The sequence below is a fragment of the Pinisolibacter sp. DMC19 genome, from assembly GCF_056313985.1.
Genome location: NZ_JBQUZF010000009.1, coordinates 1 through 55,397, shown reverse-complemented (window position 1 = coordinate 55,397; position 55,397 = coordinate 1). Strand labels below are relative to the sequence as shown.

Sequence of the window (55,397 nt, the reverse complement as noted above, 5' to 3'; positions counted from 1 at the left end):
ATCCACGCGGCGTGCGCGGTCGGCATCGAACGACGATGCGTGAACATGGTTGATTTCGGCTTAACGCTGCGACAACCGGGGCCCGCGAGGCCGGCGGGACCGACCTCGCGGGGGCACCTGGTGGATCAGCGGCCCATGCCGGTCAGGGCGGCGAGGCGGGCGGGATCGAGCACGAAGACGCGGCTGCCGCTGTCGTTCTCGACGATGCCCTCGCGCCTCAGCCAGGAGATCTGACGGCTGACCGTCTCGATCGTCAGGCCGAGGTGATCGGCGATCTCGCCGCGGTTCAGCGGCAGGTCGATCTCGACCGTGCCGCCGCGATCGTCGACCATCGCGGCGAAGAAGCCGGCCACCCGTTCGAGCGCGCCGGCGCGACCGAGAGCGAGGGCGAGCTCGCGCAGGCGGTCGATCTCGCCGAGCATCTCCCGCTCGAGCCTCTCGGCGACGCGCGGGTTGCGTTGGGCGAGCGCGAGGTCGAGACCGCAGACCAGCGCCGACGACGACACCACCGCCGAGCACCGGTGGCGCGGGGAAGCGGTGAAGCCGAACAGGCGGCCGGGGCCGACCACGTCGACGATCTGGCGACGACCGTCGCGCAGGGAGCGGGTCAGCAGAACCGCTCCCTGCACCAGCTCGTAGACCTCGCGCGCCGGGTCGCCCTCGCGGAAGACGTGCTCGTGGGCGGCGACCCGGCGCATCTGTACGGAGGGTCGATCGGGCAGGGTGCCGCGCCCGCGCGGCACGGCGCGGCGGCGGGGCCCCGAGAGATCGGGTTCGAATTCCGGAAGTAGAAGGAAATTGGCGTCCATCGCGCGCTCCTTCGCTCTCGTCGATCGACGAGCTTCGTTCGGGACACGGCGCGGCGATCCGGCGTCGGGCGACCTGGGTCGCCGACCGCGGGACGCGCGCCTTCCTCGCGTCGGACGCGATGCGGACGGGGCTGTCGAAGGTCACTTCGGCCGAGGAACGACGCCGGGACCCGCCCGACCTGAGGTCGTGCGAGCCGCGGGGTCTCCTTCGGCGCCCGATCCGCGGGCGGTCGAGACGCGGGCGCGGGATCAGGCGGCGGGCGGGCCGCGGGGCGAGGTCGCGCCGGCGACGCGGGCCGGGGCGACGAAGACGATCGCCGTCTCGGCATCCGGCAGGGCGGGCTCGACGATCGCGGGGGCGTCGAGCAGGGCAACCGGCGGGGGTGCGTCGGCGAGGCCGCCGACCATCGGCAGGCAGAAGGCGCAGAGCGCATCGACGCCATCGTCGCGACGGACCGGATTGCCCTCGGCGTCGAGCACGATCATGCCGGCGCCGGTGCAGATGACGATCCGGTCGCCGAAGCTCTCTTCGAGATAGGGAGCGAGGCCGGCGGCCGACGACGAGGCGACCAGCATGCCGGCAAAGAGATTGAACGCGACGATCAGCACGCCGAGTGCCGACACGACGTCGCGGCGGATCTGCCCGAGGGCGCGATCCGTCGAGAGATCGTAGATCCGGCGTCCCGGCGATGCGGACATGCGTGCTCGGCCCATGCGCTCGGCGATCGGGCGAAGGCGCCCTCTTCGGTGATAGGCGCGCGGTTCGCCGCCGACAATGGGAGATCTACGGCTCGACCCGTCCGATTGCTTGATCCGGATCAAGCCGGCCTCGTCAATAGGTCGGGGGCGGGGCGTGCTCGGGCGTGCCTGCGGTCCACGGCCGGTGCGAGAAGACGAGGAGGCTGCGGCCCGACGCCGTCGCGGCCGCCGTGACGCGGGCAGCGAGCGCACGGGCGGCGACGTCGTCGAGCCCTTCGCTCGGCTCGTCGAGGACGAGGACACGGGCGTCGGGGCGGAGCCACACGCGGGCGAGCGCGAGACGGCGGATCTCGCCGCCGGAGAGCCGCGTGCCGCCGGCGCCGACGCGGGTGGCGAGGCCGGCGGGAAGGGCGGCGACGGTTTCCGCCAGGCCGGCCATGGCGAGGGCATCCATGAGGTCTTCGTCGCGCGCGGTGGGGGCGAAGGCGCGGAGGTTCTCGGCGATGGTGGCATCGAAGACGTGCGGCCGCTGCGGCGCCACCGCGATCACGCGGCGGAGGTCGGCGAGCGCGAGGTCGGCGATCGGCACGCCGCCGAGGCGGATGGTGCCCGAGGCGGGGTCGTGGACGCGGACGAGGAGATCGGCGAGCGTCGACTTGCCCCAGCCGCTCGGCCGGGCGACGACGGCGACGCCACCCTGCGGGAGTGTGAGGTCGAGATCTTCGAAGACCGGCAGCACACGGCCGGGACGGCCGAAGCCGACGTGATCGCAGGCGATGTCGAAGCCTTCGGGCAGGGGTCTCGGATCGGCCGGGTCGATCACCGTCGGCGGGCGGTCGAGGAGCGCGAAGAGGCGGGAAAGTGCCGCCCGCATCGTGGCGAGGCCGGCGGCGGCGACGGCGACCGGGGCGACGCTCTCGAAGGCGGCGAGGACCAGCAGGACCGCGGCGGTGAGATCCGGTCCCGTGACCGATCCCGCGGCGAGCAGCCCGGCGCCGAGGAGGAGCAGGGCGGCGACGGCGCCGTCGCGGGCGAGGCCCTGAGCGGCGCGGGCGAGGCTCTCCGACCCGGCGACGCGGGCCTCGTCGGCGATTCGCGCCGCGAGACGGGCGGCGAGGTCTCGCGCGCGGGCGCCTTCGTCGCAGGTGACGAGCAGGGTGCCGATGCCTTCGAGATGATCGTGGACGCGGCGACGCAGCGCGCTCGCGGCCTCCGCCTCGCGCCGGCCGGCGGCGCGGGCCGCCCGGGCCGTGAGGAAGGGCAGGACCATGCCGCCGACGAAGAAGGCGGCGGCGACGGCGATCGCGGCGGCGTTGCCGACGAACCGGGCGACGATCGCCGTCACCGCGACGCCGACGGTCGCGGCGACCACGAGGGGGGCGACGAGACGGAGGAAGACCAGTTCCAGCCGGTCGACGTCGAGCTTCAGCCGGGCGGCGATCTCGGCCGAACGCAGGTCCTCGAGCCCGCCGGGGGCGATGCGCTCGAGGCCGCGGAAGAGGTCGACGCGGGTGGCGGCGAGGAGGCGGAAGGTCGCCTCGTGGCCGGCGACGCGGTCGAGCCAGCGCCCGCCGGTGCGCACGATCGCGGTGAAGCGGATGATCGCCGAGGGGGTGAAGTAGTTCATCGTGACGCCGGCGAGGCCGGCGGCGCCCATGGCGGCGACGAACCAGCCGGCGGTCGCCATCAGCGCGAGGTCGGCGGCGGTGGTGAGAAGCGAGACGGCGAGCGCCGCGGCGAGCCAGAGCCACGAGCCACGCCACATCCGGACGAGGCGGAGGAGATCACGCATCGTGCGGCCCTCCCTCGACGGTAGCGAGGCTCTCGAGCATTGCGGCGGGTGGGCCGCTCTCGACGGCGCGGCCGGTCTCGATGCGGACGACGCGGTCGACGTGCGCGAGCGTCTCGCGGCGATGGGCGATCAGGATCGCGGTGCGGCCGGCGGCGAGCCGTTCGATCGCCGCGGTGACGCCCGCTTGCGTCGCGCGGTCGAGATGGGCGGTCGGCTCGTCGAAGAGGAGGAGCGAGCCGTCGGCGAAGAAGGCGCGGGCGAGCGACAGCCGTTGCGCCTCGCCGCCGGAGAGGGAGCGGCCGCCCTCGCCAAGGGGTGTCGCCGCGCCTTCCGGCAGGCGGGCGACGAGATCGGCCGCCCCGGCCTCGGCGAGGGCGCGTTCGAGGGCGCCCTCGTCGCCCGGCCGGCCCATCGCGACGTTGTCGGCGATCGAGCCTTCGAAGAAGGCGGGCGCCTGGGGCACGTGGACGAGGGTTCGGCGCCAGTTCGCGAGGTCGCGCGCGTCGAGTGGCTCGCCGTCGATCAGGATACGGCCGGTGGTCGGGGCGAGGAAGCCGCAGAGGAGCGCCAGAACCGTGCTCTTGCCGGCGCCCGACGGGCCGACGAGGGCGACGGTCTCGCCGGCGGCGACGTCGAGATCGAAGCCGTCGAGCGCCACGCGGCCGTCGGCATGGACGACGCGGACGCCCTCGAAACGGATCGCCGGCGGGCGGTCGCGCGGTGCGAGCGGAGCGTCCCCGATCGCGGGGGCGTCGGCGTCGCCGAGCACCGCGGCGATCTCGTCGAGCGCCGCCGTCGCCTCGATGCGGGCGTGGCGGCGCACGCCCATCTCGCGCAAGGGGGCGAAGAACTCGGGGGCGAGCAGCAGCACGAAGAAGCCGGTCGAAAAGTCGATGCTGCCCCACAGCAGGCGGAAGCCGACGGCGATCGCCACGCCGGCGATGGCGCCGGTGGTGACGAATTCCAGCACCAGCGCCGAGAGGAAGGCGATGCGCAGCACCGCCATGGTCTCGCGGCCATAGGCCTTCGCGCTCTCTTCGACGCGGGCGATCGCGCGATCCGAGGTGCCGGCGAGTTTCATCTCGCCGAGGCCGCGGATCTGGTCGAGGAGGTGGCCGCCGAGGCGGGCAAGGCTCTCCCACTGCCGTCCGCTCGCCTCCTCGGCGCCGCGGCCGGCGAGGATCGACAGCCAGACGAGCAGCGGCAGGGCGACGAGCAGAATCGCGGCGGCGAGCGGATCGGTCGGAAAGACCGCGGCGAGCACCGCGAGCGGCACCACGGCGGCGCGGGCGACCGCCGGTTTCCACGAGCGCCAGAGGGGGGCGAGGGCGTCGACCGCTTCCGTCGCCGCGGCGGCGAGTTCGCCGATCGGCCGCTCGGCGAGGCGGACCGGGCCGAGGGCGGCGAAACGGGCGAGAAGACGGTCGAAGACGTGGCGGCGGACGCGTGCGGCGGCGGCGAAGGCGGCGCCGTCGAGGGCGAAGGTCGAGAGGGCCCGCAGTGCCGCGATCGCCGCCGGAGCCGCGAAGGTGGACACGAGGGCGGCGGCACCTTCGCCGGCGAAGACGATGCGGTCGACGAGCCGGGCGAGCACCCAGGCGAAGGCGACGGCGGCGAGCCCGTTGAGGCCCGCGAAGACCTGCGCGAGGCGGGCGGGGAGGCCGGCGACGCGATCGAGTTCGGCGAGGAGCGGGCGGGAGCCGGCGGAAGGGCTGGACTTCGACACGTCGGGTTCCGGTCGTGGCCGGGAAAAGGGGAGGCCGGCGCGCCCTCGCAAGAGGAAACGCGCCGGCCGGCTTCCGCGACGCGCCACGCCCGCGGTCGCGGAAAGGCGAGCGGGGAGGGGCGCTCGCGCGCCCCTCCGAGGCTCAGTCGTCGCCGAGTTCGCCGCGGAACTCGTACCACATGGTGTTGATGACCCCGATCGCCGCAGCGGCGGTGACCCCGAGGATCCAGGCGAAGTACCACATGTGCCGAACTCCTCGTTCAGTAGGCCGAATGGGCGCGGGCGTCGATTTCTTCGGCCGTCACCCGGCCCCACATGTTGGCGTAGCACCACACGGTGTAGGCCAGCACGATGGGCAGGAAGACGACCACGGCCCAGAACATCACCGTCAGCGTCAGATGGCTCGACGGGGCATCCCAGATGGTCAGGCTCGACTTCGGATCGAGGCTGGAGGGCATGACGAAGGGGAACATCGACAGGCCCGCCGTGCCGATCACGCCGACCATGCCGAGCGCACTCGTCACGAAGGCGAGGCCGGGACGGGCGAGCTTGGCGAGAAGCGAGGTCAGGAGCGGTCCGACGAGGCCGATGGCCGGCACGATCATGGCGATCGGCAGGGTGCGGTAGATGTCGAACCAGGCGCCATGGGCCCGCACGACCTCCTTGGCGAGCGGGTTCGGCAGCGCGCCGTGCGCCGGTTCGGAGACGATGCGATAGCCGTCGATGCCGAACCACAGCCAGATGCCGGCGAGTGCGAAGGTCAGCGTGACCACCGGCGCGGCGATCACCACGAAGCGCCGGGCGCGATCGGCCACCGCACCGCTGGCGCGCAGCTGCAGCCAGACGCCGCCGTGGACGGTCAGCATGACGAGGCTGACGACACCGGCGAGCAGGGCGAAGGGGTTGAGGAGCGGCAGCAGCGCAGTCAGGAGCGAGCCCTGGTAGTGGGCGCGCAGCAGCTCGTCGAGCCGGAAGGGCACGCCCTGGAGCAGGTTGCCGAAGGCGACGCCGAAGATCAGCGACGGCACGAAGCCGCCGGCGAACAGGCCCCAGTCCCAGGTCTTGCGCCAGGTCGGGTTGTCGATCTTCGAACGGTAGTCGAAACCGACCGGGCGGAAGAACAGGGCGAAGAGCACCAGGAGCATCGCCATGTAGAAGCCCGAGAAGGCCGCGGCATAGACCGCCGGCCAGGCGGCGAAGATGGCGCCGCCGGCGGTGATGAACCACACCTGGTTGCCGTCCCAGTGGGGGCCGACGGTGTTGATGGCGATACGCCGTTCGACGTCTTCCTTGCCGACGAAGGGCAGGAGCGTGCCGACGCCCATGTCCATGCCGTCGGTGATGGCGAAGCCCATCAGCAGGGCGCCGACGAGGATCCACCAGACGAATTTCAGGGTTTCGTAGTCGAGCATGACGGTCTCCTCCGGTTCATTCGGCCGGGGCGGCGGCGGGGGCGCCGCGCTCGAAGTGATAGCGACCGAGGCCGAGCGAACTCGGACCGAGACGCGCGAACTTCACCATCAGGTAGATCTCGGCGACGAGCAGGATGGTGTAGAAGGTGAGGAAGCCGGCGAGTGAGAAGATCAGGTCTCCCGTCGTCAGGCTGGAGGTGGCGAGGAAGGTCGGCAGCACTTCGCCGATCGCCCAGGGCTGGCGCCCGAATTCGGCGACGAACCAGCCGAGTTCGCAGGAGAGCCAGGGCAGCGGCAACGTCCACAGCGCCGTCCTCAGGAACCAGCGGTTCCTCTCCAGCGTGCCGCGGGCGTTGAGCAGGAAGCCCGTCACGAAGACGAAGAGCATGAAGAAGCCGAAGGCGACCATGATGCGGAACGACCAGAACAGCGGCCAGACCGTCGGAATGGTCGAGACTGCGGCCGCCTTGATGTCGGCTTCCGTGGCCTTGGCCGGGTCCTCGACATACTGCTTCAGGAGCAGGCCGAAGCCGATGTCGCGGGCATGGGCGTCGAAGGTGGCGCGGGTCTCGGCCGACTTGTCGCCGGCGCGGATCTTCGAGAGTGCGCCATAGGCGATCTGGCCGGAGCGGATGCGTGCCTCGTGCTCGTTCTGCAGGTCTTCGAGACCGCGGACCGGCTTGTCGAGCGAGCGCGTGGCGATCAGACCGAGGGCGCCGGGAATCCGGATCGCGCCCGCCGTGTCGCGGCCGTCCTGGCTCGGGAAGCCGAAGACGGTGAAGGCGGCCGGCGGGGCTTCGGTCTTCCACTCGCCTTCGATGGCGGCGAGCTTGACCTTCTGGACGTCGCCGAGCTCGTAACCGCTCTCGTCGCCGAGGACGATCACCGACAGCGCCGAGGCGAGGCCGAAGCCGACGGCGACGGCGAAGGAACGCCTGGCGAAGGCGAGGTCGCGGCCCTTGAGCAGGTACCAGGACGAGATCGCCATGACGAAGACGGAACCCGTCACGTAGCCGGCGGAGACGGTGTGGACGAACTTCACCTGGGCGACGGGGTTGAAGAGAACCTCGGCGAAGGAGGTCATCTCCATGCGCATGGTCTCGGGCGAGAAGACCGAGCCGACCGGGTTCTGCATCCAGCCGTTGGCGACGAGGATCCACAGCGCCGAGAGGTTCGAGCCGAGCGCGGTGAGGAAGGTCACCGCCAGATGCTTGCGCTTCGACAGCTTGTCCCAACCCAGGAAGAACAGGCCGATGAAGGTCGATTCGAGGAAGAAGGCCATCAGGCCTTCGATCGCCAGCGGGGCGCCGAAGACGTCACCGACATAGTGCGAATAATAGGACCAGTTCGTGCCGAATTCGAATTCCATCGTCAGGCCGGTGGTGACACCGAGGGCGAAGTTGATACCGAACAACTTGCCCCAGAATTTGGTCATGTCCTTGTATATTTCCTTGCCCGTCAGGACATAGACGGTCTCCATGATGACCAGCAGCCAGGAAATGCCGAGGGTCAGGGGAACGAACAAGAAATGGTAGAGCGCCGTCGCGGCGAACTGCCAACGCGACAGTTCCACGAATGTCGGATCGATCATGATGTCGACGTCCTCTTGTGGGGGGCGGGCCGGTCGAGAGGCGCAAGCGCGGCGAGAGGCCTTCAAATATTGATTGCAGGTATAAGATTAAACCTACATTTTTGGTGAAGGAATGACCTCGCCCTGCGACCTTCGTCACGATTGCGTGTCGGAGCGCGCGCATCGGCGACGCACATCGAGCCAACGTCGTGCGTCGACTGATGTTTTCGCGATGACCGACCACCGGCGAGGCAGAAGGTCGCATGCAGACGTTCGCAATACAATTTCCCAAACGACAGCGCGACGCTTGGGCTCACGTCGCGAGTACTGTATTGATATCGATCAATGGATGGTCACATGTCGACCATCCGATTTCTGCGGCTCGTTGTCTTGAGTTCTTCATGGTGCATCCGGCGCCGAAATGCTCGGAAGCGGTATCGAGCGAGGCTACGACGACGGTCTCGGGTCGATCTGAATCAAGACAGGCAGGGCGATGGACGTCGCGGAGGCCGCCGTTGCTTCCTTCTCGTCGGCCATCGGTTGATCTGGCGCAGTCGGCGTAGGCCGTCGCGGGGTGGCTCGCGACCCGATCTGCCGTCTCTCTCCGAGTGAACGGGACGTCCGTCCGGCCGTTTCGTCGCACCCCCGACGAGCCGCTTGCGGCCGGGGGACGGGCGACCTATTTTGATCATATCATCATAACTCGGATGATCCATGGGCCGGCCGCGCAAGATCCGCATCGTCAGCACGTCCGTAGGCCGGCGCTATTACAAGCCCCGGGGGGTTCCGCTCGCGGATCTCGCCGAGACCGTCGTCACGCTCGACGCGCTCGAGGCCATGCGCCTCGTCGACGTCGAGGGTCTCGACCAGAGGTCGGTCGCCCGGCGGATGGACGTGTCGCCGGCGACGGTGTCGCGTCTGCTGGCGGAGGGCCGTCGCGCCGTGACCGAGGCGCTCTGCCGCGGTTGGGCGCTCCGGATCGACGGCGGCCCCGTCGACATCGACGACGGCCGGCCGTGCCGGCAAGGACATCTCGTGGCCTCGAGAGAGGTGGCCGACGCCGACGCTGACGACGCGAACCCGACGAACCGACAGGACTGAAGCCATGAATCGGACCATTGCCGTACCCTCGAACGCTCCCGGCGGGCTCTCCGCATCGATTTCCGCCCATTTCGGCCACTGCGACGTCTTCACCGTGATCGAGGTCGTCGACGGCCGGATCGCCGGCACGTCGCTGCTGACGCCGCCCGATCACGACCACGGCGGCTGCCTCGGTCCGGTGTCGGTGCTGTCGTCGGCCGGGGTCACCGCGATCGTCGCCGGCGGCATGGGGCCGCGGCCGCTGGCGGGTTTCCTCGAAGCGGGGATCCAGCCCTATTTCGCCGAAGACTGCGCCGACGTCGGAGATGCCGCCCGCGCCTTCGCCGCGGGTGCGTTGCCCGCCTTCGTGCCGGCGAAGACCTGCGGCGGCGGCACGGGGTGCTGCGGCGACCACGACCACGATCACGATCACTGACGCCGCCGTCGCCGACGGGGATCGCGCCCGCGGTCGTTCGGTCGGCCGTGGGGGCGTGCCTCGACGTGTCATGGAAATTATATGCTGTGTGTATCTTTTAACCCGGCGGCAAGGTGTGCGGTCGATGATTCCGGTCCAAAAGGAGCCGAGAATCATGAACATACCTGCCCTCGTGACGATTGAACCGACCTCTGCGACGACGGCTTTCGACGGTCGCACGAGCGACGGAGCGGCGGCACTGGCGCGGCGTCTCTTCGATACACCGACGGCGGAGAACGAAGCGGAGCAGGCGATCGCGCGGGGTGACGTCGCCGCGGACGTGCTGTCGGCGGCGCTCGACGACGAACTCGGCCGCCGTCTGCGCCGCGTCGTCGGCCGTTGGCTGCCCGGCAGCGCCCAGTCGGCCGACGATCTCTGCCGTCTCTATGGGCGTCTCAAGGCGATCGTCGAGCGGGCCGCGGGCGATGCCGCGCATCGCGCGGCACTCGCGTCCAACGCGACCTGTGTGCAGGTCCGCGGCATGCGCACGCTGGCCGACACCGTGTCGGACGTGAACGCCGTCGCGGTCGAACTCGCGGGTCTGTCCAACAACGTCGAGGCCGCGGTCGCCAGTGCGCAGTCGATGGCGAGTGCGACCAACGAGATGGCGGCCTCGATCGGCGAGATCTCGCGGGCGAGCCACGACGCGATGGGCGAGGCGCGGAACGCCTCGCAGGCCGCCACGGCCTCGGCGGAAAGTGTCGAGCGGCTGACGACGGCGATGGGCAACATCAGCGCCGTCACCGGCGAGACCCGCGATCGGCTGGCGGCGCTCGAGAGTGCCTTCGACCAGATCGCCGCCGTGCTCGGGTCGATCGACGCCATCGCCAAACAGACCAATCTCCTCGCCCTCAACGCCACGATCGAGGCGGCACGCGCCGGCGAGAGCGGCCGCGGCTTCGCCGTCGTCGCCGGCGAGGTCAAGCAACTGGCGGGTCAGACGGCCACGGCGACCGACAGCATCGGCCGCTCGATCGGCGACATGCGCAACGTCCTGACCGGCATGGCCGACGCCATGCGGCGCGCCGAGGGCGCGGCGTCGACCGGCGAGGGGGCGATCGGCGAGGTCTCCGACGCGATGGGGCGGATCGCGGCTCTGGTGTCGACGGTCGATGCCCGCATCGGCTCGATCGCCGCGGTGCTCGAACAGCAGCAGGCGGCCAGCGCCGAGATCGCCCTCACGGTCGAGACCGGGGCGAAGCTCGCCGCCGACAACGTCGTCCTGCTCGACCACATGACGAGGAAGCTCGAGCAGTCGAACGACCGCAACGAGGCCCAGGCCGGCAAGCTCTTCTCGGGCGCGTCGCAGGGCGAGGCCATTCTTGAAATGATGCAGATCGACCACGTGATCTTCAAGAAGAAGGTGGTCGACGCGATCCTCGGGCATCGCACGTTCGCCTCGACCGAGGTGCCGGACCATCACTGCTGCCGGCTCGGCAAGTGGTACGACGGCGTGCGCGATCCGGCGGTGCGGGAGCGTCCCGAGTTCGCCTGTATCGCCGAGCCGCATGCCCGCGTCCATCGCGAGGCGGTCCAGGCGCTCGCTGCGCAGGAGCGCCACGCCAAGACCGAGGCGATCGCCCATCTCGTCGCCATGAACGACGCCGGCGACGAGGTCTTCCAGGGTCTCGGACGGCTGAGCCGCGCACTGATGCGGTGCGCCTGACACGCGATCGGGACGCGCATGCGCGTCCCGGCCGGCGGAGGTCGGCGCGACGGTTCGGACCGCCGCGCCGGTTTTCGTGCGTTCACTTCTTCTCGGCGATGGTCGCGGTGCCGTCGCCGGCGAACTTGATGGTCGCGTCGAGGAAGGACGTCTGCAGGTCGGCGGCGAACATCTTGGCGGTGTCGTAGGCCTCGCCGGAACGGGCGCCGGTGCCGCAGATGAAGACGATCGGCTTGTCCTTCGGGAAGGTCGCGAGCTTCTTCTCGAGCTCGCCCATCGGCACGTTGATCGCGCCCTTGATGGTGCCGGCGGCGAACTCGTTGGGATTGCGCACGTCGACGAGGACGATCGAAGCCGGATCGGCCTTCCAAGCCGCCTCGAAGGAGGCGACCGTCACCGAGCCCTTCTCCTTGCCGGCGACGAGCGCCGCCTTGGCCGGCGCCGCGGTCGGTGCGGCGGCGGGGGCAGCGGCAGCCGCGGCGGGACCGGCGCCGTAGAGCTTCTCCCATTCGGGATAGCCTTCGGGGTAGGTCACGACGTTGGTGTATCCGAGCTTGCGGGCCTTGTCGGCCGACTGGTCGGAGAGCACGCATTCGAGGCCGCCGCAGTAGTAGACGAGGAGCGAGGCCTTGTCGGCGGGCAGCTTGTCGACGTTCTTGTCGAACTCGCTGTCCGAGATCGCCAGCGCGCCGGGGATGATGCCCTTGTCGGTGACCCGCTTCGGGCGGGCGTCGATCAGCGTGAAGGGCTGCTTCTCGTCCATCAGCTTCTTGATGTGGGCGGCGGAGACCGCGACCGGTCCGCCCTTGGCCTTCCAGTTCGGCATGCCCTCGGCATAGACCTCGATCGCGGTGTAGCCGAGCGCCTTGGCCTTCCTGGCGCTGTCGTGGGAGAGCATGCAGTCGACGCCGCCGCAGTAGAAGACGAGGCGGGTCGCCTTGTCGGCGGGCAGCTTGCCGACCGCCTTGTCGAAGGCGCTGTCGGGGATCGAGATCGCGCCGGGGATGTGGCCGGGGTCGTACTGGCGCGCCGCCGGCCGGCTGTCGACGATCACCAGCCCCTTCTTCGGCGGGATGGTGACGTCGGGGCGCAGCTTGTCGAAGGTGGTCAGCGTCTGGAACCAACCTTCCTTCGGCTGCAGCGCGGTCTGGGCCGACGCGGGCGCGACGGGCACGACGAGGACGGCGCTCGCGGTGGCGAGGACGAAGGCGGCGGCGAGGGCATGAAGTCTCGGTTTCATCGGTCTTCTCCCTGAGGATGCGTCACAGGACGGTGAGTTTCTCGGTGGTCTCGTTCCAGCGGACGATCGCGTACCAGAGCGCGAGCAGCCCGAAGCCGACGAGGAGGGCGAGGCCCCAGCCGCCCAGCATGTCGGGCAGGAAGGCCTGGCGGCCGATCCCGGTGATCTCCCAGGTCTCGACGTTGGTCTCGTCGATGGCGGTGAGGCCGGTCTTCTTGAAGATCGCGGCGGCGATCGAGCCGACCCAGGCGAAGAAGGCCATGGCGACCCAGAGCTTGAGGTGGCCCTCGCCCATCCGCCACAGGGCGCCGGAGGCGCAGCCGCCCGCGAAGACCATGCCGAAGCCGAAGATCACGCCGCCGGCGAGCGAGCCGAGCCAGAAGGTCGCGGGAATGGCGACATAAGGGTCGATCACCTTGGCGCGGAAGAGCAGCGCGGCGATCGGCATGCCCACCGCCATGGCGAGGATGACGGCCTTGGTCATGGTGCCCTCGGCGGTCATGAAGGGCTCGCGGATCGAGCGGGCGAAGCACAGGCGCGAGCGGTGCATGACGAAGCCGATGGCGAAGCCGACGGCGACGATGATGGCGCGGGTGGCGATCTGCTTGTCGGGCGAGGCCCACCACGAGGCCGACCAGGCGACGACGCCGACGATCGCGGCGAGGCCGACGACCGGATAGAGGCGTTTGACCGTCGACGGCACCTGCCAGGGCATCGGCGCGGCGGTGCCCCATTCGACGTTGTCGAGGGTCCACAGCAATGCCTTGAGCCCGATCCAGGCGCCGGCGAGCAGGCCCGCCCACATCGCCCAGCCGGCGGGCGAGGAATGGACGACCGGGTTGAAGAAGCCGCCGGTGGTGCAGCCGCCGGCGAGCGCCGCGCCGATCCCCATCATGGAGCCGCCCAGCGCCGCCCAGACATATTCGATCTTGGGCGGGCGATTGACGGCGAACTGGCCGGAGAGCAGGGCGGCGGTGGCGGCACCGGCGACGAGCAGGATGTTCATCAGGCTCATGCGGTGGCCGAGGAGACCTTCCTTCGGCTCGGCGATGCCGAGGAGGCCGCCGAGGCCGATCGCCGAGTTCAGCCGATCGCCCCAGTATTTGACGCCGCCGAAGACACCCCAGAAGAGGCCGGTGGTCATCAGGGCGACGACGAGGAGGACCAGGATCACCGCCCCGAGATAGGGCGACCATTCCTCGACGAAGATCTTGTTCCAGTCCTCCCTCAGGCCCGGAAAGCGGGGTTTGGCGTCGGCGCTCATGCTGGTTCTCCCATGGCGGGACGATGCGCGCCGAAGGCTCGGCGTCGCTCGCGTCCCGTTGCGGACGGGGTCGGTCGATCAGTTGCAGGAGGCGGGTTCGTCGCCGTCCTTGGCACCGCGGGCGAGGAAGGCGGCGATGTCGGCGGCGAGCTCTTCGTCGGCGACCTCGGCGAACTTCTCCGCCGCCTTGTTGGCGCCCTTGATGGCGGCGCGATGGGCCTTGGAGACGTAGGTCGAGACCTTGTCCTTGCCCTTGGCGTGGCTGTCGGCCTTCAGATAGTCGCCCCATTCCGCCTTGGTGCGGGTCGAGGGCGCGATCGAGCCGATCGGCTCGGCGACGTGGCAGGCGGTGCAGACGCTGCGATAGTAGATGCGCCCGCGCTTCCAGTCGGCGTCGTAGGCGAGCGCCTGGGTGGCGGCGAGGACGCCGGCGGCAGTGATCAGGGTGGCGGCGAAGAGACGACGCATCGTCCGGCTCCACGTTGGTCGGCCCGCCGGACGCGACGGCGCTCCTCCCGGTGATCCGATGCCCCGCCGACCGATCGTGGCGCCCCTCTCTCCCGGGCGGCACGAGCCGCGTCTCGTCGGTGGATGCGAACATCCGAATATTCGCAATTATCCTTTCCACCCCACGATACGCCGAGGTGACGGGATGCCTCGCGCATTGCTCCCGATCGGAGGACTACGGCGTGCGACGAAATGGCCGAAGCGGCCGTCGGACGGCCGCATCAAGGCTCTGTCGCGATGGAGAAATGTCGACGGCATCTGTCGTCCGGCCGGGCGCGCGGGCGCCGTCGCGCGCGGCGATCGCATGGTCAATCGTCTGCCACGTGATCGCGGATTGACCGCTCGTCGATCACGCCGACGGGGTGACCCACAGGGCGGCGGCGCGGCCGGCGAGGGCGGCGAGCGTCGAGGCGACCGTGCCCCAGGCGATGTCGGCGACGGTGAGAACCGTCGACCAGTGCTTCAGCGTCGCCTGGTTGGTGAGGTCGTAGGTGGCGTAGGCGACGAGGCCGAAGAGGGCGGCATTGCCGATCGTCGCCGCCATGCCGCCGGCGAGCCCCGGCTTCACGCCGAAATGGACGAGGCCGACGACATAGACGAGGTAGAAGACGATCGCGGGCAAGAGGCGGAAACCGTCGAGCACCATGTCGCCCATCGCCGGGCGATAGATCCGGTCGGCCATCAGCGTCAGCCAGACGGCGTCGAGGGCGAGGAAGGCCGTCGCGGTGGCGACATGGGCGACGAGGAGCGTCTTCATCGGGGGCGTCCTTTCGGGCGGTCAGTCGCGGGGGAGGCGGGTCCAGCCCATGTCCTTGCAGACGAGGCCGGCGAGGACGCAGCCGCGCGTCGTCATCGTCTCCGCGCCGACCGTCATGGTCAGGCGATAGTCGAGGTCGCGCTGCGGATCGAAGGCGGTGCCCGCCCAGCGGCCGACGCCCGAGGGGGCGACCGACATGACGAGGCGGTCGCCCGCCTTCTCGCCCTTCGTCCCCTCGCGGATCCAGGTGTTGATGGCGCAGATGTCGCCGCCGCAGCGTTCGATGCGGACCTTGGCCTTGCCGTCGCCGCGCGCCCACAGGCCGAAGGGCGAGGGATCGGCGGCGGCGTGGCCGGCGAAGGGCACGAGGAGTGCGGCTGCGACGACGGCAGGCGATGACCATGCGGCACGGATCATGGCGGATCTCCTCGTCTCAGGCGTGAACCAGGGTGTAGAGACCGACGTCGATCGCTTCCTCGCGGAACCCCGCCTCGCAATAGGCGAGGTAGTAGTCCCAGAGCCGGTGGAAGCGGTCGTCGAAGCCGCCGGCGGCGATCTCCGGCCAGCGGTCGTGGAAGCGGCGGCGCCATTCGGCCAGCGTCTCGGCGTAGGAGAGGCCGAAGTGCTCGGCCGCCGCGATGCGCAGGCCGGCCTTGGCGGCGGCTTGCGTGAAGGCGCTCCGCGACGGCAGGAAACCGCCGGGAAAGACGTGCTTCTGGATGAAGTCGGCGTCGCGGCGATAGTCGTCGTAACGGTCCTCGGCGATCGAGATCACCTGGAGGACGGCACGGCCGCCGGGCTTGAGGGCATCGGCGACGGTGGCGAAATAGGTCGGCCACCAGGCCTCGCCGACCGCCTCGAACATCTCGATCGAGACGACGCGGTCGAAACGCTCGGCGACGTCGCGATAGTCCTGAAGCCGCAGGTCGACGCTGCCCTCGAGCCCGCGTTCGGCGATCGTGTCGCGTGCCCAGGCGAGCTGCGACGGGGAGAGCGTGATGCCGGTGACGGAGGCCCCCGCTTCACCGAGCCGGGCGGCGAGCGCACCCCAGCCGCAGCCGATCTCGAGCACGTGGTCGCCGCCGGAGAGGTCGAGCAGCTCGACGATACGGTCGAGTTTCCTCTGTTGCGCGGCTTCGAGCGTCGGCGTCGTCGCATCGAAGATCGCCGAGGAATAGAGCATCGAGGGGTCGAGCCACAGGCGATAGAAGTCGTTGCCGAGGTCGTAGTGCGCCTCGATGTTGCGCCGGCTGCCGCGCTTGGTGTTGCCGCGGGCGAGGTGGCGCAGGCGCTCGAGACCGCGGAAGAGGGCATTGCCGCGCACGGCACGGCGCAGCTCGGCGGTGTTGAGGGCTGCGAGGCGGATCAGCGCGACGAGATCGGGGCTCGTCCAGTCGCCGGCGATGTGGCCCTCGGCGAAGCCGATGTCGCCGCGCGTCAGGATGCGGCCGAGGGCACGCCAGTTGCGGAGCCGAATGGTGGCGTCGGGGCCGGGCGCGCGGCCGGTGCGGGCGAAGCTCGCGCCCGAGGGCAGGATCACCCGCAGCCGGCCATGGGCGAGGCCGGCGAGCAGGCGGTCGAACAGGCGCGCGCGGATGCCGCGGATGCGGTCGCGGGCCGAGGCCGCGACGTCGGCGGCGGCGATCGAATTGTCCTCGGTATGGCTCATGTCGACCTCTCTCGCATCGGTTCCGGGATCGGCTTGTCCGAGGGGATACGCAGCGACGGCGGGCGACGGTTCATCACCACGGCAAATTTCTCGGAATGCGCCCGACGGGGTGGGCCGAGCGATCCGTCGGCGAGGTTGCGACGTAGAGGAGAGAGGACGCCGATGCGATCCGCCGGAGACACCCCATGCCGCTCATGCTTCTCGCCGCCGTCGCGCTCCTCCCTCTCGCCATGACCGCCGCCTGGGCGGTGCGGCTGGCGACGGGGAAGAGCGGCTGGATCGACGCGATCTGGTCGGCGGCGGTGGGGTTCGGCGGGCTCCTCGCGGTCGCGGCTTCGGGCGGTGGTGGGCGGGCCTGGCTCGTCGGTCTCCTCGTCGCGGCGTGGTCGGGGCGGCTGGCCGGTCACATCGCGGCGCGGACGCGCGGCGCCGGCGACGACCCGCGCTATGCCGAACTCGCGCGCCAGTGGGGCGAGGCCTTCCCGCGGCGGCTCCTCGTCTTCCTGCAGATCCAGGCCGTGGCCGGTATCGTGCTGGTCGGGGCGATCCATCTCGCGGCCGCCAATCCGGCGCCGTTCCCGAACCTCGTCGACGGACTGGCGACGGTCCTCCTCGCCGCCGCGATCGTCGGGGCGGCGGTGGCCGATGCGCAGCTCGCGCGGTTCCGCCGATCGAGTGGGCCGGGTGGCGTCTGCGACGTCGGGCTGTGGGGCTGGTCGCGCCATCCCAACTATTTCTTCGAGTGGCTGGGCTGGTGCGCCTTCGCGCTCTTCGCCCTGTCGGCGCCGGTCCTCTGGCCGATCGGGCTTCTCGCCCTCGCCGCGCCGACGATGATGGGCTGGCTGCTCACGCGCGTCTCGGGCATCCCGCCGCTCGAGGCGCACATGCTGGCGAGCCGCGGCGCGGCCTTCGCCGCCTACAGGGACCGCGTACCCGCCTTCTTCCCCCGTTGCCCGCGTGGGATCGCGTCGGAGACGGGGCGATGACGGCGGCGGCGGACGACGATGCGCTCGCCGCGACGACGGCCGCGACCGCCTGGCTGATCGTCGCCAACAAGCCGTTCTATCCGCTGTGGGTCGGCTGGGTGGCCGGCGACGGGTTCGCCGCCTGGCCGACGGTCGCGACCATGCCGGCCTATGTCGCGATCGCGCTCCTCGCGCGGCGGCGTTCCTTCGCCGCCCGGCTCGCCCTGCCGATCGTCGGGGCGATCGACACGCTTGCCGCGACGAAGCTCTTCGGGGCGCCGAGCGGTGCGGAGCTCTTCCTCGTGCCCTGCCTGATGCTCGCCGTCCTCGCCTTCCGCGCCGACGAGGCGCGGTGGTCGCGGGGGCTGCTGGTGGGGCTCGGCGTCGCCTTCGTCGCGGCGCGGTTCGGCCTCGGCGCGGCGCTGGGCCCGTGGAGCGGCGAGGCGGCGGCGGCCCTTCTCGGCCTCAACGCCTTTTCGGTCGCAGGCCTGTCGTTCTTCCTCGGCTGGCGCTTCGCCGCGGCCCGGTGAGGCCCGAGCCGCTCAGATCGCCTCGAGCCAGGCGTCGGGGCGGTCGCCGGAGAAGACCGGGCCGGCGAAGGTCGTCACCGTCTCGCCACCGGCGAGCGCCGGGCGGCCGAGGACGGCGTCGCGGATCGCCGGGGAGAAGGTCGCGCGCGCGGCTGCGAAGGCGGCGGCGCGATCGGCGAACTGGCCGCGGCGCAGCATCTGGGCGGCGAACCACAGGCCGTCGGCCTCGCGCGGCCGGTTGACCGGGCCTGTCGGTCCGTCGCCGTGGAAGCGCAGGAAGCCCGGAACCCGCATCGGCGGGCTGCCCGTCTCGACCGGCAGGAGGCCGGCGAGGGCGCGTTCGACCACGGCGGCCTCGACGCCGACGACGTCGGGGCGGGCGAGGAGGGCGGCGAGATCGGCGCGGTTGGCCGGGTCGTCGCACCATTGCGAGGCACGGTCGAGGGCGCGGATCAGCGCCGCGGTCTCCTCGGCGCGCTCGAGCGCCACGCTCTCGCGCAGCGCCACGACCTTTTCCGGCACCGCCGGCCACAGCGCGGAGGCCGGCATCAGCAGGCGACCGACGCCGGCCTCGACGGCACGGCTGGTCCAGGGTGCGCCGACGCAGACGACGTCGACGCTGCCCGACGCCATGGCCTCGACCATGTGCGGCGGCGGCACCACCACCATGCGCACGTCGCGTTCGGGCACGAGGCCGGCGGCCTCGAGCCAGTGGCAGAGCTGATAGTGGTGGCAGGAGAAGGGATAGACGGCGGCGAGCGTCAGGGGCTCGGCGCCGCGGGCGGCACGGGCCGCGACGATGCGGGCGAGCGCGCGGCCGGAGGCGACGGGATCGCCCGGCGCCCCCCAGTCGCCGCCCTCGGCGTAGAGGGCGGGCGTGACGGCGATCGAATTGCCGCCGTGGTCGATCACCCAGGGGGCGACGACCGGGGTGGGCACGCGGCCGATGCCGAGGCGGGTGGCGAGCGCCATCGGCGCCAGCATGTGGGCGGCGTCGAAATGGCCGAGGAAGACGCGATCGCGGATGTTCGCCCACGAGGTCTCGCGGTGCAGCTCCAGCGTCAGGTCCTCGGCGGCGGCGAAGCCGAGGTCGCGGGCGACGACGATCGGCGCGGCGTCGAGCAGCGGCATGAAGCCGATCCTCAGCGTCGCCGCCGTCGCGGAGCCCTTCGGCCGATCCGGTTCCGTCATCGCACGCCTTCCCCCGTCACGTCAGAAGCTCCGCCGCCGTCACGATCGATCGGGCGACGTCGGAGAGCTTCATCTTTCCGTTCATGGCCGCGTTGCGCATCAGCCGATAGGCCTCCGCCTCGTCGAGACCCTTCTGTTTCATCAGGATGCCCTTGGCGCGCTCGATGGTCTTGCGGTCGGCGAGCTCGTCGCGGGCGCGCTGCAGCTCCTGGCGCAGGTGGTCGAAGGCGTTGAAGCGCGAGACGGTCATGTCGAGGATCGACTTGACCCGCTCCTTCTTCAGCCCGTCGACGATATAGGCCGAGACGCCGGCATCGACCGAGGCCTCGATCGAGGCGGTGTCCGACTGGTCGACGAACATGGCGACCGGCCGCTTCACCGTGCGCGACACCTGGAACATCTGTTCGAGCACGTCGCGCGACGGGCTCTCGAGGTCGATCAGGATGACGTCGGGGTCGATCTCGAAGATGCGGCGCAGCAGCTCGTGCGTGGTGTCGAGGCGGACGACCGAGACGTGACCAGCCTCGCGCAGCCCGTCCTCGAGGACGGCGGCACGGGCCGGATTCTCGTCGATCACCAGGATCGTCAGGGTCTTGTCGGCCAAGGACGCACTCACGCTTCGGACAGGGCATCTTCGTCTCGCCTCGCGGCCGGGGCAAGGCCCGCGCCGACCGTCGTCCCGCTCATTCCGCCGCCTCCGCCGTGACGGTCGATCGGGCATCGGCGAGGATGCGGGCGATCTCCGGACGGCAGGAGCCGCAGTTGGTGCCGGCGCGGAGCTTGTCGCCGATCGCCGCGACGCTGGCGCAGCCCTCTGCGACCGCGTCGCGGATCTGGTTGATGCCAATGCCGAAACACGAGCAGACGCGGCGGCCGGGATCGGCGCGGGCGCCCGTCGGGCGTCCGGCGAGGAGGGTGATCGCCTCGCCGGCATCGATGTCTTCGGCGAAGCGGCCGACCAGCCAGTCGCGCGACGCCTCGACCGGCTCGGGCGCGACGAAGAGCAGGCCGACGACCGCGCCGTCGGCGATCGCGGCGAGGCGGAGCCGGCCACGGGCGCGGTCCTCCAGCACGATCGTCTCGACGTCGCCGAAGAGGGCGCGCGCCAGGGCGGCGGGGTCTTCGAGCGGGGTCGCGCCGGCGAGTTCGAGGCGATGGCCGCCGACGACACGGGCGCGGGCCCAGTAGTCGGTCGCGGGTACGGGATCGTCGTGGCGGGTGACGGCGAAGCCGTGCCAGCGGGCGGCGAAGGGGGCGAGCGCCACGACGTCGGCCTTCGATTCCGGCTGACCGGAGATCGGATCGGTCGCCGGTGCGATCAGCGCGTCGACGCGGGCGCATGAGGCGAAACGATCGGTCCAGTGCAGCGGCACGAAGACGCCGCCTTCCGGCTGGCGGTCGGTGACGAGGGCGCGCACCACGATCTCGGCGCGGTCGGAGGTGACCCGCACGAGGCTCGCGGGTTTGATGCCGAGGCGGGCGGCGTCCGTGGGCGCGATCTCGGCGAAGGGTTCGGCGACGTGGGAGGAGAGCGTCGGGGCGACACCGGTGCGCGTCATCGTGTGCCACTGGTCGCGGATGCGGCCGGTGTTGAGGCGGAAGGGGCGTTCCGCCGTCGTCGCCGCGCGGGGCGCGCGATAGGGCGTCGGCACGAAGCGGCCGCGACCGTCGGGGGTGAAGAAGCGGCCGTCGGCGAAGAAGCGGCGGTCGCCGTTCGGCGCCGCCTCGCCCTTGCGGCGCGGCCACTGGAAGGGGGGGAGCGCCTCGAAGCCGTCGTCGGCGAGGTCGTCGAAGGCGGAGATGTCGAAGTCGCGGGCGATCTCGGGGCGATGGCCGGAGAGGCCGGCGTGTTCGCGGAAGATCGCCGCCGGGCCGGCCCAGGCGAAGGCGTCGACGAAGCCGAGGCGGCGGGCGACTTCCGCGAGCGCCCACCAGTCCGGTCGCGCCTCGCCGGGGGCGGCGCGGAAGCGGCGCTGGCGCGAGATCCGGCGCTCGGAATTGGTCACCGTGCCGTCCTTCTCGCCCCAGGCCTCGGCCGGCAGCAGGACATGGGCGAGCGCGGTGGTGTCGGTCGCGGCCATCACGTCGGAGACGACGACGAAGGGGCAGTTCGCGATGGCGCGCTTCACCCGATCGGCGTCGGGCAGGCTGTCGACCGGGTTGGTCGCCATGATCCACAGCGCCTTGATCTCGCCGCGCTCGACCGCGTCGAAGAGATCGACCGCCTTGAGGCCCGGCGTCTCGGCGACGGTCGGGGCCTGCCAGAAGTCGCGGACGAGGTCGCGATGGGCGGGGTCGGCGAGTTCGAGATGGGCGGCGAGCTGGTTCGCCAGCCCTCCGACCTCGCGGCCGCCCATGGCGTTGGGCTGGCCGGTGACCGAGAAGGGACCCGCGCCCTCGCGGCCGATGCGGCCGGTGAGGAGGTGGCAATTGACGATGGCGTTGACCTTGTCGGTGCCGGCCGACGACTGGTTCACGCCCTGCGAATAGACCGTGACGACCTTCTCGGTCGCGGCGAAGAGGGCGAAGAAGGCCTCGATGTCGGGGGCTGCCAGGCCGGTGACGCGGGCGACTTCGGCGATGTCGGCGAAGGGGGCGGCGGCGTCGAGGGCCGCTTCGAGGCCGCTGGTGTGGTCGGCGACGAAGGCGGCGTCGCGTTTCCCCGCGCGCTCCAGCGCCAGGAGGAGGCCGGCGAAGAGGGCGACGTCGGTGCCGGGGGCGAGGCCCAGATGGAGATCGGCGATCTCGCTCGTCGCGGTGCGGCGCGGGTCGACGGTGACGACGCGCATGCGCGGGCGCGCCGCCTTGGCGGCGGCGAGGCGCTGGTGGAGCACCGGGTGGCACCAGGCGAGATTGGAGCCGACGAGGACGACGAGGTCGGCCTTCTCGAGATCCTCGTAGGTCTGCGGCACGGTGTCGGTGCCGAAGGCGCGCTTGTGGCCGGCGACCGAGGAGGCCATGCAGAGGCGCGAGTTGGTGTCGACGTTGGCCGAGCCGACGAAGCCCTTCATCAGCTTGTTGGCGACGTAATAGTCCTCGGTCAGGATCTGGCCGGAGAGATAGAGCGCGACCGAATCCGGCCCGTGTTCGTCGATCGCGGCGCGGAGCGTGCCGGCGACGCGGTCGAGCGCCTCGTCCCAGGTCGCGCGGGCGCCGTCGATCATGGGGTGGAGGAGACGGCCCTCGTCGGTCAGGGTCTCGGCGAGTGCCGAGCCCTTGACGCAGAGGCGGCCGAAATTCGCCGGATGATCGGGATCGCCGGAAACCGTCACCCGACCGTCGGCATGGACGTCGGCCTTCACGCCGCAGCCGGTGCCGCAATAGGGGCAGGTGGTGAGGGTCGAACGGACGATGTCGGACATGCGGGTCTCTCGATCGGAGGGGGCTCGTATCGGACGGGGGGTGTTTCGGTTCGCAGTCTCTGTTCGGCTTCACCCTGAGGTGCCCGACCGCAAGGTCGGGCCTCGAAGGGCGAAGCCACGACGGGTCTTGCCTCTCGGCCCTTCGCGCTTCGAGGCCCGGCTGCGCCGGGCACCTCAGCATGAAGGGCCTCTGCACGACCGCCGCGGACCGCCGCACCACCCCGGTCTCACTCGGCGGCGAGCGCCTCGGGCGCGATGCCGAGGCGGAGGCGGCCGGCATCGACCTCGACCGGGAACGCGGTCGCGCAGCCCTCGTCGGCGCCGGTCGCCTCGCCCGAGGTCAGGTCGATCACCCAGTTGTGCAGCGGGCAGGCGACCTTGCGGCCGTGGACGATGCCGTCGGCGAGCGGGCCGCCACGGTGGGGGCAGCGGTTCTCGAGGGCGAAGGCGTCGCCGTCGGCGGTGCGGAAGACCGCGATCTCGCGGCCGGCGATGCGGACGGTGCGGGCGGAGAGCGGCGGGATCTCGTCGATCGGCCCGAGGTCGTACCATTGCGTCATGGCGGATCTCCTCATTCGGCGGCGAGCGCCGGGACGATGGTCAGGGGTTCGAACTCGTGGGCATCGGTGCCGGCGACACGCTCGGCCCAGGGGTCGATCTGCGCGAAGGTCTGCGAGTGGAGGAAGCGTTCGTGGAAGGCCTTGCGGGAAGCCGCGTCCTCGACGATCGCCGCCTTGATCGCGTCGAGGCCGACGCGGTCCTGCCACTTGTAGATCCGCTCGAGATAGAGCCCGCCCTCGCGGTACATCTGCAGGAGCGCGGCCGAGTACTCGAGCACCTCCTCCTCGGTCTCGACGTGGCAGAGGAGGTCGGTCGCCCGCACGTGGAGACCGGCGGCGCCGGAGATGTGGATGTCGTAGCCCGAATCGACACAGACGACGCCGATGTCCTTGATCGTCGCTTCCGAGCAGTTGCGCGGGCAGCCGGAGACGCCGAGCTTGACCTTGGCCGGCGTCCACGAGCCCCACATCAGCTTCTCGAGCTTGACGCCGAGGCCCATGCTGTCCTGCGTGCCGAAGCGGCACCAGGTCTTGCCGACGCAGGTCTTCACCGTGCGCAGGCCCTTGGAATAGGCGTGGCCGGAGACCATGCCGGCGTCGTTGAGGTCCTTCCAGATCGCGGTCAGGTTCTCTTTCGGTACGCCGAGGAGATCGATGCGCTGGCCGCCGGTCATCTTGACGAGCGGCACGGCGTGCTTCTCGGCGATGTCGGCGATGGCGCGCAGTTCCGCTGCCGTCGTCAGGCCGCCCCACATGCGCGGGACGACCGAGAAGGTGCCGTCCTTCTGGATGTTGGCGTGCAGGCGTTCGTTGACGAAGCGCGAGCGGCCGTCGTCGACGTATTCGCCGGGGAAGTCGCAGACGAGGTAGTAGTTGAGCGCCGGGCGGCAGGTCGAACAGCCGTTCGGCGTCTTCCAGCCGAGCTCCTGCATCACCGCCGGGATCGACTTCAGACCCTTGGACCGGATAAGCTCGCGGACCTCGCCATGTGTATGCTCGGTGCATTTGCACATGGTCTTGCGGGCCGGGCCGGCGAAGGCGGCGCCGAGCGTCGCGGCGATCACATGCTCGACCTTCTGTGTGCACTGGCCGCAGGAGCCCGAGGCCTTGGTGACGGCGCGGACCTCGTCGAGCGTGGTCAGGCCCCCGTCCTTGATCGCGCGGACGATCGTTCCCTTGCAGACGCCGTTGCAGCCGCAGATTTCCGCCTCATCCGGCAAGGCTGCAACGGCCGCCGTAGGGTCCAGCGGGGCGCCCCCCTGATGGGCGGCGCCGAAGATCAGGGTGTCGCGCATGGCGGCGACGTCGGTCTTGTCGCGGATCAGGTCGAAGAACCACGCGCCCTCGGCGGTGTCGCCGTACATCACGGCACCGACGAGACGATCGCCCTCGAGCACGAGGCGGCGATACTGACCACGTGCGGGATCGCGCAGGACGATGTCCTCGCGACCCTCGGCGGACGCGAAGTCGCCGGCGGAGAAGAGATCGCAGCCGGTGACCTTGAGCTTGGTCGAGAGCTCCTTCGGCGCGAAGGCGGCGTCCCGGCCGAGCAGCGTCGCGGCGAGGACCTTGGCCTGATCGAAGAGGGGGGCGACGAGGCCGAAGAGCTGGCCTTCGAACTCGACGCATTCGCCGAGCGCCAGCACGTCGGGGTCGGAGGTCACCATCTGCTGCGAGACGAGGACGCCGCGGTTGACGGCGAGGCCGGCGGCGCGGGCGACGGTCGTCTCCGGACGGATGCCGACGGCCATGACCACGAGATCGGCGGGGATCACCGTGCCGTCGGCGAGTTCGACGGCTTCGACGCGGGTCTCGCCGAGGATCGCCCTCGTTGAGGCGTTCAGGAGAACCGAAATGCCGCGCTTCTCGAGGTCGCGCTTCAGGAGCCAGCCGGCGGATTCGTCGAGCTGGCGCTCCATCAGGTGGCCCATCAGGTGGACGACCGTCACCTCCATGCCGCGGAGCCTGAGGCCCGCCGCCGCCTCGAGGCCGAGGAGGCCGCCGCCGATGACGACGGCGCGGGTCTCGGGCTTCGCTGCGGCGATCATCGCGGTGGTGTCGTCGAGGTCGCGATAGGCGACGACGCCGGGGAGGTCCTTGCCCGGGACCGGGATGATGAAGGGCGCCGAGCCGGTGGCGATGACGAGCTTGTCGTAAGGAACGGTGCCCTTCTCGCCGGTGACGGTCTTGGCCTTGGTGTCGATCGCCACGACGCGCTCGCCGAAGCGGCAGGCGACGCCGTTCGCCGCGTACCAGGCGTCGTCGTGGGTGACGATCTCGTCGTAGGTCTTCTCGCCGGAGAGCACCGGCGACAGCATGATGCGGTTGTAGTTGCCGCGCGGCTCGGCGTTGAAGAGCGTCACCTCGTAGGCCGTGGGATCTGCCTCGAAGAGGTATTCGAGGGCACGGCCCGAGGCCATGCCGGCGCCGACGACGACGAGTTTCTTGGGGGCGGGTGCGGTCATGGGAACCTCGCTCACGAATGCTTTGCGGCGACCGCGCGGGCCGGACGACCGGCGCCGGCATCGGCGTTGGCTGGGGGCTTCTTCGGGGCGGCGCCGTGCTCGTATTCGGCGAGGAAGGCATGGATCTCCTCGCGATATTCCCAGTAGCGGGGGTGTTCGAGCAGGGCGCGGCGGGTGCGCGGGCGCGGCATGTCGATCTCGACGATCTTGCCGATCTTGGCGTTCGGACCGTTGGTCATCATCACCACGCGGTCGGCCAGAAGGATCGCCTCGTCGACGTCGTGGGTGACGCAGATCGCGGTGACGCGGGTGCGGGTCCACACCTCCATCAGCACTTCCTGCAGCTGCCAGCGCGTCAGGCTGTCGAGCATGCCGAAGGGCTCGTCGAGCAGCAGCAGCTTCGGCGACAGCGCGAAGGCGCGGGCGATGCCGACGCGCTGGCGCATGCCGTTCGACATGTCGGAGGCCGGCTTGTCGAGACTGTCGGCGAGGCCGACGCGAGCGAGGTAGTATTCGGCGATCTCGGCCTTCTCGGCCTTCGTCGCGGTCGGATAGACCTCGTCGCAGCCGAGCAGGACGTTTTCCTTGGCCGAGAGCCAGGGGAACAGGCTCGGCGCCTGGAACACCACGGCGCGGTCGGGGCCGGCCTGATCGACTTCGCGGCCGTCGAGCACGATGCCGCCGAGCGACACGTCGGTGAGGCCGGCGACCATGGTCAGAACCGTCGACTTGCCGCAGCCGGAATGGCCGATCAGCGAGACGAATTCGCCGCGCCTCATGTTGAGGTCGAAGCCGTCGACGACGGTCAGCGGGCCCTTCTGCGTCGGGTAGATCTTCTTCACCTCGTCGAACTCGACGAAGCGCTCGACGATGCCGGTCTTCGGCCGCGCCGCTTCCGCCCAGGCCTTGGGCAGGGGGGAGCCGTTCTTCATCGCGGCGCGGGCCTCGCGGGCGGCGGCCTTCACGCGTGCCACGTCCTCGCGGAAGTGGACGGGGATGACGTTGGGCAGCGTCCGACCGTCGTCCTCGGCACCCTGTTCGATGCCCATGTCCATCAGGCACTGGGTGATCTCGGCGCGCAGGCGCTTGAAGGCGGGATCGTGGCTCGACGCGGTACGGTCGCGCGGGCGGGGGAGGTCGATCACGAATTCCTTGGCCAGCGTCGCGCCGGGGCCGACGGTCAGCGGGATGATGCGGTCGGCGAGCAACAGCGCCTCGTCGACGTCGTTGGTGACGAGGACGACGGTCTTCTTGTCCTGCGACCAGATGCGTTCGATCTCGTCGCCGAGCTTGGCGCGGGTCAGCGCGTCCAGCGCCGACAACGGCTCGTCGAGGAGCAGCACCTCCGGGCTCATGGCCAGCGCCCGGGCGATGCCGACGCGCTGGCGCATGCCGCCGGAGAGCTCGGCCGGGCGACGGTCGCGGGCATGGCTCAGGCCGACCATGTCGATGTATTTGGCGACGCGCGCTTCGCGCTCGGCGGCGGTCTCGTGCGGGAACACGGTCTCGACCGCCAGCATGATGTTGCCGTGGACGGTGAGCCAGGGCATCAGCGAATAGGACTGGAAGACGATGCCGCGTTCCGGTCCCGGCGCGCGGATCGGCTCGCCCTTCATCAGCGCCTCGCCGCCGTCCGGCATCACCAGCCCGGCGATGGTGGAGATCAGCGTCGTCTTGCCCGAGCCGGAGAAGCCGAGGATGGCGACGAACTCGCCGTCGCGGATCGAGAGGTTGACGTCGGCGAGCACGTGGGTGACGCCGTTGCCCGAGCCGTAGGACTTCGAGACGTGCTTCAGTTCGATGATCGGGGTCGGATCGCTCATGGCTTCCTCCCTCAGCGCTTGGCGGAGAAGGTGAAGGCGGCCTGCAGCGCGTACATCACGCGGTCGAGCAGGAAGCCGATGATGCCGATGGTGAAGACGGCGACCATGATGCGGGCGAGCGAGGCGGCCGAGCCGTTCTGGAACTCGTCCCACACGAATTTGCCGAGGCCGGGGTTCTGGGCGAGCATTTCGGCGGCGATCAGCACCATCCAGCCGACGCCCAGCGACAGGCGCATGCCGGTGAAGATCAGCGGCAGCGACGACGGGATCACCAGCTTGAAGACCTTCTTCGCCCAGCCGAGGCGGAGCACCCTGGCGACGTTCATCAGGTCCTTGTCGATCGAGGCGACGCCGAGGGAGGTGTTGATCAGGGTCGGCCACAGCGAGCACAGCGTCACGGTGATCGCCGAGACGAGGAAGGACTTCTCGAACATCGGGTCGTTCGAGGTGTAGAGCGCCGAGACGACCATGGTGACGAGCGGCAGCCAGGCGAGCGGCGAAACCGGCTTGAAGATCTGCACGAAGGGATTGATCGCGGCATTCACCGTCGGCGACAGGCCGGCGAGGATGCCGAGCGGTACGGCGATCAGCGTGCCGATGAGGAAGCCGGTGAAGACGGTCTTCAGCGAGGTCACGATCTTGTCGACGTAGGTCGGCTTGCCGACGTAGGACTTCGCCTTGATCTCGACCTTCGGATCGGCGGCGCGCGCCTCGGCGATGCGCTTGTCTTGCCGCTCGTAGAAGGCCTTCTCCTTGGCGCGCTCGGCGGCATGATCGGCGATCAGCACGCCGAACTGTTCCCACACCGCCGCCGGCCCCGGAATGGCGCCGAGCGAGGTCTGGACGCGGGGAGCGAGCGTTGCCCACAGCGCGAGGAAGATCGCGATCGCCAGCACCGGCACGCCGGCGAGCCGCCACAGTTCGCGACCTTGCGCCTTCGGGCTGTCGCCGCCGACGATTCTGAGGATCGGCACGACGAAGCCGAGGCCGAAGACCGAGAGCCAGCCCTCGATCTTGTTGATGCGCGCGAACCAGCGCTGGCGGCGGGCTTCGCGTTCGGCCGAGACGGCGGCGTCGGCGAGGAGTGGGTCGGTGGCGACGGTCATGGGTCGATCCATCTTCGCTGGAGCCGCGGTGGTCGCCGGGCTCGGTCACTTGATCGGTCTGGGAACGGGGGGCGGGGCGCGCGGCCCCGCTCGGCGCCCGGAGCCGTGGCTCCGGGCAGGGGCGCATCAGCCCTGGACGGCGTTGGCGACCACCTTCTGGGCGCCCTTGAGGCCGATCGCGAGGGCGTCGACGTAGGCGTTGGGCTTCTTGCCGTCGAAGGGGACCTTGTCCATGAAGCCGGCATCGACCGCCTTGTATCCGTCGGAGCCGAAGGGGAAGTCCTCGCGCCTCGCCTTGCCTTCGGCGACCAGTGCCTCGGCGGCCGCGAGGTAGATGTCCGGGCGGTAGACCTTCTTGGCGGTCTCGGCGTACCACTCGTCCGACTTCGCCTCCGGGATCTGACCCCAGCGGCGCATCTGGGTCAGGTACCAGACGGCGTCGGAGAGATAGGGGTAGGTGGCGAAGTACTTGAAGAAGACGTTGAAGTCGGGAACCGGACGCTTGTCGCCCTTCTCGTATTCGAAGGTGCCGGTCATCGAGTTGGCGATGACCTTCTCGTCGGCGCCGACATAGTCGGACTTCGACAGGATCTTCACCGCTTCCGCACGATTCTTGCCGTTGCCCTCGTCGAGCCACTGGCAGGCGCGGATCATCGCCTTGGTGATGGCCAGCAGCGTGTTGGGGTTCTCTTCGGCCCACTTCTTCGTGACGCCGAAGACCTTCTCCGGATTGTTCTTCCAGATCTCGTCGTCGGTGATCACCGGCACGCCGATGCCCTTGAAGACCGCGGCCTGGTTCCACGGCTCGCCGACGCAGTAGCCCATGATGGTGCCGGCCTCCATGGTCGCCGGCATCTGCGGCGGCGGCGTCACCGAGAGCAGCGCCTCGGCGAGGATCTGGCCGGAGACGTTCTCGGGCGAATAGAAGCCGGGATGGATGCCGCCGGCGGCGAGCCAGTAGCGGAGCTCGTAGTTGTGGGTCGAAACCGGGAAGACCATGCCCATGTTGAAGGCCTTGCCGTCGGCCTTCAGCTTGTCGATCACCGGCTTCAGGCTGGACGCCGAGATCGGATGCACCGGCTTGCCGTCGGGGCCGGCCGGGACGTGCTTCTTCATCTCCGCCCAGACGGCGTTGGAGACGGTGATGGCGTTGCCGTTGAGGTCCATCGACAGCGGCGTGATCACTTCCGCCTTGGTGCCGAAGCCGATGGTGGCGCCGATCGGCTGGCCGGCCAGCATGTGGGCGCCGTCGAGTTCGCCGGTGATGACGCGGTCGAGGTTGACCTTCCAGTTGGCCTGCGCCTCGAGGCTCACCTGGAGGCCCTCGTCCTCGAAGAAGCCCTTCTCCTGGGCGATGGCGAGCGGCGCCATGTCGGTCAGCTTGATGAAGCCGAGCTTCACCACGTCCTTCTCGAGCTTCAGCGGCGCGGCGACGGCGCGGCCGACGATCGAGGTCGAGATCAGCGCCGAGGCGCCGACCGCGGCGGTGGAGAGCAGGAAGCGGCGGCGCGACGGCCCGGGATTGAACGGCGTGTTCGACATGGAACCCCCTCGGTTGATCGTGTCGAGTGCGAACGGCGAGGGAGAGGTCACGGCGCGGCCGGAGATGGGCGCGAGGACGTACGACCCGGTTCGTCGATGCGGCGGCGAGAGGACCGGAAAGGCCGTGCCGCGGGTTCGAGAACCGCCCCTACCGCTCGATCCCGTCGATGGGTCGAATTGGTGGACGTTGGGTCGTCGTTGACCGGGAACTTCTTTGCAGGTGCCGTGCCAATCGTGCCGCGGTGCAGCGCGATGAAACAAATCAATGACTTGCCCCATTCGTGCGATTGTGGTGCACGGTCGCTCACCGCAGAAACGCGCTCGAGATGCGAGCGATTGGGCAATTCTCGAGCAGAAGCCGCGACTGCATCATGAGCATGCATACGTCTTCGGCGGGCGGTCGGCGCGCGTTTCGGGCCGTGGCGAAACCGCGATGACACCCGGTTCGGCTGCCGTAGCGGCATCGGGGGGCGCCGAAGGCGGGGCGTCGCGGGCGCAAACTTGACATTCGTGCCGGGTCATGGCGATTTGCCGCCGCCGAGCCTCGCCGGACACGTTCCGGCGCGACGGTCGTCGCGACCGGTCGAGCGAGGCGAGGAAGAAGGGACGGCGGCACCCGCCGACGCGGCCCACTTCCGCCGAGAACGGACGATCCGGACATGCGCAGCTATCTCGAATTCGAAAAGCCGATCGCCGACCTCGAAGGGCAGATCCAGGAACTGCGCACGCTCGCCGAGCAGGGTTCGGCGGTCGACGTCAAGGACGAGATCGCCAAGCTCGAGGCCAAGGCCTCGCAGGCGCTGGCCGAGATCTACCAGAAGCTCAGCCCCTGGCAGAAGACGTTGGTGGCGCGCCATCCCGACCGGCCGCATTTCGTCGACTACGTCGGCGCGCTGGTCGAGGACTTCACGCCGATGGCCGGCGACCGCGCCTTCGGCGAGGACGCGGCGATCGTCGGCGGCTTCGGCCGTTTCCGTGGTCAGCCGGTGTGCATCATGGGCCACGAGAAGGGCTCGGACACCGCGACCCGCATCAAGCACAATTTCGGCATGGCCAAGCCCGAGGGCTATCGCAAGGCGGTGCGGCTGATGGAGACGGCGGAGCGCTTCGGCCTGCCGGTCGTCAGCCTCGTCGACACTGCCGGCGCCTATCCCGGCATCGGCGCCGAGGAACGCGGCCAGGCGGAAGCCATCGCGCGGTCGACCGACGCCTGCCTCGGCCTCGGCGTGCCCAACATCTCGGTGATCATCGGTGAGGGCGGCTCGGGCGGCGCCATCGCCATCGCCGCGACCAACCGCGTCTACATGCTGGAGCATGCGATCTATTCGGTGATCTCGCCGGAGGGCGCGGCCTCGATCCTGTGGCGCGACAGCGCCCGGGCGCAGGACGCGGCGACCGGCATGAAGATCACGGCGCAGGACCTCTTCGGCTTCAAGATCGTCGACGGTGTCGTCGCCGAGCCGCTGGGTGGTGCCCATCGTGCGCCGGAAAAAGTGATCGGCGCGGTCGGCGACGCGATCGAGAAGGCGCTCGCCGATCTCTCCGCCCTGACGCCCGACCAGGTGCGCGACGCCCGCCACGAGAAATTCCTGGCGATCGGCCGCTCGCTCTGAGTCATCCGCAGCAACGCGGTTTTGCCGCAATGGGTCGATATCTGCTAGACTGGGTCGACGTTCGGGGGGTATCTCTCGATCTCTCGGGGACCGGTTGGGAAATCGGTAACCAAGTCGCAAGGTCGGGGACCTAAGCTGACGTCTGCATGCCGCCGTGGCGATCGAGGGATCGGCGCGATGCGGCAAACGGGTTCGAACGGTCGCGCGTCGTCGAGGCGCGGGGCCTTCGCGAATCGCGTCGCGTTCGGGTGGAAGATGGCGATCAAGACGATGCTGCGGCTCTTCATGGCCGTGTCGATCGGGCTCCTCGTGGCCTCCTGTCAGGACGACATGCAGTCGTCCCTCGGGGGATCCACCAAACACCTCATGCCGCTGAAGCCCGAGGTGCTGGCCCTGATGGAGACCAAGGGCATGCGCAAGGAGGATCCGATCCTCGTGCGCGTCTACAAGCAGGAATCGACGCTCGAAGTATGGAAGCGCGACCGCACCGGCCGCTTCGCCATGCTCAAGAGCTATCCGCTGTGCACCTGGGGTGGCACGATCGGTCCGAAGATCCGCGAAGGCGACAAGCAGTCGCCCGAGGGCTTCTACACCGTCACGCCGGGGCGGATGAACCCCAACTCGCAGTTCCACCTCGCCTATGACGTCGGCTATCCCAACGCCTTCGACCGCGCCTGGAACCGCACCGGTTCGGCCGTCATGGTGCACGGCAGCTGCGTCAACTCGGCCGGCTGTTTCATCGTCACCGACGAGCAGGTCGAAGAGCTCTACGCGCTGGCGCGCGAGGCCTTCAACGGCGGCCAGAAGAGCTTCCAGCTCCAGGCCTTCCCGTTCAAGATGACGGCGGAGAACTTCGCCAAGCATCGCAAGAACCCGAACATGGCCTTCTGGAAGAACCTGAAGGAAGGCGCCGACCAGTTCGAGGTGACCAAGCTCGAGCCCAAGGTCGACGTCTGCGAGAAGCACTACGTCTTCGGCGCCCAGACGACCGATCCCAACTCGACGATGTTCAATCCGACCGGCGCCTGTCCGAGCTACGAGGTCCCGGGCGATCTCAAGCAGGCGGTCGCGGCCAAGGAAGCCGCCGACGAGAAGGCCTTCAAGGTCGCCGTCGCCGAGCTCGACGAACACGCCAAGGCCGAGGAAGAGAAGGCGCGCAAGATCGAACAGCGTGCCATCGCCGAGGCCGAGGAGAAGGCCAAGCCCAAGCCCGGCACCAAGATCGCCTCGTGGCTCGGCGCCAAGCCGGAACCGGAGGAGGTCGGCGACACCTCGATGGCCGGCACGCCCTTCGCGGTGCCGCTGCCCAAGCCCTCGCCGCGCGGCCTGCCGACCCAGGTCGCCGCCGCGCCGACGGAGCCCGCCCAGGCGCCGACCGCCAGCTTCTCCGAGCGCTTCCTGTCCTTCGGCCAGCCCTCGAAGCCCGCCGACCCGGCCGCCGCCGCGGTCAACGGCGGCGAGGAGAAGCCGCTGTGGAAGAAGATCAATCCCTTCGGCGGCTGATCGGTCGCCGGAAGGATCTCGTATTCGTCGAAGAGCCGCGCGGAGCACCCGTCGCGGCTCTTCGTCGTTTCAGGATCGCGCGCGGCGTGGCGGGTCGGTCCGTGGCGGGCCGCCGAGCGTCGAGTTCCCGAAGTCCCCGTCCGTCGCTCAGACGTGCATCGGCGACAGGATGGCCGGAGTTCCCGGTGCGAGCCAGGGTCCGCGGACCATCAGGCCGGTCTCGTCGGCGACGGGGCGCGCTCCGCGCCAGTCGAGGCGATCGGGGCCGACGTGGACCCGGGCGAACGCGGCGGAGGTCCCCAGCGCCGCGGCGATCGCCGCGAGCGGCGGGATCTCGGGCGCGACGACGTCGAGGAGTTCGAGCATGGTCTCGTCCTCCTCGATCGCCACGACGGCGTCGAGATCGGGGAGATGAAAGAGGGCGATCTCCGGGCACTCGACCGTCGCGAGGAGGAAGAGTGCGGGATGGTTCACCGCCGCGCAGACGCGGGAGACCGGGGTCCGGCGGACGAAGAGCGCGCGGACGAGGGCGAGATCGGCATCGTTGTCGAGCGACAGGCGGCGGTGGTTCGCGGCGGCGCCCGTCGCGGCGATCGGGCCTTCGAAGACGGTCTCGCCGATCGAGCGAAAGCCGAAGGGGCGGTAGAGCGACGGGGTTCCGGTATAGAGGACGAGGCGATCGCTCCGCGTCTCGGCATGGGCGAGCGCCCGTGTCATCAGATCGCGGAAGAGACCGCGACCGCGCCATTCGGGCCGCACCGCCACCGACTGCACCCCGAGCGCCGCGCCGCGGCGCCCGTCGAGCCACAGGGTCGTGTCGAAGAGGCTCACGTTGGCGACCAAGGTGTCGCCGAGCCACCAGCCGAAGGCGACGACGCTCGGATCGTGGCCGAGCCGATCGAGGGGCGAGACGTCGAGCGCGAAGACGTCGCGGATCAGCCGCGCCAGTTCGCCCCGTCCGGAGGGCGTGGCGGCGTAGTCGCAACGGTAGACGAGATCCGACATCGGAGGTGGTCTCCCTCGGGAGGAGGCGGGCCGTTCAGGGCACGGGACGGGCGGCGCCCGTCGTGTCGTAGCACGTCTCGACGACGTCGCGCCCGTCTCCCCGAAACGACGAAGGCCGCCCGGAGGCGGCCTTCGCGGAAGGATCGGCGTCGCCCGATCAGGCGAAGGCGCCGTGGCAGTGCTTGTACTTCTTGCCCGAGCCGCAGGGGCAGGGCGCGTTGCGCGAGACCTGGCCCCAGGTGGTCGGATCGGCCGGATCGACGGCGCGGCCGAGCGGCGCATCGCCGGTGATCTGGTCGCGACCGGTCGAGGCGTCGAGATGGCTCGCCGCGACGCCTTCGATCGGCTGCGGCTCGGCCGGGGCCAGTTCGACGCGCATCATCTGGGCGGTGACGGCGCGGCGCAGGCCGGTCAGCAGGGCCTCGAACAGGGTGAAGGCCTCGGTCTTGTACTCGTTCAGCGGATCGCGCTGGGCGTAGCCGCGGAAGCCGATGACCTGGCGCAGGTGGTCGAGGGTGACGAGATGCTCGCGCCACAGGTGGTCGAGCGTCTGGAGGAGCACGGCCTTCTCGACGTAGCGCATGGTCTCGGGACCGAAGCGCTCGGTCTTGTCGTCCATGATGGCGTCGGCGGCGGCGGTGACGCGGTGGATCACCTCGTCCTCGGCGATGCCCTCTTCCTTGGCCCAGTCGGAGATCGCCAGTTCCATGCCGAGCATGTCGGCGATCTCGTCGTGCAGGCCGGGCACGTCCCACTGTTCGGGATAGGCGTGCTCGGGGATGTGCTTCTTGACGAGGTCGTGGATCGCGTCGTGACGCATCGACGTCACGGTCTCCTCGACGTCCTCGCCGGTCATCAGCTCGACGCGCTGCTCGAAGACCACCTTGCGCTGGTCGTTCATGACGTTGTCGAACTTGAGGATGTTCTTGCGGATGTCGAAGTTCCGGGCCTCGACCTTCTGCTGCGCCTTCTCCAGCGCCTTGTTGATCCAGGGATGGACGATCGCTTCGTCCTCCTTGAGACCGAGCTTCTGCAGCATGCCGTCCATGCGGTCGGTGCCGAAGATGCGCATCAGGTCGTCCTGCAGCGACAGGAAGAACTTGGAGCGGCCGGGGTCGCCCTGACGGCCGGAGCGACCGCGCAGCTGGTTGTCGATGCGGCGGCTCTCGTGGCGCTCGGTGCCGAGCACGTAGAGACCGCCGGCCTTCAGCGCCTTCTCCTTGAGCGAGGCGACGGAGGCGCGGATCGCGGTGGCGGCCTCGTCGCGGCCGGGGCCTTCCGGCACTTCGGAGAGCTCGTAGCGGATACGCATGTCGGCGTTGCCGCCGAGCTGGATGTCGGTGCCGCGGCCGGCCATGTTGGTGGCGATGGTGATGGCACCGGGCAGACCCGCCTGCGCCACGATCACGGCTTCCTGCTCGTGATAGCGGGCGTTCAGGACGGTGAAGACCTTCTCGCCGTCGGCGCCCTTGTAGATCATGGCGATCGCCGAAGGGTCGGTCAGGTCGACCTGACGGTAACCCTCCTTCTTCAGCTCCTCGGCCAGATGCTCGGACTTCTCGATCGACGTCGTGCCGACGAGGATCGGCTGGCCGATGTCGTGGCATTCGGTGATCAGGCGGATCACCGCGCGCAGCTTCTCGGCCTCGGTGCGATAGACCTCGTCGTCCTCGTCGGCGCGGGAGATCGGCACGTTGGTCGGGATCTCGAGCACTTCGAGCCCGTAGATGTCGAGGAACTCGTCCGCCTCGGTCAGCGCCGTACCGGTCATGCCGGCGAGCTTCTCGTACATGCGGAAGTAGTTCTGGAAGGTGATCGAGGCGAGCGTCTGGTTCTCGGGCTGGATCTGGACGCGTTCCTTGGCCTCGAGCGCCTGGTGCAGGCCCTCCGAGTAGCGACGGCCGGGCATCATGCGGCCGGTGAACTCGTCGATGATGATCACTTCGCCGTTCTTGACGATGTAGTCCTTGTCGCGCTGGAACAGCGTGTAGGCACGCAGCGCCTGATTGACGTGGTGGACGACCGTGACGTTCTCGACATCGTAGAGATTGTCGCCCTTGAGGAGACCGGCGGCGGTGAGCTGCTGCTCGATCTTGACCATGCCGGCTTCGGTGAAGGACGAGGAGCGCTGCTTCTCGTCGACCTCGTAGTCCTCCTTGGCCTTCAGGCCGGGGATGAAGCGGTCGATGGTGTTGTAGAGGTCGGAGCGGTCGTCGAGCGGGCCGGAGATGATCAGCGGCGTGCGCGCCTCGTCGATCAGGATGCTGTCCACCTCGTCGACGATGGCGTAGGCGTGGCCGCGCTGCACCATCTGCTCGAACTCGTACTTCATGTTGTCGCGCAGATAGTCGAAGCCGAGCTCGTTGTTCGTCCCGTAGGTGACGTCGCAGGCGTAGGCGGCCTTGCGCTCCTCGTCGGTCATACCGTGGACGATGACGCCCGTGGTGAGCCCGAGGAAGCCGTAGATCTGTGCCATCCACTCGGCGTCGCGCTTGGCGAGGTAGTCGTTCACGGTGACGACGTGGACGCCCTTGGCCGGCAGCGCGTTGAGATAGACCGCGAGGGTGGCGACCAGCGTCTTGCCTTCGCCGGTCTTCATCTCGGAGATCTTGCCCTCGTGGAGGACCATGCCGCCGATCATCTGCACGTCGTAGTGACGCTGGCCGATGACGCGCTTGGCAGCCTCGCGCACGGTGGCGAAGGCGGGGACGAGGAGATCGTCGAGATCGGTGCCGGCGGCGAGCTGTTCGCGGAACTGCCGCGTGCGATCGCGCAGTTCGTCGTCCGTCAGCTTGACGAGCTCGGGCTCGAGGGCGGCGATGGCGTCGACCCGCGGACGATACATCTTGATCTTGCGGTCGTTGGCGGTGCCGAAGAGCTTCTTGGCGAGCGTTCCGAGGCCGATCATCTTGGCCCTTCCTCGAGGTCGTGGCTTCTGTGGCGGGCGGCGTCGGAAGACGCAACCCGATCCCGCGGGCGTATCCCGCGGTCGCCGGCGCGGCGCTCCTCCCATTGCCGACCGAATGCGACGAGGGTGCGACGCGGGGCGGGTGGCTCGAGGTTCGAACACGGCCGAACGACGCCCGCACCCGAGGGGCGTGGGCGGCACGTCCGAGATAAGAGTGGGGTCCGCGGTTGTCAACGGCGCGGGGACGCGCCAATCTCGCGTCGAATCGACCTTCGTCAAGTCCGACGGAGGGTCGGCGTCATATGTTCGCCACATCGGCCGTCCCCTCTCGTCGCGAGCCCGGTGCCGTTCAGGCGCCGGCGATCCGGACCCTCCCGCCCTTCCGCGGCCCCGCCCGCACCGTCTTCAGGAACGCTTCCTCCATGAACCGCACCCGCAGCTTCCGCACTCTCGCGTTCGCTCTCCTCGCCGGCATCGCCCTCGGCGGCGCGGCCATGGCCGAGGACAAGGTCTTCGCCCGGGTCGACGGCCAGGCGATCACCCAGGCCGACGTCTCCGCGATGATGGCCTCGCTCGGGCCGCAGCTCGCCCAGCTGCCGGAGGCCGAGCGGCTGAAGACCGTGGTCGACCGTCTGGTCGACATGCGCGTCATCGCCGCGGCCGCCGCCAAGGACGGTCTCGAGGACAGCCCGAACTACAAGGCGCGCATCGCGCAGGTGCGTACTCAGCTGCTGGTCGCCGAGTTCGTGAAGTCGAAGGTCGAGGGCTCGGTGACGCCGGAGATGGTCAAGGCGCGCTACGACAAGGACGCCGCCGGCTTCAACCCGCCGGAAGAGTTCCACGCCCGCCACGTGCTGGTGAAGACCGAGGACGAGGCCAAGGCCATCCTCGCCGATCTCGCCAAGGGCGGCGACTTCGCCAAGATCGCCGAAGAGAAGTCGCAGGACCCGGGTTCGGCCAAGCAGGGCGGCGATCTCGGCTGGTTCGCGGCCGGCGACATGGTTCCGGACTTCGAGAAGGCCGTCGCGGCGCTGAAGCCGGGCGAGACCGCCAAGGCGCCGGTCAAGACGCAGTTCGGCTTCCACGTCATCAAGCTCGAGGAGAAGCGCAAGCAGCCGGTCCCGAGCCTCGACGACGTCAAGGACCAGGTGCGTCAGGCGGTGATCGGCGACGTCTTCACCCAGAAGCTCGACGCGCTGAAGAAGGCCGCCAAGATCGAGGTCGACGATGCGGCGATCAAGGCGGCGACGCCGGCCCCCGCGGCCCCGGCCGCGCCGGCGGCCCCCGCCGCTCCGGCCGCTCCGGCGAAGTGATCGAACGCCGTCGTTCGACGAGATCCGAAGAGCCCCGGTCCGCAAGGCCCGGGGCTCTTCTTTTTTCCGAGGTGCCTCACGCCCCGCGCGGCAGGGTGCCGACGAGGCCGGCGACGAGGGCGGGGATGTCGGCCTCGTCGAGACGGCCGGTGAGCAGGCGGAACCAGTTCAGCGCGGCGACGTATTCGCGCAGCACCGCGGCGGTGGCGGTGTCGGCGATCTCGCCGCGGGTGACGGCGCGGGCGAAGATCGGCGTCAGCGGGAAGTCGGGATCGGCCAGCACCGCGGCGAAGGCGGCCTTGGCGGTGTCGTCGTTCTGGGCGTCGGCGATGATCGCGGCATAGGCCCGTCCGGGCGGTCCCTCGCGCCAGAAGCGCCAGAGATCGCCGAGAAGGATGGTCAGGTCGCCGGCGAGACTGCCGGTGTCGGGGCGCGACAGGGCATCGACCTTGCGGCGGTCGTAGACCTCGAGCATCAGCGCGGTGCGGGTCGGCCACCAGCGATAGATCGTCGGTTTGCCGGCGCCGGCGAGACGGGCGACCGCCTCGAAGGTGAGACCGGCCGGCCCCTTCTCGGCGAGCAGGCGCTCGGCCGCATCGAGGATGGCCTGGTGCGAGGCGTCGGAGCGGCGCGGGCCGGCGGAGCGGCGATGCGGCGCCCGATCGGTCTCGGCATGGGTTTTGGACATCGACGGTCTCCTCGGCACGGGCAGCGGCGCGGGCCGCATGGCGGTCGGTCGTCGGGTCGCGGACGACGCTGCGTGCACGGCGATGCTAACACCCCTCTTGACGAAACGAAACGGGTCGTTCAGTTTATGGAAACGAAACGAGCCGTTTCGATTGTTGCTCCGTCCGGGAGGTGCCGTCATGGGCCAGGATCGTTCTTCGCCACATCCGTCTTCTTCGCCACATCCGACTTCGTCGTCGACGCGGTCGGCGTCGTCGCCGTCGCTCTCGCGGACACAGCCGTCGCCACGCTCGGCGCATCCCTCGCCGGCGCAGCCCGCGTCGCCGCGGCCGTCGTCGTCCCGCCCGTCGACACGGCGCTCCGTGGCGTCGCGGCTGTCGCCGCGGCGTCTCACGCCGCCGCGCGTTCGTTTCGCGCTCTGCGTGATGCTCGGCGCCTGGCCGTTGATCACGGCGCTGCTCGAGCTCTTCTCGCCGTGGACGGCGGCCTGGCCGTTGCCGCTTCGCACGCTCGTCATCGTTCCGTTGATGGTCTCGGGCATGGTCTTCGCGATCATCCCGCTGGTGCAGCGTCTCGCCGGGGGCTGGATCGCCGCAGGGGCAACCTGTGACGAGAGTGCTTGACGGCGGGCGAGGGGCGGATAAACCGGGCGGCGACCGTCCTTGAAAGAGGTGACCGATCCGATGTCCCACGCCGTCTCGCCGCTCGCGCCCAAGTCGAACCCGACCCTTCCGGCGATCGAAGGCGTCCGCTTCGCCACCGCCGAAGCCGGGATCAAGTACAAGAACCGCACCGACGTGCTGCTGGCGATCTTCGATCCCGGCACGACGGTCGCGGGCGTCTTCACCACCTCGAAGTGCCCGTCGGCGCCCGTCGACTGGTGCCGCGCCAATCTCGCGGGCGGCGTCGCCCGCGCGCTGGTGGTCAATTCCGGCAATGCCAACGCCTTCACCGGGAAGAAGGGTGTCGAGACGGTGACGATCACCGCCGACATCGCCGCCCGCGCGGTCGGCTGTGCGCCGTCGGAGGTCTTCCTCGCCTCGACCGGCGTGATCGGCGAGCCGCTCGATCCGCAGAAGTTCGAGGGCGTCCTCGCCGAGACCGCGACGCGGGTGGCCGACGGCCCCTACATCGCGGCGGCCGAGGCGATCATGACCACCGACACCTTCCCGAAGGTCGCGACCCGCACGATCGACCTCGGCGGCGTCGCGGTCTCGATCAACGGCATCGCCAAGGGCGCCGGCATGATAGCTCCCGACATGGCGACGATGCTGTCCTTCCTCTTCACCGATGTGGCGATCGATCCGGCGGTGCTGCAGGGTCTGGTCTCGGCCGGCGTGGTCGACAGCTACAACGCGCTGACCATCGACGGCGACACTTCGACCTCCGACACCGTCATCGCCTTCGCCACGGGCAAGGCCGCGGCGCGCGGTCAGGCGCCGATCGGCTCGGCCGACGATCCGCGTCTGCCGGCCTTCCGGGCGGCGCTGGACGGCGTGATGCTCGACCTCGCCCGGCTCGTCGCCCGCGACGGCGAGGGCGCGCGCAAGTTCGTCACGATCACCGTCGAGGGCGCGGTCTCCAAGGCCTCGGCCCGGCGGATCGCCATGTCGATCGCCAATTCGCCGCTGGTGAAGACGGCGATCGCCGGCGAGGACGCCAACTGGGGCCGCGTCGTCATGGCGGTGGGCAAGGCCGGCGAGCCGGCCGACCGCGACCGGCTGGCGATCTGGTTCGGCGACGTCCGCGTGGCGGTCGAGGGCGAGCGCGACCCGGCCTATTCGGAGGCCGCGGCCTCGGCCCACATGAAGCAGGACGAGATCGACATCCGCGTCGAGATCGGCCTGGGCGATGCGTCGGACCGGGTCTACACCTGCGATCTCACCAAGGAATACGTCGCCATCAACGGCGACTACCGGAGCTGAGGCGTATGGCGCGGATCGTTCTCGTCGCCGCGGTGGCGCTCGTCGATGCCGACGGGCGCGTGCTGCTCGCCCGTCGCCCCGAAGGCAAGTCCATGGCGGGCCTGTGGGAGTTCCCCGGCGGCAAGGTCGAGCCGGGTGAACGGCCGGAAGAAACCCTGATCCGCGAGCTCCACGAGGAACTCGGAATCGAGGTCAAGGAGGCCTGTCTCGCGCCGCTGACATTCGCCAGCCACGGTTATGAGAATTTTCACTTGCTCATGCCACTCTGGGTGTGCCGTCGATGGACGGGGACCGTCGTCGGGCGCGAGGGCCAGGAACTCAGCTGGGTTCGCCCACAACGCCTGCGCGAGTTCCCGATGCCGCCGGCGGACGAGCCGATCATTCCCCACCTCCTCGATCTCCTGAGGTGAGGCAACCGAACCCGAAGCGATGCGCGAACACGACGAGACACCCGGAAGCCCCGCCCTGCGCCGGATCGCCGCGTGTCTGCGCGACGAGCGCGGCGCGACCGCGATCGAGTACGGCCTGATCGTCGCGCTGATCGTGCTGGTGATCGCCGCCGGCATCGGTTCGACCGGCAACGGCGTGGCCGGCCGCTGGACGAACATGTCGGACGCCGCCGTCGGCGCCATGGCGCCCAACTCGCAGTAGGGTTTCAGACCCCGTCGCCCTTGCCGCCCGCGGTGTCGTCACCGAGGGCGATTTCGCGCGTCTGGAGCGCGTCGGCCAGCCGCATGGCGGCACTGCCGGGGCGCAGCGGCTTCTGCTGGCTCTCGTGCGGCACCCAGCCCGAGGCCGAGACGATCTCGAAGGTGGCACGGATGCGGCCGTCGGGATCGGCGTGGCGTTCGGCATAGATCTCGGCGGCGCGCAGGAACAGCGCCCGCGACGTCGGCCGGCGCGAACGCTCGACCAGCGGATTGGTCGCCCCCATCGCCCGGAGATCGGCCATCAGATCGAACAGGCTGGCGTAGCGCACGGTGACGCGGTCGGTGTCGGTCACCGGCAGGGCAAAGCCGGCGCGTTGCAGCAGCCCGCCGAGATCGCGCACGTCGAGGAAGGGCACGACGCGCGGCGACAGGCCGCCGGTCAGCTCGATCTCGGCGGCGGCGAGACTGTCGCGCAGCTCGTGCAGCGTCTGGCCGCCGAGCAGGCTCGCGAGGAACAGACCGTCCGGCACCAGCGCGCGGCGGATCTGCACCAGCGTGCCGGGCAGGTCGTCGACGAGATGCAGCGACAGGAGCGAGACGACCAGATCGAGGCTCGCCGGGGCGAAGGGCAGGGTCTCCTCGTCGGTGACGAGATCGACCGATCCGGCGTCGGGACCGGCGGTGACGACCTGACCGACCTTGCCCGAGGCGGCGAGCCGCGTGGCGCCGGCGCCGGCGAAGGCACCGAGATCGACGGCGCGTTCGAAACGGCGCAGCACCGTCGACAGCCGATCGTCGAGGTCTTCGGCGACGCGGGCGAGGAGGAAGTCGGCGCCGGGACGCGGCCGGGCACGGGCACGAGCCCGGCGGGCGGCGAGGAGGGCGCGATCGAACAGGCGGGGCGGCATCGACATGGCTCCTGCTTCGCACGGGCCGGCGGGCCGCGTCAAAGGGGAGGCACATCTTCCGAAGCGCTCGCGTGGCCACGCGAACCGGCCTAGTCTTCGTCCGGGAGGCGTCGAACATGGGGCGCAAGGGGGACGAGGAAGCCGACGAGGATCTGCGCGAGCCGATCGCCGGCCGCATTCTCGCGCGTCTGATGGACGAGGCCCGGAGGGTCGGCAGCGGTCTCTTCGACCTCGTGCTGCCACCGGTCTGCACCGCCTGCCGCAAACCGGTCGAGCGGGCACACGCGCTGTGCGGCGACTGCTGGGCGGGGCTCCGCCAGATCGAGCGACCCTATTGCGAGCGGCTCGGCATTCCCTTCGGCTACGACATCGGTCCGGGCGCGCTGTCGGCCTCGGCCATCGCCGATCCGCCGGTCTTCGACCGGGCGCGGGCGGCGGTGCTCTACGAGGGGGCGGCGTGCGAACTCGTGCGGGCGCTGAAGTATCGCGACCGGACGGAAGCCGCGCGGCTCGTCGGGCGGATGACGGCGCGGGCGGGGCGCGAGATCCTCGGCGACGCCGATCTGCTGGTGCCGATGCCGCTCCATCGCAATCGGCTGTGGACCCGGACCTTCAATCAGGCGGCGCTGATGGCCTTCGAGATCGGTCGGGCGACCGGGGTGCCGGTCGACACCGCGGCGCTGATGCGCATCCGCGCGACCCGGCCGCAGGTGGGCCTCGCCGAGGCGGAGCGGCAGGCGAACGTGCGTGGTGCCTTCCGCGTGCCGGCCTCGCGCAAGGCCTCGGTCGCCGGGCGACGAGTGGTGCTGGTCGACGACGTGCTGACCACGGGGGCGACGGCGACTGCGGCGACGCGGGCGCTCAAGCGGGCCGGCGCGATCCGGGTCGACGTGCTGACCTTCGCGCGGGTTGCTCCCGGCGGTCCGCTCGCGATATGAGGTGGGAGAAGAGAAACCGCCTTCGAAGCAGGATTCGATGACCACGCCGCACGTTCTCGTCTACACCCGCGACGGTTGCCCCTATTGCACGATGGCCAAGGCGCTCCTGACCTCCAAGGGCGTCGCCTTCGAGGAGAAGAACGCCAGCCGCGATCCGGCGGTGCGCGGCGAGATGGTCGCGGCCTCGGGGCGCAATACATTCCCCCAGATCTTCGTCGGTGCGACCCATGTGGGCGGCTGCGACGATCTCCATGCGCTCGACGCGCGCGGCGGGCTCGACCCGTTGCTCGCCGGGGCCTGAAGGACACCCTCGATGACCGCATTCCGCGTTGCTCTCGTCCAGATGACCTCGTCGCGTTCGGTCGACGGCAACATCGCGGCGATGGACGCGCTGGTGCGCGAGGCGGCGGCCGGCGGGGCGGTCTATGTCCAGACGCCGGAGACGACCGGCATCATGGACGAGGATCCCAAGCGCCTGTTCGAGACGCTGGCCTTCGAGGACGGCGACCGCACGCTCGCCCATGCCCGCGGGCTGGCGAAGGAGCTGGGCATCCACCTCCACCTCGGCTCGCTGGCGATCAAGGTCGGCGACGGCAACAAGGCGGCGAACCGCGCCTTCGTCATCGCACCGACCGACGAGATCATCGCGCGCTACGACAAGATCCATCTCTTCGACGTGCAGCTCGCCGACGGGCAGGTCTATCGCGAGAGCGCGCGCTACGTCGCCGGCGACCGCGCCGTGACCGTCGATCTGCCCTGGGGCCGGCTCGGCCTCTCGGTCTGCTACGATCTGCGCTTCCCGCATCTCTACCGGACGCTCTGCCGTGACGGCGGGGCGACGATGCTGGCGATCCCGGCGGCCTTCACCAAGCCGACCGGCGAGGCGCACTGGAACGTGCTGATGCGCGCCCGGGCGATCGAGAATGGCGCCTGGGTGATGGCGGCGGCGCAGGCCGGCGTCCACGAGAACGGGCGGGAGACCTTCGGGCATTCGCTGATCGTCGACCCCTGGGGGCGGGTCGTTGCCGAGGCCGGGATCGAGCCCGGCGTGATCTTCGCCGACGTCGATCCTGACCTGTCGACGACCATGCGCGGTCGCGTTCCGGCGCTGGTGCACGATCGACCGTTCGAACTCGCGCCGGCGGCCGGGGAGGGCACGCCATGATCCACTACACGCTGGTGTGCGATCGCGATCATTCCTTCGAGGGCTGGTTCCGCTCGTCCGACGATTTCGACGCGCAGGTCGCGGACGGTCTGGTGAGCTGCCCGATCTGCGGGTCGGTGACGATCTCGCGCGGGCTGATGGCGCCGTCGGTCAAGACCGGCCGCGCCCGCGACGAGCGCGAGGACGCGGCACGGCGCCAGACGGTGATGATGCCCGACCGGGCGCAGAAGATGATGCTCGACGCCATCCGCGAGATTCGCAAGAAGGTGACCGAGAACGCCACCTACGTCGGCGACCGTTTCGCCGAGGAAGCCCGCAAGATGCACTACGGCGAGGTCGAGCATCAGGGCATCTGGGGCGAGGCGACCACCGAGGAAGCGTCCTCGCTCTCCGAGGAGGGCATCGAGGTCCAGCCGCTGCCGGGTCTGCCGGAAGAGCGCAATTGAACCTCGCGCCCGAACGATCGGGCGAGAAGGCCCCGCGGTTGCGCCGGCTGGTGGCGTGCGAGGCCGAACGGCTCGGCTTCTCCGCCTTCGGCATCGCCGATCCGGCCGCATTGGGTGACGCCGCGCGCGATCTCGCCGGATTTCTCGAGGCGGGGCACCACGGATCCATGGGCTGGATGGCGGAGACGGCCGAGCGGCGCGCCGATCCGCGCGTGCTGTGGCCGGAGGTCCGGTCGATCCTGGTCTTCGCCTTCGACTACGGGCCGGAGACGAACCCGCTCGAGGGACCGCGCGACGACGGGCGCGGCGAGATCTCGGCCTATGCCCGCAATCGCGACTATCACGAACTGATCAAGGGCCGTCTCAAGGAGATCGCCGGAAAGCTCGCCGCTGCGGCGCGGGCGGAAGGCATGCCTTGCGACCTCAAGGTCTTCGTCGACACCGCGCCGGTGATGGAGAAGCCGCTGGCGCAGGCGGCCGGTCTCGCCTGGGTGGCGAAGTCGACGCTGGCGATCTCGCGCAGGATCGGCGGATGGTTCTTCATCGGCTCGATCTTCACGACGCTCGACCTGCCGTTCGACGTGGCCGAGACGCAGCACTGCGGCTCGTGCCGGCGCTGTCTCGACGTCTGCCCGACGGGGGCGCTGCCGGAGCCCTTCCGCATCGATGCGCGCGCCTGCATCTCCTATCTGACGATCGAACACGCCGGGCCGATCCCGCGCGCGCATCGCGTCGCGATCGGCGACCGGATCTACGGCTGCGACGACTGTCTCGCCGTCTGCCCGTGGAACCGGTTCGCGGAAGCCGCGCGCGAGGCGAAGCTGATCGCCCGGCCGGAACTCGTCCGGCCGCGGCTCGGCGATCTCGTCGAGCTCGACGATGCGGCGTTCCGGGCGCTCTTCGTCGGCTCGCCGGTCAAGCGGATCGGCCGCGACCGCTTCCTGCGCAACGTGCTGGTCGCCATCGGCAACACGGGGGACGCGGGCTTCGTGCCGGCAGTGGTCGAACGGCTCGACGATGCGGCTCCTGTCGTGCGCGGTGCGGCGGTCTGGGCGCTCGGGCGGCTCGATCCGGCACGCTTCGCGGTGGAACGGGCACGGCGGGCGGCGAGCGAGACGGATGCGGATGTCGCCGCCGAATGGGCGGCGAGGGCGGCGCGTCAGGCCGGGTGAGCGGTCGTCCAGGCGATCGCCTGTTCGAGCCGATCGTCGCCCCAGAAGAGTTCGCCGTCGGGGGTGAAGAGGCTCGGCGCACCGAAGATGCCGCGGGCCGTCGCCTCCTCGGTGCGGGCGACGAGCGCCGCCTTGATCTCGGGCGACCCGGCTTCCGCGAGCATCGCCTCGGCGTCGAGGCCGAGCGACGTCAGGATCCCGGCGAGGAGGGCGCGATCGGAAATGTCGCGGCCTTCTTCGAATTCGGCGGTGAAGACGGCGCGACTGAAGGGCGCGACGAAGCCGTGTCTCTCGCCGACGAGCGCCAGCCGGGCGGCGAGGAGACCGTTCGCCGGGAAGACCGCCGGCCAGACCAGCGGCAGGCCGCGGGCCTGCGTGATGCGCTCCATGTCGCGGCGCATGTGGCGGCCCTTGGCGGGGAAGAGATTGAAGGGCGAGGAATTCCACCCCTGCGCCCGGAAGATCGGGCCGAGCAGGAAGGGGCGCCAGACCACCTCGTGGCCGGCGTCGCGCGCCAGATCCTCGATCCGCATGGCGGCGAGCCAGGAATAGTTCGAGGCGAATTCGTACCAGAACTCGATCCGGGCCATCGGCGCTCCCCCGTCTTCCTTTCCCGCGAGCCTCGCCGATCGTGCCGTGGCCGTCGAGCGGAAAAGCGAAACGCCGCCCGGGGTGCGGGCGGCGTTCGAAGAGGCATCGGATCGAGCGGGTCGATCAGGCGATGGCGCGCGAGGCGTCCTTGACCTTGCGGGTGGCGTCGTCGATCTCGTGGGTGGCCGAGGCGATCGCCTGCATGCCCTGATCGATCGCCTCGACGCCGCGGGCGGCGGTCTGCATGTTCTCGGACATGTCGCGGGTGACCGCTTCCTGTTCCTCGACGGCGGAGGCGATGGCGGTGGAGATCTCGTTGATCTTGCCGATGGTCGCCGAGATGCCGGAGATGGCGTCGACCGCCTGACGGGTGTTGTTCTGCACCTCGGCGATCTGGGCGCCGATCTCGTCGGTCGCCTTCGACGTCTGGGTCGCGAGGTTCTTGACCTCGGAGGCGACGACGGCGAAGCCGCGGCCCGCCTCGCCGGCCCGCGCCGCCTCGATGGTGGCGTTGAGCGCGAGCAGGTTGGTCTGGGCGGCGATCGAGTTGATGAGGTCGACGACCTCGCCGATCTTCTGCGTCGCCGAGACCAGCGTGGTGATCGTCGCGTTGGTGGTGTCGGCCTGGGTCACGGCCTCGCCGGTGATCTCCAGCGCGTGGGAGAGCTGGCGGCTGATCTCGGAGACCGAATGGGCGAGCTCTTCGGCGCCGGCCGCGACGGCCTGGACGTTGGACGAGGTCTGGGTCGAGGCGGCGACGGCGGCGGCGGCCTGCTCGTTGGTGCGCGACACGGCGTCGGTGATGGCGCCGAGGTCTTCGTCGATCCCCTTCTGCACGTCGGTGCGGCGCATGCGTTCGCGCACCATGTCGGAGATGTCGGTGGCGATCTTCACCACCTTGACGACCTTGCCGGTGAGATCGGCGACCGGTCCGTAGGTCGCCTGGATCCACACCTCGCGGCCGCCCTTGCCGATGCGCTTGAACTCGCCCTGCTGGGCGCGGCCCTGGCGCAGCGCCTCCCAGAAGGCGCGATAGTCGGCGCTCTCGCGGTACTTGGCGTCGACGAACATCGAGTGATGCTTGCCGCGCAGCTCGCCCGCGCCGTAGCCGAGGGTCGTCAGGAAATTGGTGTTGGCCTCGATGATGGTGCCGTCGATCTCGAAGGAGATCACCGCCTGGGTGCGGTCGATCATCGCCATCAGGGCGCGTTCCTCGACGACCTTGGTTCGCTCCTCGGTGACGTCGATGGCGTATTTGACGACGCCGGTCGGCTTGCCCGAGCGGTCGAGGATCGGGTTGTAGGTCGCCTGGAGCCAAACGACGCGGCCGCCCTTGCCGACGCGGGCGAATTCGCCGCGCTGGAAGTGGCCGGCGCGCAGGTCGTTCCAGAAGCGACGGTAGTCCTCGCTCTCGCGGGTCGCCTGATCGACGAACATCGAGTGATTGCGGCCCTTGATCTCTCCGATCGTGTAACCGAGCGTCGCGAGGAAGTTGGCGTTGGCGTCGATGACCGATCCGTCCAGCGCGAACTCGATCACGGCCTGCGACCGGTCGAGGGCTTCGAGGCGGGCGTCGGCTTTACGGTTGGTCGAGAAGAGGGCCATGGAGGGATTGTTTCCTCGTGTTCGCGTCGTTGCCCGGTGGTCCGCAGGGGGCGGAATCCGGCGCTTTCGAACAGAAGTGACGTAGGGGCGTTAATTTAACCTGAAGGAATGCCCACCGTTTCTCGGCAATACCGAGAAATATTAGTCGAATGCGCGACGATTTTCGCGAATCTGCGGCGATGTGTCCGATTCAGGCGATGTGGGGGCGACCCGTCAGGCGGATCCAGCGCAGCGTCAGGGCGACGGCGACGGAACCGAGGCCGAGGGCGAGGCCCATCCAGATGCCGCGACCGGCGAGGCCGGCGGGCAGGGCGAGCAGCACCGAGGCCGTCAGGCCGATACCCCAGTAGCCGACGGCGGCGAGCATCATCGGCACGCGGGTGTCGTGCAGGCCGCGCAGCATGCCGGCGGTGACGACCTGGATGCCGTCGACCAGCTGGAACAGGGCGGCGAGCGCCAGGAAGCCGCGGGCGAGTGCGAAGGTCGCGGCGGTCGTCGGATCGGCGGCGTCGAGGAAGGCGCCGATCAGCCGGTCGGGCATGGTGACCATGGTGGTCGCGGTCGCCGCCATACAGGCGACGACGAAGCCGAACCCGGTCCAGCCGGCGACGAAGACGCCGCGCCTGTCGTCGCGGCCGAAGGCGGTGCCGACACGGACCGTCGCGGCCTGCGAGACGCCGAGCGGCACCATGAAGGCGACCGAGGCGATCTGCAGCGTCACCGCATGGGCGGCGAGCGTCGCGGTGCCGAAGAGGCCGGCGAGGAAGGCGGCGGCGTTGAAGATCGTCGTCTCGAAAGCGACCATCAGGCCGATCGGCAGGCCGAGGCGGAGGAACTCGCGCCAGCGCACCGCGTCGAAACGCCAGACGCGGCCGAACAGATGGTAGCGGGCGGAGCGGCGGTCGGCGGCGATCACGAACGCGAGCGTGCCGAACATGAAGCTGGTCGCGGCGAGCGTCGCCCAGCCGGCGCCGACCACGCCGAGCCGCGGTGCGCCCCAGTTGCCGAAGATCAGCGCCCAGCCGACGGCGGCGTCGACCGGCACCGCGAGAAGGCCGATCACCAGCGTCCACAGCGGCCGTTCCATCGCCGCCATGAAGCCGCGCAGGCCGACGAAGGCGAAGAAGGGCAGCAGCGACCACATCAGCACCCGCAGGATCGAGGCCGCCTGACGCGACAGCGCCGGGTCCTGCCCGAGCAGGTTGAGGATCGCCTCCGCCTGCCACAGCACGCACCAGATCGGCAGGGCGAGGGTGGCGGCAACCCAGAGCGTCTGATGGAAGGTGCGGCGGATCTCGCGCACCGAATGGGCCATGCGGCCGCGCTCGCGCGCCACCATCGCCATGGTCGCCGTCATCACGCCGACACCGAAGAGCATGAAGGCGTTGTAGAGATTGACCGCCAGCGCACCCGAGGCGAGCGCCTCCGGCCCGAGCCGGCCGAGCAGCAGCACGTCGACCGTCGACAGCGCGATCTGCGCCAGCTGCGTCAGGACCAGCGGCCAGGCGAGCGCCAGGGTGGCGCGCATCTCGCGGGTCCATTCGGCAAGGGTGGGGCGGCTGGTCATGGCTTGCTGGTCGATCGTTCGAGGGCGTCGTTCCTAACACGCCGATGCGACGGCGGCACCCCCGCACCGCGCGTGCCGCACGATTTCCGTCTTCGTGTGGCCACGTCGGACCGCTAAACTCGCGAATCACGAGCCGCAAGGAACCGCTTTCGATGTTCAGTCCCGCGAAATTCGCCGCCTCCGCCGCGTTCTGCCTCTCCGCCCTCATGGCCGTGCCGGCGCAGGCCGAGGTGCCCTGCCGCACCAGCGGTTCGTTCGAGAGCTGGCTCGAGGGTTTCAAGCGCGAGGCGGCGGCCGAAGGGATCTCGAAGTCGGCGATCGATCGTGGCCTCGCCGGCGTCACCTACGATCCGGCGGTGATCAAGCGCGATCACGGCCAGGCCGTCTTCCAGCAGAGCTTCCTGCAGTTCTCCGACCGGATGATCTCGTCGGATCGTCTCGCCCGTGGACCGCGGCTGATCTCCCAGCACGGCGATCTCTTCCGTCGGATCGAGGCGAAATACGGCGTACCCGGTGCGGTGCTCGTCGCCTTCTGGGGGCTCGAGACCGATTTCGGCTCGGACCTCGGCAAATACAAGGCGCCGACCGCGGTGGCGACGCTCGCCTACGACTGCCGCCGCGCCGAGATGTTCCGCACCGAGCTCAAGGGGCTCCTGCGCGTCGTCGAGCGCGGTGATCTGGCGCCGGAGGAGATGGTCGGCGACTGGGCCGGCGAACTCGGGCACCTGATGTTCTCGCCGCACGACTATGCCCGCTACGGCACCGACTTCGACGGCGACGGCCGGGCCAACGTCATCCGTTCGATCCCCGACGCGATGGCGTCGGGCGCCGCCTTCCTCCAGGCGCTGGGCTGGCATCGCGGCGAGCCTTGGATCGAGAGCGTCCAGGTGCCGGCCGAGATGGACTGGTCGAACGCCGCGCCGGAGGTGCACGCCACCCGCGCCGAATGGGCGCGCGCCGGTGTACGTCGCGGCGACGGCGGGGCGCTCGCCGCCGGCGGGCCGGAGGCCTGGCTGTGGCTGCCGATGGGTCGCAACGGGCCGGCCTTCCTCGCCTATCCCAACTTCGACGTCTACCTCGGCTGGAACAAGGCGATGGTCTATGCCACGACCGCCGCGGTCTATGCCGCGCGGATCAACGGCGCCCCGCCGATCAACCGCGGCCGCGGTCCGGTGACGATGCTCGGAACGGAAGACGTCAAGAAGCTGCAGACGCTGCTGCGTCGTCACGGCTATTCCAACGAAGAGGTCGACGGGCGCGTCGGTCAGACGACGCGGGCGGCGGTGCGCAAGGCGCAGGTCGCGCTCGGTCTTCCCGCCGATGCCTTCCCCGATCAGGCGCTGATCGCGGCGCTGTCGCGCTGAGCGACGGGACGTCATGAAACGGCGGGCGGTTCGATCGATCGAGCCGCGACGCGAGGGGGGATGACTTGCCGGATCCGTTGATCGACGCCGTGCTCGCCGCCGGGCGCGCCATTCTCGACGTCGCCAAGGGCGACATCGGGCTTTCCGCCAAGGCCGACGCCAGCCCGGTGACGATCGCCGACGGCAAGGCCGAGGCGATCCTGCTCGAAGCGCTCGCCCGCATCCATCCCGACGTGCCGGTGGTGGCGGAGGAGAGCGTCTCGGCCGGCATCGTGCCGGGCGCGCTGGGCGATCGCTTCTTCCTGGTCGATCCGCTCGACGGCACCCGCGAGTTCGTTTCCGGCAACGGCGAATACACCGTCAACGTCGCGCTGGTGGAGGCGGGACGGCCGACCTTCGGCATCGTCTACGCCCCGGCGCTCGGCGAGATCTTCGCCGGGCGGGTCGGGGAGGGCGCTTGGGCCGGGCGGGTTCGCCCCGACGGGACGATCGAGCGCCGAGACATCACCGTGCGCACGGTCGCCGCGGTTCCGCCGGTGGTGCTCGCCAGCCGCAGTCATCGCGGGGTCGAGACCGACGCTTTTCTCGAAGCCCTCGGCGATCACGCCTGCGTCTCGGCCGGGTCGTCGCTGAAGTTCTGCCGGCTGGCGGAAGGGGCGGCCGACCTCTACCCCCGCCTCGGGCGGACGATGGAATGGGACACGGCGGCGGGCGAAGCGGTGCTCGCGGCGGCCGGTGGCGCGGTGGTCGGGCTCACCGGACGACCGCTTTCCTGCGGCGATCGGACGGGCGGCTTCGCCAATCCGTGGTTCCTCGCCTTCGCGGATCCGGCCCTCGGCGCCCGCGCCGTGGCGATCGCGGCCGAGGTGGCGCGGCGTGTCGCCGCGTCGGACGGCGTTTGACGGACCCGACGAGCGTGCTATCCCGCGACCCCGAGCAACAGGAGACGAGGACGGCGATGCAGGACGAGACGAGCCCGAGGGGTCTTCGCCCCGCCGTCTTCTTCGATCGCGACGGCGTCCTCAACGTCGACCACGGCTACATCGGCTCGATCGATCGCTTCGAATGGATCGAGGGCGCGCGCGAGGCGGTCCGGGCCGCGAACGAAGCGGGCTATCTCGTCTTCGTCGTCACCAACCAGTCGGGCATCGCCCGCGGCTACTATTCCGAGGACGATCATCACGCCGTTCAGGCGCATCTTCGCGCCGATCTCGCCCGGATCGGTGCGCGGATCGACGACGAGCGTTTCTGCCCCTATCTGCCGGACGCCACCGTCGAGGCCTATCGCCGCGACAGCGACTGGCGCAAGCCGGGACCGGGCATGTTGCTCGACCTGATGGCGCATTGGCCGGTCGACCGGGCGGCGAGTTTCCTGATCGGCGACAAGGCGAGCGACCTCGACGCCGCGACTGCGGCCGGCATCGCCGGACATTTCTTCGAAGGGGGCGATCTTTCCGCCTTCGTCGCGCCGCTCCTCGCCGCGCGGAGGATCGAGGCATGAACGCCGCCGTTTCTTCTGCCGCCGACCGTCTCGCAGCCGCGCGTGCCGCGGCCTTCGCGGCCTTCGAGGCGCAGCGGGCGTGGTTCGTCGACGCGGTCCTGCCGCTGTGGGCGACGACCGGCGTCGATTTCCAGAACGGCGGCTTCTTCGAGAAGATCGGTCGCGATCTCGCGGCGATCGAAGAGCCGCGGCGCACCCGGGTCGTCGGGCGCCAGCTCTTCGTCTTCGCCAATGCGGCGCGGCTCGGTTGGCAGGGACCCTCGCGGGCGCTGGTCTTCCACGGTCTCGAATGGTTCCGCCACGCCTGCCTCGGCCCCGACGGTACGGCGATCCGCACCGCCGTTTGCGGCGGCGCGCCGGACGACGTCGACTTCGAACTCTACGATCAGGCCTTCGCCCTCTTCGGCCTCGCCGCGGCCTACGGCGAGACCGGGTCCGAGGATCTGCCGGCCCTGGCGCGCGGCATCCGCGACGGCACCAGGGCGGGATGGGGCCATCCGGTCGCCGGTTTCGAGGCGGCACGGCCGCGGCGTCTGCCGCTCGAGGCCAATCCGCACATGCACATGTTCGAGGCCGCGGTCGCCTGGGAGAAGGTGGCGCCGGAGGCCGATCGTGCCGACTGGGCGCGGCTCGCCGACGAAATCGGTGATTTGGCGCTGTCGCGTTTCATCGATCCGGCGACGGGCGCGCTTCGTGAATTCTACGACGGCGACTGGCGACCGATCGCCGGCGAACAGGGCCGCATCGTCGAGCCCGGTCACCAGTTCGAATGGGGCTGGCTCCTCGACGGTTGGGCGCGGTCGCGCGGTCGCGCCGATGCGATCGCCGCCGCCCGGCGACTGATCGCGGTCGGCGAGGATCACGGCGTCGACCGGACCCGCGGCGTCGCCATCGCCGAACTCTTCGACGACTTCACGGTGCGCGACGCGGCGACGCGGGTGTGGCCGCAGACCGAGCGGATGAAGGCCTGGGCCGCGGTCGCTGCAGCGGCGGACGAGCCGCAAGAACGTGCCGACGCGCTCGAGCGGCTCGCGGCGGCGACGCGGTCGCTGGCGCTCTTCGTCGATCGCGACCATGCCGGGCTGTGGTTCGAGCGCATGCGCGCCGACGGCACCTTCCGCGACGAGCCGCCGCCGGCCTCGACGCTCTACCACGTCGCCTGTGCGCTGGTGGAAGTCGACGCGCTGTTCCACCGGATCTGACCGGCGCTCGCTCTTTCACCCGAGCCAACTCTCCGATCGGACCGAGCTCTAGCCGCCGCGCGCCAGAGCCTCGAGCGGGGCGACCGACACGGTGGTCGGCTGCTGGAAGGGATTTCCCTGGATCAACACGATCGCCGCGGTGGGTGCCGCGGCCGCGCCGAAGAGCACGATCGCCACGAGAGCGGCGCGCGGATTGTCGACGTGGACGGCGGCGACCGACAGCATCGTCACGAAGCCGAGGAAGGCCATGCCCAGCCACTTCAGCGGATTGACGTGGGTCTGGCTGAGGGCGATCCGCCGGTCGCGGGCATCGCGCACGGCGATGACCTGTTCGAGCACGCGGCCGTGGACGGCGAGGCCGAGCCTTTCACCGATGGCACGATCGGCGACGAGGGCGAGCAGGCGATCGAGGGCGGCGGCGGCTTCGGGCGCGTGATCGCGGCCGGCGAGCAGCGGCCATTCGATCTCGGAGGCGGCGCGGGCATAGTCGCGCACGGCGGCGACGACGGGCGCGCGGCGGTCGTCGTCGAGACCGCGGGTGAGCGCGACCAGCGACTGCAGACTGTCGGCCTCGCGGGTGACGGCATCGATCGCCCGATCGTGGGCCGACCAGGTGTCGTTGCCGAGGAAGGCGAGCGTCAGCGCGAAGAGCACGCCGATGATGTTGATGAAGGGCGGGGCGACGCCGGCGAGCGTGGCGAGACGCGGCGCGTGACGCTCCGACCCGAGGATCGTCATCAGGAGGGCGGAGGCGATCGCCGTCCCCACGAGCGCGATGCCGGCATAGCCCCAGTGATCCCAGGCACCCCAGTGGACCCCATCCATCGCGTGTTCCTCCCCTTGGCCGGGGCGATCTTGCGCCCGCGGGCGGGGGAGCGTCGATACGGGGAGAAACGCAGCGCGGGGTGGAAACGGGATTTTCGCGGGGCGAGGCGTTAATATCCACAGGCCCGAGCCGCGGAATCCGTCGCTTCGCCGTTAAAGGCGCGAATTTTCCTCCACGAGCGGCGAAGATTTTGTGACGGGGGTGTTGACGCCTCCGAACGTGGGGCCTATAACCCGGTCCAACGACGGCGGCCAACGCTGCTGACGACGAAATCCTTCGCTCTGGCGAACGGCTGGTG

At 70.0% G+C, this 55,397-nt stretch carries 50 protein-coding genes; 21 read left to right on the top strand and 29 right to left on the bottom strand.

Features of this window, described 5'->3' with window-relative positions; translation table 11 throughout:
* Window positions 1-125 precede the first annotated feature (125 nt).
* From ACT53U_RS18075 to ACT53U_RS18045, 7 genes are all read right to left on the bottom strand, one after another.
* Window positions 126-809, bottom strand: coding sequence for a Crp/Fnr family transcriptional regulator (locus ACT53U_RS18075; RefSeq protein ID WP_476157196.1), 684 nt, complete (start codon window positions 807-809; stop codon window positions 126-128).
* 249 nt (window positions 810-1,058) lie between these two features.
* A complete protein-coding gene (locus ACT53U_RS18070; protein ID WP_476157195.1) occupies window positions 1,059-1,508 on the bottom strand; it encodes a hypothetical protein in 450 nt (149 codons plus the stop codon).
* 133 nt (window positions 1,509-1,641) lie between these two features.
* Window positions 1,642-3,300: a thiol reductant ABC exporter subunit CydC gene (gene cydC, locus ACT53U_RS18065; protein ID WP_476157194.1), complete on the bottom strand. Its 1,659-nt coding sequence runs from the start codon at window positions 3,298-3,300 to the stop codon at window positions 1,642-1,644.
* Window positions 3,293-5,026: a thiol reductant ABC exporter subunit CydD gene (gene cydD, locus ACT53U_RS18060; protein ID WP_476157193.1), complete on the bottom strand. Its 1,734-nt coding sequence runs from the start codon at window positions 5,024-5,026 to the stop codon at window positions 3,293-3,295. The genes cydC and cydD overlap by 8 nt, the downstream gene beginning before the upstream one ends.
* 142 nt (window positions 5,027-5,168) lie before the next feature.
* The gene (gene cydX / locus ACT53U_RS18055; protein WP_476138934.1) at window positions 5,169-5,270 is read right to left on the bottom strand and encodes a cytochrome bd-I oxidase subunit CydX; all 102 of its coding nucleotides are present in this window, start codon (window positions 5,268-5,270) and stop codon (window positions 5,169-5,171) included.
* 16 nt (window positions 5,271-5,286) lie between these two features.
* Window positions 5,287-6,438 (bottom strand): cytochrome d ubiquinol oxidase subunit II, encoded by a 1,152-nt coding sequence (gene cydB, locus ACT53U_RS18050; protein WP_476157192.1) that lies wholly within the window; start codon window positions 6,436-6,438, stop codon window positions 5,287-5,289.
* Window positions 6,439-6,454: 16 nt separating this feature from the next.
* On the bottom strand, window positions 6,455-8,029 hold the full coding sequence (locus tag ACT53U_RS18045) for a cytochrome ubiquinol oxidase subunit I (RefSeq protein WP_476157191.1): 1,575 nt from the start codon (window positions 8,027-8,029) through the stop codon (window positions 6,455-6,457).
* Between the two features lie 693 nt (window positions 8,030-8,722).
* Here ACT53U_RS18045 and ACT53U_RS18040 point away from each other — a divergent pair.
* The 3 genes from ACT53U_RS18040 (at window position 8,723) to ACT53U_RS18030 (ending at window position 11,229) form a co-directional block, all read left to right on the top strand.
* Entirely contained in the window at window positions 8,723-9,109 is a 387-nt protein-coding gene (locus ACT53U_RS18040; RefSeq protein WP_476157190.1) for a DUF134 domain-containing protein, read from the top strand.
* Between the two features lie 4 nt (window positions 9,110-9,113).
* Window positions 9,114-9,524 carry a NifB/NifX family molybdenum-iron cluster-binding protein gene (locus ACT53U_RS18035; RefSeq protein WP_476157189.1) on the top strand — a complete coding sequence of 137 codons (411 nt, stop codon included), beginning with the start codon at window positions 9,114-9,116 and terminating at the stop codon, window positions 9,522-9,524.
* 154 nt (window positions 9,525-9,678) lie between these two features.
* Window positions 9,679-11,229, top strand: a complete 1,551-nt coding sequence (locus ACT53U_RS18030; protein WP_476157188.1) for a methyl-accepting chemotaxis protein — start codon at window positions 9,679-9,681, stop codon at window positions 11,227-11,229.
* Window positions 11,230-11,311: 82 nt separating this feature from the next.
* On the opposite strand, the gene ACT53U_RS18025 is transcribed toward ACT53U_RS18030, so the two are convergent.
* From ACT53U_RS18025 to ACT53U_RS18000, 6 genes are all read right to left on the bottom strand, one after another.
* A complete protein-coding gene (locus tag ACT53U_RS18025; protein ID WP_476157187.1) occupies window positions 11,312-12,469 on the bottom strand; it encodes a rhodanese-like domain-containing protein in 1,158 nt (385 codons plus the stop codon).
* 22 nt (window positions 12,470-12,491) lie between these two features.
* Window positions 12,492-13,733 (bottom strand): YeeE/YedE thiosulfate transporter family protein, encoded by a 1,242-nt coding sequence (locus tag ACT53U_RS18020; protein ID WP_476157186.1) that lies wholly within the window; start codon window positions 13,731-13,733, stop codon window positions 12,492-12,494.
* A gap of 78 nt (window positions 13,734-13,811) precedes the next feature.
* Window positions 13,812-14,201 (bottom strand): hypothetical protein, encoded by a 390-nt coding sequence (locus ACT53U_RS18015; RefSeq protein WP_476157185.1) that lies wholly within the window; start codon window positions 14,199-14,201, stop codon window positions 13,812-13,814.
* Between the two features lie 388 nt (window positions 14,202-14,589).
* On the bottom strand, window positions 14,590-14,997 hold the full coding sequence (locus ACT53U_RS18010) for a DUF2177 family protein (protein ID WP_476157184.1): 408 nt from the start codon (window positions 14,995-14,997) through the stop codon (window positions 14,590-14,592).
* Between the two features lie 21 nt (window positions 14,998-15,018).
* The gene (locus ACT53U_RS18005) at window positions 15,019-15,414 is read right to left on the bottom strand and encodes a DUF2147 domain-containing protein (RefSeq protein WP_476157183.1); all 396 of its coding nucleotides are present in this window, start codon (window positions 15,412-15,414) and stop codon (window positions 15,019-15,021) included.
* A gap of 16 nt (window positions 15,415-15,430) precedes the next feature.
* Window positions 15,431-16,666, bottom strand: a complete 1,236-nt coding sequence (locus ACT53U_RS18000; RefSeq protein ID WP_476157182.1) for a class I SAM-dependent methyltransferase — start codon at window positions 16,664-16,666, stop codon at window positions 15,431-15,433.
* Between the two features lie 185 nt (window positions 16,667-16,851).
* Between ACT53U_RS18000 and ACT53U_RS17995 the strand changes: the two genes are divergently transcribed.
* Window positions 16,852-17,652 carry a DUF1295 domain-containing protein gene (locus tag ACT53U_RS17995; RefSeq protein WP_476157181.1) on the top strand — a complete coding sequence of 267 codons (801 nt, stop codon included), beginning with the start codon at window positions 16,852-16,854 and terminating at the stop codon, window positions 17,650-17,652.
* Entirely contained in the window at window positions 17,649-18,161 is a 513-nt protein-coding gene (locus ACT53U_RS17990) for a hypothetical protein (RefSeq protein WP_476157180.1), read from the top strand. Before ACT53U_RS17995 ends, ACT53U_RS17990 begins: the two co-directional genes overlap by 4 nt.
* Before the next feature lie 12 nt (window positions 18,162-18,173).
* On the opposite strand, the gene ACT53U_RS17985 is transcribed toward ACT53U_RS17990, so the two are convergent.
* The 8 genes from ACT53U_RS17985 to ACT53U_RS17950 all read right to left on the bottom strand — a co-directional run bounded on the left by ACT53U_RS17985 (window position 18,174) and on the right by ACT53U_RS17950 (window position 30,210).
* Window positions 18,174-19,352, bottom strand: a complete 1,179-nt coding sequence (locus ACT53U_RS17985; RefSeq protein ID WP_476157179.1) for a CmpA/NrtA family ABC transporter substrate-binding protein — start codon at window positions 19,350-19,352, stop codon at window positions 18,174-18,176.
* A gap of 16 nt (window positions 19,353-19,368) precedes the next feature.
* Window positions 19,369-19,956 carry an ANTAR domain-containing response regulator gene (locus ACT53U_RS17980; RefSeq protein ID WP_476138909.1) on the bottom strand — a complete coding sequence of 196 codons (588 nt, stop codon included), beginning with the start codon at window positions 19,954-19,956 and terminating at the stop codon, window positions 19,369-19,371.
* A gap of 79 nt (window positions 19,957-20,035) precedes the next feature.
* Window positions 20,036-22,714: a nitrate reductase gene (locus tag ACT53U_RS17975; RefSeq protein ID WP_476157178.1), complete on the bottom strand. Its 2,679-nt coding sequence runs from the start codon at window positions 22,712-22,714 to the stop codon at window positions 20,036-20,038.
* Window positions 22,715-22,941: 227 nt separating this feature from the next.
* Window positions 22,942-23,274: a nitrite reductase small subunit NirD gene (gene nirD, locus ACT53U_RS17970; RefSeq protein ID WP_476157177.1), complete on the bottom strand. Its 333-nt coding sequence runs from the start codon at window positions 23,272-23,274 to the stop codon at window positions 22,942-22,944.
* 11 nt (window positions 23,275-23,285) lie between these two features.
* Window positions 23,286-25,739: a nitrite reductase large subunit NirB gene (gene nirB / locus ACT53U_RS17965; protein WP_476157176.1), complete on the bottom strand. Its 2,454-nt coding sequence runs from the start codon at window positions 25,737-25,739 to the stop codon at window positions 23,286-23,288.
* 11 nt (window positions 25,740-25,750) lie between these two features.
* Window positions 25,751-27,562: an ABC transporter ATP-binding protein gene (locus ACT53U_RS17960; RefSeq protein ID WP_476157175.1), complete on the bottom strand. Its 1,812-nt coding sequence runs from the start codon at window positions 27,560-27,562 to the stop codon at window positions 25,751-25,753.
* A gap of 11 nt (window positions 27,563-27,573) precedes the next feature.
* Window positions 27,574-28,668, bottom strand: a complete 1,095-nt coding sequence (locus ACT53U_RS17955; RefSeq protein WP_476157174.1) for an ABC transporter permease — start codon at window positions 28,666-28,668, stop codon at window positions 27,574-27,576.
* Window positions 28,669-28,794: 126 nt separating this feature from the next.
* Window positions 28,795-30,210, bottom strand: coding sequence for a CmpA/NrtA family ABC transporter substrate-binding protein (locus ACT53U_RS17950; protein WP_476157173.1), 1,416 nt, complete (start codon window positions 30,208-30,210; stop codon window positions 28,795-28,797).
* A 659-nt stretch (window positions 30,211-30,869) separates the two neighbouring features.
* On the opposite strand from ACT53U_RS17950, the gene ACT53U_RS17945 reads away from it, so the two are divergent.
* Together ACT53U_RS17945 and ACT53U_RS17940 are read left to right on the top strand one after the other, a co-directional pair.
* Window positions 30,870-31,823: an acetyl-CoA carboxylase carboxyltransferase subunit alpha gene (locus ACT53U_RS17945; RefSeq protein ID WP_476157172.1), complete on the top strand. Its 954-nt coding sequence runs from the start codon at window positions 30,870-30,872 to the stop codon at window positions 31,821-31,823.
* A 255-nt stretch (window positions 31,824-32,078) separates the two neighbouring features.
* On the top strand, window positions 32,079-33,326 hold the full coding sequence (locus tag ACT53U_RS17940) for a L,D-transpeptidase family protein (RefSeq protein ID WP_476157171.1): 1,248 nt from the start codon (window positions 32,079-32,081) through the stop codon (window positions 33,324-33,326).
* A 147-nt stretch (window positions 33,327-33,473) separates the two neighbouring features.
* On the opposite strand, the gene ACT53U_RS17935 is transcribed toward ACT53U_RS17940, so the two are convergent.
* Together ACT53U_RS17935 and secA are read right to left on the bottom strand one after the other, a co-directional pair.
* Complete coding sequence (locus ACT53U_RS17935) at window positions 33,474-34,331, bottom strand: GNAT family N-acetyltransferase (protein WP_476157170.1); 858 nt, start codon at window positions 34,329-34,331, stop codon at window positions 33,474-33,476.
* Between the two features lie 157 nt (window positions 34,332-34,488).
* Window positions 34,489-37,239, bottom strand: coding sequence for a preprotein translocase subunit SecA (gene secA, locus ACT53U_RS17930; protein ID WP_476157169.1), 2,751 nt, complete (start codon window positions 37,237-37,239; stop codon window positions 34,489-34,491).
* Window positions 37,240-37,661: 422 nt separating this feature from the next.
* Here secA and ACT53U_RS17925 point away from each other — a divergent pair, with 422 nt between their 5' ends.
* On the top strand, window positions 37,662-38,552 hold the full coding sequence (locus tag ACT53U_RS17925) for a peptidylprolyl isomerase (protein ID WP_476157168.1): 891 nt from the start codon (window positions 37,662-37,664) through the stop codon (window positions 38,550-38,552).
* A gap of 76 nt (window positions 38,553-38,628) precedes the next feature.
* Here the strand turns inward: ACT53U_RS17925 and ACT53U_RS17920 are convergent, their stop codons facing one another.
* Window positions 38,629-39,240, bottom strand: coding sequence for a TetR/AcrR family transcriptional regulator (locus ACT53U_RS17920; protein ID WP_476157167.1), 612 nt, complete (start codon window positions 39,238-39,240; stop codon window positions 38,629-38,631).
* A gap of 361 nt (window positions 39,241-39,601) precedes the next feature.
* On the opposite strand from ACT53U_RS17920, the gene ACT53U_RS17915 reads away from it, so the two are divergent.
* From ACT53U_RS17915 to ACT53U_RS17900, 4 genes are read left to right on the top strand one after another with little or no spacing between them, the layout of a single operon-like run.
* Window positions 39,602-39,862, top strand: a complete 261-nt coding sequence (locus tag ACT53U_RS17915; RefSeq protein WP_476157166.1) for a putative antibiotic biosynthesis monooxygenase — start codon at window positions 39,602-39,604, stop codon at window positions 39,860-39,862.
* Between the two features lie 60 nt (window positions 39,863-39,922).
* Window positions 39,923-41,164 (top strand): bifunctional glutamate N-acetyltransferase/amino-acid acetyltransferase ArgJ, encoded by a 1,242-nt coding sequence (argJ, locus tag ACT53U_RS17910; RefSeq protein ID WP_476157165.1) that lies wholly within the window; start codon window positions 39,923-39,925, stop codon window positions 41,162-41,164.
* 5 nt (window positions 41,165-41,169) lie between these two features.
* Window positions 41,170-41,574, top strand: a complete 405-nt coding sequence (mutT, locus tag ACT53U_RS17905; protein WP_476157164.1) for an 8-oxo-dGTP diphosphatase MutT — start codon at window positions 41,170-41,172, stop codon at window positions 41,572-41,574.
* A gap of 19 nt (window positions 41,575-41,593) precedes the next feature.
* Window positions 41,594-41,815, top strand: coding sequence for a Flp family type IVb pilin (locus tag ACT53U_RS17900; protein WP_476157163.1), 222 nt, complete (start codon window positions 41,594-41,596; stop codon window positions 41,813-41,815).
* Window positions 41,816-41,819: 4 nt separating this feature from the next.
* Here ACT53U_RS17900 and ACT53U_RS17895 read toward each other — a convergent pair whose 3' ends face one another.
* Complete coding sequence (locus ACT53U_RS17895; protein WP_476157162.1) at window positions 41,820-42,728, bottom strand: methyltransferase domain-containing protein; 909 nt, start codon at window positions 42,726-42,728, stop codon at window positions 41,820-41,822.
* Window positions 42,729-42,913: 185 nt separating this feature from the next.
* Between ACT53U_RS17895 and ACT53U_RS17890 the strand changes: the two genes are divergently transcribed.
* From ACT53U_RS17890 to queG, 5 genes are read left to right on the top strand one after another with little or no spacing between them, the layout of a single operon-like run.
* Window positions 42,914-43,660, top strand: coding sequence for a ComF family protein (locus tag ACT53U_RS17890; RefSeq protein ID WP_476157272.1), 747 nt, complete (start codon window positions 42,914-42,916; stop codon window positions 43,658-43,660).
* A 37-nt stretch (window positions 43,661-43,697) separates the two neighbouring features.
* Entirely contained in the window at window positions 43,698-43,961 is a 264-nt protein-coding gene (gene grxC / locus ACT53U_RS17885; RefSeq protein ID WP_476138869.1) for a glutaredoxin 3, read from the top strand.
* 12 nt (window positions 43,962-43,973) lie between these two features.
* Window positions 43,974-44,825: a carbon-nitrogen hydrolase family protein gene (locus ACT53U_RS17880; protein ID WP_476157161.1), complete on the top strand. Its 852-nt coding sequence runs from the start codon at window positions 43,974-43,976 to the stop codon at window positions 44,823-44,825.
* The gene (locus ACT53U_RS17875; protein ID WP_476157160.1) at window positions 44,822-45,271 is read left to right on the top strand and encodes a DUF1178 family protein; all 450 of its coding nucleotides are present in this window, start codon (window positions 44,822-44,824) and stop codon (window positions 45,269-45,271) included. The genes ACT53U_RS17880 and ACT53U_RS17875 overlap by 4 nt, the downstream gene beginning before the upstream one ends.
* Window positions 45,268-46,443 carry a tRNA epoxyqueuosine(34) reductase QueG gene (gene queG / locus ACT53U_RS17870; protein WP_476157159.1) on the top strand — a complete coding sequence of 392 codons (1,176 nt, stop codon included), beginning with the start codon at window positions 45,268-45,270 and terminating at the stop codon, window positions 46,441-46,443. Before ACT53U_RS17875 ends, queG begins: the two co-directional genes overlap by 4 nt.
* Here queG and ACT53U_RS17865 read toward each other — a convergent pair.
* The 3 genes from ACT53U_RS17865 to ACT53U_RS17855 all read right to left on the bottom strand — a co-directional run bounded on the left by ACT53U_RS17865 (window position 46,431) and on the right by ACT53U_RS17855 (window position 50,206).
* Complete coding sequence (locus tag ACT53U_RS17865; RefSeq protein ID WP_476157158.1) at window positions 46,431-47,033, bottom strand: DsbA family protein; 603 nt, start codon at window positions 47,031-47,033, stop codon at window positions 46,431-46,433. The genes queG and ACT53U_RS17865 overlap by 13 nt on opposite strands.
* Window positions 47,034-47,157: 124 nt before the next feature.
* Complete coding sequence (locus ACT53U_RS17860; protein ID WP_476157157.1) at window positions 47,158-48,639, bottom strand: methyl-accepting chemotaxis protein; 1,482 nt, start codon at window positions 48,637-48,639, stop codon at window positions 47,158-47,160.
* A 190-nt stretch (window positions 48,640-48,829) separates the two neighbouring features.
* Complete coding sequence (locus ACT53U_RS17855) at window positions 48,830-50,206, bottom strand: MATE family efflux transporter (RefSeq protein WP_476157156.1); 1,377 nt, start codon at window positions 50,204-50,206, stop codon at window positions 48,830-48,832.
* A 152-nt stretch (window positions 50,207-50,358) separates the two neighbouring features.
* Here ACT53U_RS17855 and ACT53U_RS17850 point away from each other — a divergent pair, with 152 nt between their 5' ends.
* From ACT53U_RS17850 to ACT53U_RS17835, 4 genes are all read left to right on the top strand, one after another.
* The gene (locus ACT53U_RS17850) at window positions 50,359-51,570 is read left to right on the top strand and encodes a lytic murein transglycosylase (protein ID WP_476157155.1); all 1,212 of its coding nucleotides are present in this window, start codon (window positions 50,359-50,361) and stop codon (window positions 51,568-51,570) included.
* A 65-nt stretch (window positions 51,571-51,635) separates the two neighbouring features.
* On the top strand, window positions 51,636-52,472 hold the full coding sequence (cysQ, locus tag ACT53U_RS17845) for a 3'(2'),5'-bisphosphate nucleotidase CysQ (RefSeq protein WP_476157154.1): 837 nt from the start codon (window positions 51,636-51,638) through the stop codon (window positions 52,470-52,472).
* 56 nt (window positions 52,473-52,528) lie between these two features.
* On the top strand, window positions 52,529-53,071 hold the full coding sequence (locus ACT53U_RS17840; protein ID WP_476157153.1) for a D-glycero-alpha-D-manno-heptose-1,7-bisphosphate 7-phosphatase: 543 nt from the start codon (window positions 52,529-52,531) through the stop codon (window positions 53,069-53,071).
* Window positions 53,068-54,273, top strand: a complete 1,206-nt coding sequence (locus ACT53U_RS17835; protein ID WP_476157152.1) for an AGE family epimerase/isomerase — start codon at window positions 53,068-53,070, stop codon at window positions 54,271-54,273. Before ACT53U_RS17840 ends, ACT53U_RS17835 begins: the two co-directional genes overlap by 4 nt.
* Before the next feature lie 48 nt (window positions 54,274-54,321).
* On the opposite strand, the gene ACT53U_RS17830 is transcribed toward ACT53U_RS17835, so the two are convergent.
* Window positions 54,322-55,098, bottom strand: coding sequence for a bestrophin-like domain (locus ACT53U_RS17830; RefSeq protein WP_476157151.1), 777 nt, complete (start codon window positions 55,096-55,098; stop codon window positions 54,322-54,324).
* Window positions 55,099-55,397: the final 299 nt, after the last annotated feature.

What these genes read in the sequence shown, in the direction of transcription:
- nirB (WP_476157176.1), bottom strand. Translation starts at nt 25,739, where the DNA reads ATGACCGCACCCGCCCCCAAGAAACTCGTCGTCGTCGGCGCCGGCATG.
- ACT53U_RS17945 (WP_476157172.1), top strand. Translation starts at nt 30,870, where the DNA reads ATGCGCAGCTATCTCGAATTCGAAAAGCCGATCGCCGACCTCGAAGGG.
- ACT53U_RS17900 (WP_476157163.1), top strand. Translation starts at nt 41,594, where the DNA reads ATGCGCGAACACGACGAGACACCCGGAAGCCCCGCCCTGCGCCGGATC.
- ACT53U_RS17975 (WP_476157178.1), bottom strand. Translation starts at nt 22,714, where the DNA reads ATGTCCGACATCGTCCGTTCGACCCTCACCACCTGCCCCTATTGCGGC.
- ACT53U_RS17920 (WP_476157167.1), bottom strand. Translation starts at nt 39,240, where the DNA reads ATGTCCAAAACCCATGCCGAGACCGATCGGGCGCCGCATCGCCGCTCC.
- cydB (WP_476157192.1), bottom strand. Translation starts at nt 6,438, where the DNA reads ATGCTCGACTACGAAACCCTGAAATTCGTCTGGTGGATCCTCGTCGGC.
- ACT53U_RS18040 (WP_476157190.1), top strand. Translation starts at nt 8,723, where the DNA reads ATGGGCCGGCCGCGCAAGATCCGCATCGTCAGCACGTCCGTAGGCCGG.
- grxC (WP_476138869.1), top strand. Translation starts at nt 43,698, where the DNA reads ATGACCACGCCGCACGTTCTCGTCTACACCCGCGACGGTTGCCCCTAT.
- ACT53U_RS18005 (WP_476157183.1), bottom strand. Translation starts at nt 15,414, where the DNA reads ATGATCCGTGCCGCATGGTCATCGCCTGCCGTCGTCGCAGCCGCACTC.
- cydC (WP_476157194.1), bottom strand. Translation starts at nt 3,300, where the DNA reads ATGCGTGATCTCCTCCGCCTCGTCCGGATGTGGCGTGGCTCGTGGCTC.
- ACT53U_RS17950 (WP_476157173.1), bottom strand. Translation starts at nt 30,210, where the DNA reads ATGTCGAACACGCCGTTCAATCCCGGGCCGTCGCGCCGCCGCTTCCTG.
- ACT53U_RS17925 (WP_476157168.1), top strand. Translation starts at nt 37,662, where the DNA reads ATGAACCGCACCCGCAGCTTCCGCACTCTCGCGTTCGCTCTCCTCGCC.
- ACT53U_RS17835 (WP_476157152.1), top strand. Translation starts at nt 53,068, where the DNA reads ATGAACGCCGCCGTTTCTTCTGCCGCCGACCGTCTCGCAGCCGCGCGT.
- ACT53U_RS18070 (WP_476157195.1), bottom strand. Translation starts at nt 1,508, where the DNA reads ATGTCCGCATCGCCGGGACGCCGGATCTACGATCTCTCGACGGATCGC.
- argJ (WP_476157165.1), top strand. Translation starts at nt 39,923, where the DNA reads ATGTCCCACGCCGTCTCGCCGCTCGCGCCCAAGTCGAACCCGACCCTT.
- ACT53U_RS17985 (WP_476157179.1), bottom strand. Translation starts at nt 19,352, where the DNA reads ATGACGGAACCGGATCGGCCGAAGGGCTCCGCGACGGCGGCGACGCTG.
- secA (WP_476157169.1), bottom strand. Translation starts at nt 37,239, where the DNA reads ATGATCGGCCTCGGAACGCTCGCCAAGAAGCTCTTCGGCACCGCCAAC.
- ACT53U_RS17850 (WP_476157155.1), top strand. Translation starts at nt 50,359, where the DNA reads ATGTTCAGTCCCGCGAAATTCGCCGCCTCCGCCGCGTTCTGCCTCTCC.
- ACT53U_RS17890 (WP_476157272.1), top strand. Translation starts at nt 42,914, where the DNA reads ATGGACGAGGCCCGGAGGGTCGGCAGCGGTCTCTTCGACCTCGTGCTG.
- ACT53U_RS17940 (WP_476157171.1), top strand. Translation starts at nt 32,079, where the DNA reads ATGGCGATCAAGACGATGCTGCGGCTCTTCATGGCCGTGTCGATCGGG.
- ACT53U_RS17880 (WP_476157161.1), top strand. Translation starts at nt 43,974, where the DNA reads ATGACCGCATTCCGCGTTGCTCTCGTCCAGATGACCTCGTCGCGTTCG.
- ACT53U_RS17955 (WP_476157174.1), bottom strand. Translation starts at nt 28,668, where the DNA reads ATGACCGTCGCCACCGACCCACTCCTCGCCGACGCCGCCGTCTCGGCC.
- ACT53U_RS17990 (WP_476157180.1), top strand. Translation starts at nt 17,649, where the DNA reads ATGACGGCGGCGGCGGACGACGATGCGCTCGCCGCGACGACGGCCGCG.
- ACT53U_RS17995 (WP_476157181.1), top strand. Translation starts at nt 16,852, where the DNA reads ATGCCGCTCATGCTTCTCGCCGCCGTCGCGCTCCTCCCTCTCGCCATG.
- ACT53U_RS18045 (WP_476157191.1), bottom strand. Translation starts at nt 8,029, where the DNA reads ATGATCGATCCGACATTCGTGGAACTGTCGCGTTGGCAGTTCGCCGCG.
- nirD (WP_476157177.1), bottom strand. Translation starts at nt 23,274, where the DNA reads ATGACGCAATGGTACGACCTCGGGCCGATCGACGAGATCCCGCCGCTC.
- ACT53U_RS17960 (WP_476157175.1), bottom strand. Translation starts at nt 27,562, where the DNA reads ATGAGCGATCCGACCCCGATCATCGAACTGAAGCACGTCTCGAAGTCC.
- ACT53U_RS17935 (WP_476157170.1), bottom strand. Translation starts at nt 34,331, where the DNA reads ATGTCGGATCTCGTCTACCGTTGCGACTACGCCGCCACGCCCTCCGGA.
- ACT53U_RS17830 (WP_476157151.1), bottom strand. Translation starts at nt 55,098, where the DNA reads ATGGATGGGGTCCACTGGGGTGCCTGGGATCACTGGGGCTATGCCGGC.
- ACT53U_RS17895 (WP_476157162.1), bottom strand. Translation starts at nt 42,728, where the DNA reads ATGTCGATGCCGCCCCGCCTGTTCGATCGCGCCCTCCTCGCCGCCCGC.
- ACT53U_RS18010 (WP_476157184.1), bottom strand. Translation starts at nt 14,997, where the DNA reads ATGAAGACGCTCCTCGTCGCCCATGTCGCCACCGCGACGGCCTTCCTC.
- cydX (WP_476138934.1), bottom strand. Translation starts at nt 5,270, where the DNA reads ATGTGGTACTTCGCCTGGATCCTCGGGGTCACCGCCGCTGCGGCGATC.
- ACT53U_RS18030 (WP_476157188.1), top strand. Translation starts at nt 9,679, where the DNA reads ATGAACATACCTGCCCTCGTGACGATTGAACCGACCTCTGCGACGACG.
- ACT53U_RS18035 (WP_476157189.1), top strand. Translation starts at nt 9,114, where the DNA reads ATGAATCGGACCATTGCCGTACCCTCGAACGCTCCCGGCGGGCTCTCC.
- ACT53U_RS18015 (WP_476157185.1), bottom strand. Translation starts at nt 14,201, where the DNA reads ATGCGTCGTCTCTTCGCCGCCACCCTGATCACTGCCGCCGGCGTCCTC.
- ACT53U_RS18025 (WP_476157187.1), bottom strand. Translation starts at nt 12,469, where the DNA reads ATGAAACCGAGACTTCATGCCCTCGCCGCCGCCTTCGTCCTCGCCACC.
- ACT53U_RS17840 (WP_476157153.1), top strand. Translation starts at nt 52,529, where the DNA reads ATGCAGGACGAGACGAGCCCGAGGGGTCTTCGCCCCGCCGTCTTCTTC.
- ACT53U_RS17860 (WP_476157157.1), bottom strand. Translation starts at nt 48,639, where the DNA reads ATGGCCCTCTTCTCGACCAACCGTAAAGCCGACGCCCGCCTCGAAGCC.
- ACT53U_RS18000 (WP_476157182.1), bottom strand. Translation starts at nt 16,666, where the DNA reads ATGAGCCATACCGAGGACAATTCGATCGCCGCCGCCGACGTCGCGGCC.
- ACT53U_RS18020 (WP_476157186.1), bottom strand. Translation starts at nt 13,733, where the DNA reads ATGAGCGCCGACGCCAAACCCCGCTTTCCGGGCCTGAGGGAGGACTGG.
- ACT53U_RS17865 (WP_476157158.1), bottom strand. Translation starts at nt 47,033, where the DNA reads ATGGCCCGGATCGAGTTCTGGTACGAATTCGCCTCGAACTATTCCTGG.
- ACT53U_RS17875 (WP_476157160.1), top strand. Translation starts at nt 44,822, where the DNA reads ATGATCCACTACACGCTGGTGTGCGATCGCGATCATTCCTTCGAGGGC.
- ACT53U_RS17855 (WP_476157156.1), bottom strand. Translation starts at nt 50,206, where the DNA reads ATGACCAGCCGCCCCACCCTTGCCGAATGGACCCGCGAGATGCGCGCC.
- ACT53U_RS18075 (WP_476157196.1), bottom strand. Translation starts at nt 809, where the DNA reads ATGGACGCCAATTTCCTTCTACTTCCGGAATTCGAACCCGATCTCTCG.
- mutT (WP_476157164.1), top strand. Translation starts at nt 41,170, where the DNA reads ATGGCGCGGATCGTTCTCGTCGCCGCGGTGGCGCTCGTCGATGCCGAC.